Here is a 42,532-nt window from a genome sequence, read left to right on the forward strand (position 1 = left end):
ATCATGACGACGCACGCTCGTTCGGAGTCCGTCCCCCGTGTCGGCGACCGGGTCACCGTCGCGTTCCGAGAGCTGGGCGGGGTGCCGATCCCGTCCGCGACCCCTGCCGCTCCTCGCCACACCGTTCCACTCACTACGGAGGCCCGTTCATGACCACCACGGAAACCGAGCCCACGACCGCGGCTCCCGCCGCAGAGCCGTTCGACGTCTCGGCGATCGTGAAGAACCACCGGGTCCACGGCTCGGTGTACACCTCGCCGGAGATCTTTCAGCGGGAGCTAGACACGATCTTCCGCACGGGGTGGGTGTACGTCGCCCACGAGAGCGAGGTCGCCGAGGAGGGTGACTACCTGACCCGCCGGATCGGGCGTGATCCCGTGGTTGTCGCCCACGGCAGGGACGGCGTGATCCGGGTGCTTCTCAACCGCTGCTCGCACCGCGCGAACCGGTTGTGCAACGCGGAGTCGGGCAACGCCACATCGTTCCGGTGCCCGTACCACGGCTGGACGTTCAGCAACGACGGTTCGCTGACCGCGGTGCCGATGCGCGACGGGTACGGCGAGGAGTTCCAGAAGGTCCGCGCCACCCTCGGCATGTCCGAGGCGCCGCGGGTCGACAGCTATGGCGGCTTCATCTTCGCCTCGCTCGCCGCCGAGGGCATCTCGCTCAAGGAGCACCTGGGCGGCGCGACGAAGGCGATCGACCGCGTCCTCGACCTCTCACCGACGGGCAAGATCGACCTGAACCACGGCTGGATGAAGCACCTCCATCACGCGAACTGGAAGATGGTCGTCGAGAACAACGTCGACGGGTACCACGCCTTGTTCACCCACGCGTCTGTCTACGACGCGATCCGACCGGCCAAGGTGTCGCACGTGCCGTCGAAGGTCGAGGTCGTGGTGCGCGACATCGGTGGCGGCCACTCCGAGATCGACTACTCGGCGGAGTACCGCAAGCTCGACGAGGAGTTCGTCTGGTACGGCCGCATCCCCCGGACCAAGCTGCCGGAGTACGTCGAGGCGCTGGAGGCGACTCACGGCGTCGAGAAGGCGCACGACGCTCTGGTGATCGGGCCCTCGCACACGCTGATCTGGCCGAACCTGTTCCTCGCGGAGATGAACGTCATGTACGTCGAGCCGATCGCGCCGGACGAGACGATCGCTTACACGGCGGCCGTGATCGTGCCCGGCCAGGACAAGTTGAACGAACGCACCATGCGCCGCTCCGAAGGTGCGATGGGGCCGGCCGGGTTCCTGATCGCCGACGACGGTGAGATCGGGATGCGCAACCAGGCCGGCCTGGCCGCTCGTGACCCCGAGTGGCTCGAGCTCTCGCGAGGTCTCGAGACCGACATCGAGGACGAGACCGGAATCGTCAACAGCGACAAGAGCGCCGAGACCCCGCAGCGCGGCTTCTACCGCCAGTGGGCCAGCGTGGTCGGACAGGAGGTCTCGGCATGACCATGATCGCCGCCCAGGACCAGCCCGCTGTGCCGCTGAACAAGCTGGCCGCCCCCGGACCGCTGCCGCCACCTGCCGCGGACGTCGCCTCGTTCCTCTACTTCGAGGCACGGCTCGCCGACGAGGCCCGCTACTCGGAGTGGGAGGCGCTCTGGGACGACGACGCCCTCTACTGGGTGCCCATGCACCCGGAGGACGACCCGAGGAAGAAGCTCTCGTACATCTACGACAACCGCAACCGGATCAAGAGCCGGGTCGCCCAGCTCAACACCGGCAACCGGCACTCGCAGACGCCTCCGTCGGTGATGCGGCGGTTGCTCAGCAACCTGGAGGTCCTCGAGGCCGACGCGGCGGACGGGACGGAGACCGTCGCTGCCAACTTCGCTCTGTTCGAGTACCGCTACGACCAGCGCGTCTGGGCCGGACGGGTGATCTACAAGGTCCGCCGTACGCCCGCCGGCCTGCGCCTCGTCAGCAAGACGGTCCACCTGATCAGTGCGGGCGGCCCCGTCAACACCCTGGCCTTCCTGATCTAGTCGGCGCCCCACCGCCGCCCCCCTCCAAATACGAATGAGGTAACTCCCGTGCTGATCGGCGACATCGCGACGAACAATGCGCGTCGGTGCCCGGCGAAGGCTGCCATCGTCGCGGACGGTCGCTCACTGGCCTGGTCCGAGATCGACGAGCGCGCTCGACGCCTGGCCAACCACCTGACGGCCGCTGGCCTGGCGAAGGGCGACCGGGTCCTGGTCATCGCTCGCAACTGCGTGCAGTGGCCGGAGGTCACGTTCGCGCTGGCGAAGGCGGGCCTTGTCGCCGTGCCCGTCAACATCCGCCTCGCCGCTGACGAGCTCGCCTACGTGCGCGACGACTCGGGCGCGCGAGCAGCCGTCATCCACTCCGATCAGGTCGAGCGGTTCGGGGCGGAGCTCAAGCCTCTCGACGCCGTACTTCAGATCGACGGCAGCGACGTTGGCGTCGACTACGAGACGGCACTCGCAGCGGCCTTGCCGGCCGACCCGACCCCGGCCAACCTGACGCCCGACGACATCCAGTTCATCCTCTACACGAGCGGCACGACAGGTCGCGCGAAGGGCGTCATCAACACTCACCGCGGCATGCTCGCCCAGGTCGTCGACACCACGATCGTGACCGAGGCGAACCGGTCGGACGTCTACCTCGCAACGACGCCGTTCTTCACGGCGGGCGGGATGGTGCGCACCCTGGCGTGGACCTATCTCGGTCAGACGATGGTGATCCACCACCGCTTCGACCCCCAGGCGGTGATCGACGAGATCGAGCGCAGCGGCATCACCTTCACCACCTTCATCCCGACCATGCTCCAGCGGACCTTGAAGATCCTGGAGGAGGGCCCAGCACGCGACATGTCCAGCCTGCGCCGGATCAGCTACGGGTCAGCCCCGGTCCCGCCCGGGCTCGCCCAGAAGGCGATGGACCTCCTCGGCTGCGACCTGCAGCAGCGATACGGGCTGACCGAATGCGGCGGTCAGGCAACCATCCTCACACCCCAGGACCACCGCGACATGGTGGCCGGCAAGAGCTCGGTCCTCACCTCCTGCGGGCAGGAGACGCCGATGTGCACGATCCGCATCGTCGACGAGAAGGGCGACGAGCTGCCGACCGGAGAGATCGGCGAGATCGTCATCGAGAGCGATGCGGTCGCGGCCGGCTACTGGAACCGACCCGACGCGACGGCAACGACGTTCCGGCCGGATGGCCTGTGGTCCGGAGACCTCGGCTTCCTCGACGAGGAGCGCTACCTCCACGTGACCGGTCGGAAGACCGACATGATCATCTCGGGGGGCTTCAATGTCTACCCCGCCGAGATCGAGCGCGTCATCGGCTCGCACCCGGGGGTCGACCTGGTCGCGGTCGTCGGCATCCCCGACCCGGAATGGGGCGAGACGCCCGTGGCGGTGGTGATCCCGCGCGGTCAGGTCGACCGCGACACCCTGCTGACGGAGCTTCAGGCGCTGTGCCGGGCGGACCTGGCCGGCTACAAACAGCCGCGGAGGTTCGAGTTCGCTACCGAGTTCCCGCTCGGGCCGGCCGGCAAGATCCTCAAGCGCGAGATCGCCGACCAGCTCCGAGCGGCGGCACAGTAGGTGACGAGCCGATGACCGTCACGGAGGGCGCCGTCCAGATCGACGCGACGGGCCTGCGAAGCGCGGACGTCTGGCAGCTCGCGGTCGATCGCGCACGGCTCACCCCGGACCGTGAGTTCGCCGTCGACGAGCGCGGACGACACATCACGTTCGCGGCGTTCCACGAGCTGTCCGCCGGGATCGCGGCGTCACTCGCGGCCCAGGGGGTGCGCCCCGGGACCGTCGTGTCGTGGCAGCTGCCGACGACGATCGAGGCGATGGCGCTCGCGGTCGCACTGTCGCGGATCGGTGCGATCCAGAACCCCATCATCCCGATGCTGCGGGCTGCCGAGGTCGAGTTCATCACCAGGCAGGTCGGTGCCGCCCTGCTCATCGTCCCGTCCGAGCATCGCGGGTTCGACCACGCCGCCATGGCTCACGAGGTGCAGTCCAGGGTCGACGGGCTCGAGATCCTCGTGACCGACGGGGAGTGGCGCCCCGGCGATCCGAGTGGGCTTGCGCCGCGGCACGCCACCTCAGCCGCCGACGTCGGCTGGATCTTCTACACCTCCGGCACGACGGCGGCTCCCAAGGGTGTGAAGCACGCCGACGCCGGGCTGATCGCGGCGGCACGAACCTTCGTAGTCAACGTGGAGGCGACTCCCGACGACAGCTGTGCGGCGTTCGTACCTGTCGCCCACGTCGGTGGGATCGCACACCTTCTCCACGCGCTGCTGATCGGGCACTCCCTGATCGTGAGCTCCGTGTTCGACCCAGAGCTGAACGCCGACCTCCTGATCGAGCACGACGTCACCCTCGTCGGCTCCGGGCTGCCGTTCACCAACGAATATCTGCGGATCTCCCAGGAGCGCGGGATCGCACCCCTCTTCCCGCATGCACGCGCCACGCTCGGCGGCGGCTCGGGCAGGCCGCGCTCCCTGAGCGCCCAGGCAGCCAGCCGACTCGGCGGCGTGGGAATCATCTCCGGCTACGGCATGACGGAGTGCCCGTACATCACGTGGGGCACGCCGCACGACACGGACGAGCAGCACGCCGCGTTCGAGGGGATTCCCGCCGGTGGTGGCGAGGTCCGCATCGTGGGCCCGGACGAACGCGTCCTCGGCGTCGGGGAGATCGGCGAGATCCGTGTTCGCGGTCCCCAGCTCTTCCACGGGTACGTCGACCCGGCACTCGACGCGGGAGCGCTCGATGCCGAGGGCTTCTTCCACACCGGCGACCTCGGCTACCTCGACGCCGACGGTCGACTCGCCGTCACCGGCCGGCTCAAGGACGTCATCATCCGCAAGATGGAGAACATCTCGGCCCAGGAGGTCGAGGCCGCCCTGATCGGTGACCCGACGATCGCGGACGTGGCCGTCATCGGCTTGCCCGACGCCGCTTCGGGGGAGCGTGTCTGCGCTGTCGTCGTACCGACCGACCCACAGGCGCCGCCTACTCTCGCCTCGATCCAGGCGTATCTGCGTGGCACGTCGCTCAACGTGCGCAAGTTCCCCGAGCAGGTCGAGGTGGTGTCGTCGCTCGCGCGCAACTCCCTCGGCAAGCTCGTCAAGGCCGACCTGCGGCAGCGTCTCGTCGCCGCGGCCCCCGATGCCCAGGACCATGGAGGCCCGATGACCGAGTCCGGATTCACGACGATCGAGTTCGAGGTCAGCGACCACGTCGCGACGATCACGCTCGATCGCCCCGAGCGGCTGAACAGCTTCAACGAGACGATGGCAGCCGAGATCGCGGAGGTCTGGCAACGGGTTCGCGACGACGACGACATCCACGTCGCGATCCTGCGCGCCAACGGCGAACGCGCATTCTCGACCGGCATCGACGTCGAGGAGGGTGCCTGGTGGAGCCATCTCGGCCGGTGGAACCAGGAAGACCCCGGGGTCGCACTCGGGCCGCGCCACCATCGCGTCTGGAAGCCTGTCGTCTGTGCCGTCCACGGGATGGCCGCCGGCGGAGCGATGTACTTCCTCAACCAGTCCGACATCGTGATCTGCTCGGACGACGCGACCTTCTTCGACCCCCACGCGAACGCGGGGATCGTGTCAGCCCTGGAGCCGATGGGCATGCTCGCCCGCGGCATCCCACTCGGAGAGGTTCTTCGGTGGGCACTGCTCGGCAGCGACGAGCGGATGACCGCCGACACGGCACTACGCGTCGGGATCGTCACCGAGGTCGTGCCGCGGTCCGAGCTCTGGTCCCGGGCCGCGGAGCTCGCCGCAGAGATCGCCTGCCGCCGGCCAGAGGCGATCCAAGGCACGGTCCGTGCCATCTGGGAGTCGCTCGAGGTGCCGCCCGGGACGGCGCTCCGCACCGGTCTGTCCTACACCCAGATCGGGAACGCCGGCAGTGGCCGCACCGACTCCCGCTCCAACAAGCGCACGCCGCGCTTCCGCTGATCCGCAGAACGTCTGTCGAGGAGAGAGCTGTGACGATCGAGACCGACGAGTGCCTGACCTTCCCGTTACTGATCGGGGGAGCGGAGCTCGCTGCGGGATCCGGCCGCACCTACGAGAGCGTCGACCCCTACACGGGGAAGGCGTGGGCCGTGGTGCCTGACGGCGACGCGTCCGACGTCGACCGCGCGGTCCAGGCCGCGCGGGACGCACTGAAGGGATCCTGGGGCCGGTTGACCGCGACGGAGCGCGGCAGGCTGCTCTACCGCCTGGCGGACGTGATCGAGCGAGAGGCGGACAACCTCGCCGACCTCGAGGTCCGGGACGGCGGCAAGCTGCTGCGAGAGATGTCCGGCCAGATGAAGGGCCTGCCGGACTACTACCGCTACTTCGCCGGCATGGCCGACAAGCTCGAGGGAACGGTGATCCCGACGGGCAAGTCGAACTACCTCGTCTACACCACGCACGAGCCCGTTGGTGTCGTGGGCGCGATCACTCCCTGGAACTCGCCGCTGCTCCTGCTCACCTGGAAGCTCGCCGCCGGCCTCGCCGCAGGTTGCACCTTCGTCGTCAAGCCGAGCGACTACACGCCTGTCTCGACCCTGGCCTTCGCGCGACTCTTCGAGGAGGTCGGGTTCCCCCCGGGCGTCATCAATGTCGTGACGGGTTGGGGTCCTGAGACGGGAGCGGCGTTGGCCTCGCACCCGGGGGTCGACAAGGTCGCCTTCACCGGCTCGACCGGCACCGGCATCAAGGTCGGGCACGCCGCGATCGAGAACCTGACGCGGTTCACTCTCGAGCTGGGTGGCAAGTCCGCCCAGGTGGTCTTCCCCGACGCGGACCTGGACGCGGCTGCGAACGGCATCATCGCCGGCATCTTCGCCGCTACGGGTCAGACCTGCCTGGCAGGCTCGCGGCTGCTGGTGCATGAGAGCGTCGCCGACGACCTCGTCGCGAAGGTCGTCCAGCGAGCGTCGACGATCGTCCTCGGCGACCCCCGTGACCCTGCAACGGAGATGGGCCCGGTCTCCAACGCACCGCAGTACGAGAAGGTCCTGTCCCACTTCGCTACGGCCCGCGAGGAAGGCGCCACGATCGCGTACGGTGCCGAGCCTGCGACGGAGCTCGGCGGCTATTTCGTCAAGCCGACCGTGCTGACCGACGTCACCCCTCAGATGCGTGCCGTGGCCGAGGAGATCTTCGGTCCGGTCCTGGTCGTCTCGACCTTCCACGACGAGGACGAGGCGATCGCGCAGGCCAACGGCACCGACTTCGGCCTCGCAGGCTCGGTCTGGACCAAGGATGTGCACCGCGCGCACCGGGTGGCCGGCCGGCTGCGTGCGGGCACCGTCTGGGTCAACGCGTACCGCGCCGTCGCCCCGAGCGTGCCCTTCGGCGGGATGGGCGCGAGCGGCGTCGGCCGCGAGAACGGCCTCGAGGCCGTCAAGGACTTCACCGAGACCAAGGCCGTCTGGGTCGAGCTGAGCGGCGAGACCCGCGACCCGTTCACCCTCGGCTGACACACCACCACCAGGAGAGCGCGAAACATGTCTGACAAGATCGAAGCAGTCATCGTCGCCGGTGCGCGCACCGCGATCGGCACCGCCTTCAAGGGCACCCTGCGCGACACCACCGCGCTCGAGCTGGCCGAGGTCGTGGTGCGCGAGGTCCAGCAGCGCTCGGGCCTCGACGCCGCCCTGGTCGACGACGTCATCCTCGCTGAGTCGAACTACGGCGGCGGCGACATCGCCCGGCACGCTGCGGTCGTCAACGGGATGCTCCAGGTCCCCGGCCAGGCGATCAACCGGCACTGCGCCGGGGGCCTGACAGCCATTGCCAACGCGGCCGCGCAGATCGTCGCTGGGGCCGAGCGCGCCATCATCGCCGGAGGCACCCAGTCGACCTCCACCTCTCCGATCCAGCGCTTCCGTACGCCGGGGACCGTCGACGAGTTCACCGAGCGATGGATGTCGCCGACCCACCCGGACACGCCGGAGGCGCCGAACATGGACATGTCCATCTCGGTCGGCTGGAACACCGCGAAGGAGGTCGGGCTGACCCGCGAGGAGATGGACGCGTGGGCACTGCGCTCGCACGAGCGCGCTGTCGCCGCGATCGATGCCGGCGCGTTCCTGGACGAGATCGTCCCGGTCCAAGCCCGCCAGGCAGACGGCACGACCGTGGTCTTCGAGGTCGACGAGCATCCTCGCCGCGGCACCACCCTGGAGAAGCTAGCGTCGCTCAAGCCACTACACCCCGAGATCGACGGGTTCTCGATCACGGCCGGCAACGCCAGCGGCATGAACGACGCAGCGGCGGCCGTCATGGTCGTCTCCAGCGAGCTCGCGTCCGAGCACGGTCTCCAACCCCTCGCGGTGGTCAAGGCGTGGGCATCCACGGCGACCGACCCCGCTCGGATGGGGCTGGCACCGCTCGACGTCATCCCGAAGGTCCTCGACCGGGCCGGCCTCGGCATCGGCGACATCGACCTCTGGGAGATCAACGAGGCGTTCGCATCGGTCCCGGTCGCCGCCTGCAAGAAGCTCGGCATCGACGAGGCCCTGGTCAACACTGCCGGCAGTGGCTGCAGCCTCGGCCACCCCGTCGCCGCCTCGGGTACACGGATGGTCATCACGCTGATCAACGAGCTCCGTCGCCGCGGCGGCGGCCGTGCGGTCGCGGCGATGTGTGCCGGCGGTGGCCAGGCAGGTGCCCTCGTCATCGAGGTTCCTGCCCCGTGACGGCGGCCGTGAATCCCGAGACCGTCGACCTGCCCGGCGCCGGCCTCCGCCTGGCGGCGGACCGCTGGGCGCCAGTCGCCGGAGAGGCCAAGGGGGTCGTCCTGCTCCTCCACGGTGGCGGCCAGACGCGTCACTCCTGGCGGCGTACCGGTGAGCGCCTCGCACGGGACGGCTGGGTCTCCTACGCCATGGACCTGCGCGGACACGGCGACAGTGACTGGGCGGCCGACGGCGCCTACGGGATGACGCCGATGATCGACGACCTGCGCAGCGTCGTCGCCGACCTGAGGAGGGTCGAGCGCGGTCCGCTCGTGCTGGTCGGTGCCTCCCTCGGCGGTAAGGTCGCGCTGATCGCGGTCGGTGAGGACGAGCGGTTCGCGGACTGCCTCGTGCTCGTCGACATCGCTGTCAGCGTCGAGCGGAACGGAGCTCGCCGGGTTCGGGACTTCATGCGGAGCGCTCCGAACGGCTTCGGCTCGCTCGAGGAGGCGGCGGAGGCGATCTCGGCGTACAACCCGCACCGGCGCCACTCCGGCAACGTCGACGGTCTGCGCAAGAACCTCCGGATGCGGGAAGGTCGCTGGCACTGGCACTGGGACCCCGCGACCCTGCGCATGGACGAGCGGGATCCCGACGGTGCCGAATCGCCGGTCAGCGAGGTCATCTACGCCCGCTCGCAGGTGGCTGCTCGCCAGATCACGTGCCCCGTCCTGCTCGTGCGCGGCGCGGAGTCGGACGTCGTGTCGGACGCCGGGGTGGAAGAGATGCGAGAGCTGATCCCGCACGCGGCCGTCGTCGACGTGCGCGACGCCGGCCACATGGTCGCCGGCGATGACAACGACATCTTCACCGCCAACCTCCTCGGCTACTTGGACGAGGAGCTCACCGCAACAAGGAGCCAATCATGACCGTCGACTTCGACGCTGCTGCCAAGGTCCTCGGTGGGCTTCGGCCCTACCCGGTCGCCGTGACGACAATCGACGGCGGTTTCGCCAACGGACTCATGTCTCTCTCGGCCGGTGCCGCCAGCATCATTCCGGAGGCACCGCGCGCGACGATCAGCCTGACCAAGTACAACTTGACTCACGACATGGTCGTGCGCTCCGGCGTCTTCGTCATGCACATGCTGAGCGCCGAGGACGAGCAGCTGGAGCAGTCGCTCGAGATCCTGATGACCCTCGGCGGAAGCTCAGGGCGTGACGGCGACAAGATCGGCAAGCTGCGGACGAAGACCGGCGTCACCGGAGCGCCGATCCTGCTCGACGCCCACAGCTACGTCGAAGCGCGAGTGACAGGCACTCTCGACGTCCAGGAGAGCTCGATCTTCGTCGGCGACGTCGTCGCCGCCGAGATCCTCAACCCCGGTCGTCGCCTGCAGATCAACGAGGCGTGGCCGAAGCTGCCCGCGGAGTGGGTCGAGCGCTACGAGGCCAACCACGTCCCGCAGCTCGAGAACGCGCGGTCCCGCAGGTTCGCCGAGCACGCCTGATGTCCACCCTGACCGAACCGGCGCTCACCGGTGCCTGGGAGCTGCCGGACGAGCTCGTCGCCCTTCGTGACACCGTGCGTCGCTTCATGCAGGCCGAGGTCCACCCGCTGGAGGCGACCCTGCCGCACGATGCGGCCGGGCTCCCGCGGGACCTGCTACTCCCGTTGCAGGCAAAGGCTCGCAACCTCGGGCTCTGGGCGCTCCAGACCCCCGAGGAGTACGGCGGCGCCGGGCTGAGCGTGCTCGGTCAGGCGGTCGTCCTCGAGGAGGCGTCGCGCTGTCGGATGGGAGCGTTCTTCCCGGCCCTCGGAGCGTTCGGCGGCAATCCGCCGGTCGTCCTCTACGGAGCGTCGAAGGAGCAGTGGGCCCGCTTCGGCCAGCCCGTCCTGGACGGCACAACGACCAAGCCCTACACCGCGATCAGCGAGCCGACCGGCGGCTCCGACCCGGCTCGGGCCATCCAGCTCAAGGCGGTCCGGGACGGTGACCACTTCGTGCTCAACGGCGCCAAGATGTGGACCAGCCATGCCGCCGACGCCGACTTCGGGATCGTCTACGCCCGCACCGGTGAGGGCCGCGACGGCATCTCGGCATTCATCGTGGAGAAGGACACCCCGGGTCTGACGATCAACCGCATCGACGTGATGGCGTCGTTCTCGCCCTACGAGCTGCACTTCGACGAGGCGCGGGTCCCCGTCGCGAACCTGATCGGCGAGGAGGGGCAGGGCTTCGGCCAGGCAAGCTCAACGTTGGTCACCGGCCGGATCCTCTACGCGGCCGGTCCGATCGGGATCGCTCAGAGGGCGCTGGAGATGGCGTGCAGCTGGGCGAAGGACAGGGAGGTCTTCGGTGGCAGGCTCGCCGACAAGCAGGGCATCCAGTGGATGCTCGTCGACAGCGAGGTCGAGCTGCGGGCCGCGCGCCTGCTGATGTATCAGGCAGCCTGGAACGCCGACCTCGGCAAGGACGTCCGTGTCGACGCCTCGGTCGCCAAGATGTACGGGACCGAGGCCGCCTTCCGCGTGGTCGACCGCTGCATCCAGATCCACGGAGCCCTCGGCCTCGCGGACGAGCTGCCTCTCGAGCGGTGGTTCCGCGACCTGCGCGTCAAGCGACTCGGCGAGGGTGCCACCGAGGTCCAGCGTGTCGTCATCGCCCGTGACCTGCTGAAGTGACTGACACGGAGCTGAGCATGAAGACGAACCTGATGTTTCCGATGCGCGCGGTGAAGCACTATCCGCAGTGGATCGCTGAGGGCAGCCTCGGTGAGCTGGCCCGCTTCGTCGAGGACGCCGGCTTCGACGGGTTCGCGATGAGCGAGCATCCCTATCCCGACAAGGCGTGGCTCGCCAACGGCGGACATCACGCGTTCGACCCGTACGTCGCCCTGAGCGTGGCCGCCGAGGCGACGCGCCGCCTGCGGCTCATCACCTACGTGATGGTCGCCGGATACCGAAGCCCCTACCTTGCCGCCAAGTCCGCTGCGAGCCTCGACCTGCTCTCCGGAGGCCGGTTCACGCTCGGGATGGCCGCCGGCTACCTCGAGACCGAGTTCCATGCCCTGCGCGCAGACTTCGATCGACGCGGCAAGCTCCTCGACGAGGGGATCGCGGCGATGCGGGCGGTGTGGACGGGCGTCGATCACGACGGCCCCGAGTTCGGTGTCAGCGGGCACGAGTCGCTCCCGTTGCCACAGCAGGCGGGCGGGCCCCCGATCTGGATCGGAGGCAACAGCAAGGCCGCGCGCCGGCGGGTCGTCGAGCTTGCCGACGGATGGATGCCGATCGCCCAGTCCGCCGAGATGGCGGCTATCACTCGCACTCCACCGTTGGAAGACCTCGCCTCCCTCCGGACCCTGATCGCCGAGCAGAACGATCGGCGGGCGGCGCTGGGCCGGGCGCCCATGGACGTCAGCTTCGTCCCGTTCGAGAAGGACCTGCTGCGCACGGATGCCGATGCGTTCTGCGCCGCCCTCGCCCCGCGCCTCGACGAGTACGCCGACGCCGGCGTTACCTGGCTCACGATCGAGCCGGCCAGCCGGTCCTACGACGACTTCAAGCGCGACGTGACGTTGATGAGTGAGCGTCTGATCCGTCGCTGATCTGATCTCAACTGACAGCGGTGACTATCTGTATGGCGTCGGGCTGAACCGCGGCACCGACCTTTCCATTGCGAGAAATGACGCGACACTGTCGCCTGAACAGCCCTCAACGGGTGACTGCCGCCACATTTGTCGGCGCTACCCCTAGCGGCTCCCGATCACGTCATCTAACGTTTGTGTCACCGATCACCTCGATCCGAAGGGACTGCCGTCGATGACGCAGCATCTGGTCTTCCTCCTGCTCGGACTCGGCAACGGGGCTGTGTTCGGCGCACTGGCTCTGGCCATCGTGCTGACCTACCGCAGCTCCGGGGTGTTGAACTTCGCCAGCGGGGCGATCGCCCTGCTCGTCGCCTACTTCTACGCGTTCCTGCGCAACGGAGAGCTCCTGGTGGCGATCCCGGGGCTGCCCAACTCCATCCACCTCGGCCAACCACTCGCGCTGTGGCCGGCGCTGATCCTCTCGCTGCTGTTCGGGGCCTTGGTCGGATTGGTGCTCTACCTCGTCGTCTTCCGACCTCTGCGAACCGCGCCGCCGGTCGCGCGGGCGGTGGCCGCGCTCGGCATCTCGCTCCTCGTGACCGGCCTGCTCGCCGAGGAGCTCGGCACCGACGCCGTCGCCGTCGCGCCGATCTTCCCGGTGAAGACGTGGCGCCACGGTGACCTGTTCGTCTCCTCCGACCGCATCTACTTCGCGATCACGATCCTGGTGCTCGCCCTCGTGCTGATGCTGGCGTTCCGATTCACCCGGTTCGGCATCAGGACCCGGGCGTCGGCCGAGACCGAGCGAGGTGCGTATCTGAGCGGGATCTCGCCGGATCGGATCGCGGCGTACAACTGGATGCTCAGCTCGGCCGTCGCAGGCCTGGCCGGCATCCTGATCGCGCCGATCGTGCCGCTGGTGCCGGTGGCGTACACCCTGTTCATCGTTCCCGCGCTCGCGGCGGCGATCGTCGCACGCTTCGAGTACGTCGTCTGGGCCGTCGTGGCCGGGCTCGGCATCGGTGCGCTGCAGGCCGAGGCCCAGTACCTCGCCTCCGTGCACCCGTCACTGCCGTCCTCGGGTCTACCGGAGCTGGTGCCCCTGGTGATCATCCTGCTGGTGCTCGTGGTCCGCGCCCGCTCGCTGCCGTCACGCGGCGCCATCATCCTGCAGACCCTCGGCCGCGCACCTCGCCCGACCCGCGTCCTGCCGACGACCGTCGTGATGACCGTGGTCGCCGTCCTGGCCCTGGTCCTTCTCGACGACCGGTGGCGCAACGGCCTGATCACCTCGCTCATCATGGGGATCATCGCGTTGTCGACGGTGATCGTCACCGGCTACGCCGGACAGGTCTCCCTGGCCCAGCTGACCATCGCGGGCGCCGGTGGGTTCCTGCTCGCGCCGATCAGCGACAACCTGCACATCCCGTTCCCTCTCGCCCCGATCGTGGCGGCTCTTGCCGCGATGGTCCTCGGCGTGGTGATCGGGCTCCCGGCCTTGCGTGTTCGAGGACTCACGGTGGCGGTGGTGACCCTGGCTCTCGCCTTCGCCGTCGAGGCCATCTGGTTCCGCAACGTCGACCTCGTCGGAACCTCGGGCGTGACCGTCGGCAGCCCGAAGATCTTCGGCATCGACCTCGGCATCGGAGCTGGTGCCGACTACCCCAGGGTCCGCTTCGGTCTGATGTGCCTGGCGATCCTGGTCGGCGTCGCCGTCGGCGTCGCGCAGCTGCGTCGCAGTCAGCTGGGAGCGCAGATGCTCGCCGTGCGCGCCAACGAGCGTTCCGCGGCCGCGGCGGGCGTGAGCGTAGTGCGGGTCAAGATCCTGGCCTTCGCGATCGCGGCCTTCGTGGCCGGTCTGGGTGGCACGCTGCTGGCCTACCAGCAGCAGACGATCAGCGACAGCTCCTTCTCCGCGATGTCGGGACTCTTCCTCTTCGGGACCGTCTACCTGGCGGGTGTCACCTCGGTCTCGGGCGGCCTCCTCGCCGGCATCACGGCGGCCAACGGCCTCTTCTTCATCTTCGTCGACGAGACGTTCTCGGCCGGCGGCTGGTATCCAGTGGTGGCCAGCGTCCTGCTGGTGATGACGGTGATCCTCAACCCCGAGGGCATCGTCGGGCCCGCGCACAGTCTGATCGCCAAGCGCCAGCAAGCAGCTGCCGGACGCGCAGTCGTCGGCTCCGTCGCCTCGTTCGACGACACCGAGAAGACGGAGCACGTCATCCTCGACGCTGAGGCGGAGACCGAGCTCGAACTGCGCGACATCTCCGTGCATTACGGCGGTGTCGTCGCCGTCGACGGCGTCTCGCTGAGCGTCCCGCGCGGGTCGATCTTCGGCCTGATCGGTCCGAACGGGGCGGGCAAGACGACCCTCATCGACGCGGTGAGCGGCTTCGCGCCGCACACCGGCGGGGTCGTCCTCGCAGGAACCCCGATCGGGGACCTGGCGCCGCACCAACGGATCCGGGCGGGCCTGGGCCGGACGTTCCAGGCGATCGAGCTGTACGAGGACCTCAGCGTGCTCGAGAACGTCAAGGTCGGCCTCACCGCCTCCGGTCATCGTTCGGAGGTCAGCGGAGCCGTCGAGCGGAGCGCTGGGGAGCGGATGGAGGCGGTCTTCCGCCTGCTGGGACTCGACTCCGTGCGCGAGCGGCCCGCCGGCGAACTCTCCCAGGGCCAGCGCCAGCTGGTCTCGATCGCCCGCGCACTGGCCGGGCATCCGCGTGTCCTCCTCCTCGACGAGCCGGCCGGCGGACTGGACACCGTCGAGAGCGCCTGGCTCGGCGAGCGCTTGCGCCGGATCAGGGACAGCGGCGTGACCATCATCGTGGTCGACCACGACATGGGTCTGATGCTCAACCTCTGCGACCGGATCTCGGTCCTCAACTTCGGCCAGGTGATCGCGTCCGGAACGCCGGCCGAGATCCGGGTCGACCCCCGCGTCGCGGAGGCCTACCTCGGCTCGCACACGGAGAAGGCGGCGACGGCATGAGTGAGCAGGACACGTTCAGCGAGGCGGAGAAAGCGCCGGAGAGCGACGCTGTGCTCGAGGTCCGCGGACTCTCGGCCGGGTACGGCGCAGTCACGGTGGTCCGTGACCTCGACATCAGCCTGCGTGGCGGGGAGGTGCTCGCGATCCTCGGGCCGAATGGCGCCGGCAAGACGACCGTGATGGCCACGCTCGCCGGCCTGCTGCCCCGGCTCGACGGGGAGGTGCTCGTCGGGGGCAAGGTGCTCCCGAGCGCGCGACCCGGAGCGGCCAACAAGGCCGGTCTGGTGCTCGTCGCCGACGACCGGGCCCTGTTCACCGGGCTGAGCGTCAAGGAGAACATCCAGATCGCGCACAAGGCGGGCGGCCCCGACCTCGACGCGACCATGGAGCTCTTCCCGGCCCTGAAGAAGCGCCTGAAGGTCTCTGCCGGCGCGATCTCGGGCGGCGAGCAGCAGATGCTGGCCGTGGCCCGGGCGCTGGTCCAGCGTCCACGCGTGCTCCTCATCGACGAGATGAGCATGGGTCTTGCCCCGGTCATCGTCGAGGAGCTGTTGCCGATCGTGCGAAGGATCGCCGACGACACCGGCGCCGTGGTGGTCCTCGTCGAACAGCACGTCCACCTGGCCCTCGAGGTCGCCGACGAGGCGATGGTGATCGTGCACGGCGACGTACGGCTCACCGGGAGCGCCACGAATCTCGCGGCGCACCCGGAGCGGCTCGAGGCCGCCTACCTCGGCGAGACCGCACCGGTCTGACCTTCCAACGACGAGAGGAACGACGAAGATGACGGGACAGGGTGTCGCGGGGGAGACCCGGATGCTGATCGACGGCCGACTGGTCGCCGCGGCGTCGGGCGCGACGTTCGACAACATCAATCCAGCCACCGAGGAGGTGCTGGGCCACGTCGCGGACGCGGGTGCGGTCGACATGGACCGAGCGATCGCGGCGGCCCGTCGGGCCTTCGACCATACGGACTGGTCCACCAACCGGGCGTTTCGTCGGCACTGCCTCGAGCAGCTCCAGGAGGCGTTGGAGTCCGAGCGCGAGCTGCTGCGTGCGGAGCTGGTGGCCGAGGTTGGCACGCCGGTCGCGGTGACGTACATGGCTCAGCTGGAATGGCCCCTCGAGGAGGGCCTGCTCTGGCCGGCGAAGGAGATCGAGCAGTTCGCCTGGGAGCGGGAGCTGCCATCCAGCACCCTCGCGGGGATGAACAGCCGGAGGCTGGTCTGGAAGGAGGCCGTCGGTGTCGTCGGCGCCATCCTGCCGTGGAACTACCCGTTCGAGGTGATGATCAGCAAGCTCGGGCCGATCGTGGCCACCGGGAACACGGTGGTGATCAAGCCCGCCCCGGACACGCCGTGGAACGCGACGCGGATCGGGCGGCTCATCGCGGAGAGGACCGACATTCCGGCGGGAGTGGTCAACATCGTGACCTCGACGGACCACCTCCTCGGAGAGCAGCTGACCGTCGACCCGCGCGTCGACCTGATCTCCTTCACCGGCTCCACCGCGACCGGCCAGCGCATCATGGAGAAGGGCGCGGCGACGCTCAAGCGCGTCTTCCTCGAGCTGGGTGGCAAGTCGGCGGCGATCATCCTCGACGATGCCGACTTCGCGACGGTCGTGCCCGCGGGGATGAGCGTGTGCATGCACGCCGGGCAGGGCTGTGCGATGCAGACCCGGATGCTGTTGCCGCGCTCACGGTATGACGAGGGCGTCGAGCTGATCACTGCGGCGATGCAGAACGTCCCGTGGGGCGACCCGACCGATCCGGCAAACCTCATGGGGCCGCTGATCAGTGCGCGTCAGCGAGACCGGGTCACCGGGCTCATCCGCACCGGAATCGACGAAGGAGCCGAGCTCGTCGTCGGAGGTGCGGAGCGGCCCGCGGGTCGCGAGCGGGGCTTCTTCGTCGAGCCCACGCTGTTCATCGGCGTCGACAACTCGATGACGATCGCCCAGGAGGAGATCTTCGGGCCGGTGCTCACCGTGATCCCCTACGAGGACGATGAGGATGCGGTGCGCATCGCCAACGACAGCAAGTACGGCCTGGCGGGCGCCATCCACTCCGCCTCCACCGAGCGCGGTATGGCGATGGCCCGCCGGATCCGTACGGGTTCGCTCGCGGTGAACGCCAGCCTCTGGTACGGCGCCGACTCGCCCTACGGCGGCTACAAGAACAGCGGCATCGGCCGCCAGAACGGGATCGAGGGCTTCGAGCAGTACCTCGAGACCAAGGCCATCTCCGTGCCGCTGGTCTGATCCACGCGGCACCCCACTTGTCACCGACAGTCGACCAGAACGGAACAACACATGACTGACCGCCTTGCTGGCAAGGTCGCTTTCATCACGGGAGCAGCGAAGGGCCAGGGGCGCAGTCATGCGATCCGTCTGGCAGAGGAGGGCGCGGACATCATCGCCATCGACCTGTGCGAGCAGATCGAGTCGAACAACTACCCGCTCGGGACGCCGGAGGACCTCAAGGAGACCGTCCGGCTCGTGGAGGCGATCGGTCGGCGCATCGTCGCCAGCAAGGCTGATGTGCGAGACCGCAGTCAGCTCCGAGAGGCGCTGACGGCAGGCGTCGCTGAGCTCGGCCGGGTCGACATCGTCGTGGCCAACGCCGGGATCCTGCCGATGGCTCTGGGCGACCCGGATCCGATGGACTTCGTCGATGCCACCGACGTCGACCTGATCGGGGTCATGAACGCCGTCGCGGTCGCCATCCCGCATCTGACGGAGTATGCCTCTGTCGTGGTCACCGGCTCCACCGCGGCGATGCTGCCCAACACGACCGACAACCCGGCGATGGGACCCGGCAGCGCCGGCTACGGCTGGTCCAAGAAGACCCTGATGGGCTACACCGAGCAGCTGGCCCTGCACCTCGCACCGCGCCTCATCCGGGTCAACTGCATCCACCCGACCAACGTCAACACGAATCTGCTGCACAACGACGGCATCTACCAGCAGTTCCGGCCTGATCTGGAGCACCCGACACGCGAGGACGCCGAGCCGGCCTTCTACGTGTTCCAGGCCATGCCGATCCCGTACGTCGAGCCGGTCGACATCTCCAACCTCGTGCTGTTCCTCGCCTCCGACGAGGCGCGTTACATCACCGGCCAGCAGATCCGGGTGGACGCCGGGTCGCTGCTCAGGTGGCCCAACGGGCCGGGTAAGTGAGCCTGACCGCCTGACGGCGTGAAGCAGCGGCGGGGACCTGCTCCTGGAGCGAGGGTCCCCGCCGCTGCTGTCGTCTGTCTCAGCTGACGACGATCCGGGCAGATGCCACGTTGCTGATCAGCCGGTTGACTTCGGTGGCGTCACCGTCGCGCTGGGAACGGACCCGCGCCGTCACGAAGTAGGTGCCCGGGCTGCCGTAGGCGTGGCTGGTCCTGAGCGAGACGGCGGTGTCTTCTCCGCTGACCTCGTGCTGGAACGGGAACGTCGCCCAACCGTCCCAGTCCCACTCGACGGAGACGATGGTCCCTGCGCCCGGCGGAACCTCGGCGTCGACGGCCAGCTCGACCTGCTCACCCACGCCGACCTCAGCTCGGACGCCGCCGTTCGCGGAGACCCTGATGACGGGCTGGATGCCGCCCCGCTCGGACGCGGATTGCGGCAGCACGATCTGACCGTCGACGTACTCGAAGGTCGTGTTCGGCGGGGCCGTTCCCTCCTCTACCCACTGGATCAGGTCGGCGAGGCCCTGCTCGATCACCGGGAAGTAGTCGATCAGCCAGGTCGAGGTCGCGCGGGTGGTCGAGTTCGGGAGGTAGGACGGCGGGATGTGCTCCGCGTTCTGCGTCCACTGGAGCCTGAACTTCTCCGCAGCGGCCTCAGGTCCCTGTGCGGCGACGACCGCACCACGGTAGATCAGGCCCTGGGACGGCCACAGCGACGAGTCGTGCGTGTGGTGCATCCACAGCAGCTTGCCGGCGTACTGCCCGGTGTAGGAGACACCCATCAGGGGTGACATGAGGGGCACGGGGTGCTGGGCGTAGATCGGCTGACCGGCCTGGCGCAACGAGTCGAACTGGGCGTCGTCCATGATGTGGTGGCGATGGAAGTAGCAGAACGCCAGGAACTTGCGGTTGCTGACGTGGATCTCATCCCCGGCCTGGACGCCCTCGAAGCGCTTGAGGTTCGCCTCGCCGTGCCCGTCGCAGGCGAACAGGTCGGCGACGTTGCCGATGGCATAGAGCTGGCGACCGGCTGCGGCGCCACTCATGAGCTGCATCCCGATGCCGAGGCGGTAGCCGGCGGGCAGGCCCTCGACCTCGATCGCGTAGGGCATGTCCATGCCGGCCTCGCCGGCCATCAGCCCTGCCATGGTCTTCATCAGTCCGTACTCGGGGGCTTCGAAAGCCGGATCGGTCAGCAAGTCGCGGACGGTCACGACCCGACTCACCGTCGTCACGACGTCGATGAGGTCGTCCTGGACCGCCGTCGGCAGGTCGTGGCCGACATAGCCCGGCTTGGTCCAGAAGTTCTCGAAGTACGACGGGTCCTGCTCGACCAGCAGGTCGGCGATCGACGACCAGAGCCAGATCTGGCCCATCGGGGTGAAGAGCATGAACTCGTCGCCGAGAGGGAATCCCTGGCGGTAGAGGCTGGCGAGCTCCTCAGCGGAGTGGGAGTCGAGCCCCTCGAACGGGTTGCCGCTCCCGCCGGGCTGCATCGCGTCGATGAGCCTCCCCGACGTCGCGGGGTCGCGGAGCAGGCGCTGCACGTTGAACATGCAGGCGAAGCTCATCACCTGGGCACCCTTGATCCGCTCCGTCGCAGGGAACGGGGCGACGTCGCCCCCGCCCATGAAGGGCAGCGCGCCGTCGAAGACGTCGGCACCGTTCTCGAGCACCAACGGCGAGCGGCGGCCGCCGCCGCTGCCACCCCACACGTAAGCGTGGTGCGGCGCCTCACCGTAGACCTGCTCGGCGACGAACTTGGAGAAGCGCGCCGACTCGACGGCTGCGCGCCAGCCGTAGATCGTCGGGTCCTCCCCGCCCTTGGGATCGATGTCGTCCCCGATGTGACCCATGTTCGTCTCGACCATGTAGCCGCCGGCGCGGATCGTCAACGGAAGTCCGCCCATGGCGGCGCCGAGCGGGCCCGCGAAGAAGTCCTCGTGTCCCGCGTGAGCGCCCTCCATCGGCTGGATCAGGCGCCCCTTCCACTGGTCGCTAGGCGGGTAGGAGAAGGCGAACCGGGTGTCGCAGCCCGTGAACCCACCGTGGATGTACCGGTGCGGGCTGGGCTCGTCACGGAGTTCGTCGACGTCGATGTACGGCGCTCCGAAGTAGGAGTCGGTCACCTCGTAGGCCGAGCAGTCGACGGTGTCTTCGGTGGTGATGGTCATGAACGTCCCTTCGTTCCAGACGGCGAGGTAGCGGGCTGGCAGGACGTCACGCGAGTCGGCCAGCACGACCTGATGTGACCGGTGTCACGGGCCGCAGTCTGACGCTGATGTCATCTGATGTCAACGCTGTTCACAGGCGGCGACACACGGAAGTGAACGTTGTTGACTGCCCGGGTAAATGTGCTTAGTGTCACAGCCCGATCCCGGTCGCCGTTCGGCGTACCGGTCCCAGGACCTCCGCGCACCGCCGGCGGCGAGCCTGGGTCGTGACACGGGAGAACGCCGTTCGCCCCGCCCCTGACACCCCGTCACCAGGAGAACCCATGTACCGCAAGAAGGCACTGTCGGCTGTCGCCGCGATCGGCGCGACCGCACTCCTCACCCTCACCGCGTGCGGCTCGTCCGACGACGGGTCCGGCACCGCCGGCGACGCCGCGGGTGCGGGCAACTCGGGCGGCTCGGCGTCGGCGAAAGTGCTGGTCGTAGGCGACTTCACCAGCACGATCCCATTCACCCTCCCCGAGATCGCGCCCATGGTGAAGGGTGCGCTCAAGGACCTGCCGGACGTCAAGGTCGAGACCTGCGACGCGAAGGGCACTGCGCCCGGCTTCCTCGCCTGCGAGCAGCAGGCCGTCGTCGACAAGGTGGCCGCCGTCGTCCTCGGATTCTCGGGCGGCGGTCAGGACATGAGCATCCTGACGAAGGCCGGGATCCCGGCTATCGGCAACGGCGTGGCCAACGTCAAGAACAGCTACCCGATCTCCGAGTCGTTCTCCCTGTACGTCGCCCTCGGGGCCGGTCTCCAGCAGTCTGGATGCAGCAAGCTCGGCATCATCTACATGGACGGTTCTGACGCACTTGTCGACAACATCAAGAACGGCTTCGAGGGGAAGGGCGGCAAGGAGGTCGCCCGCGCCGCAGTCGCCGCGAACGCCGCCGACCTGTCGCCGGCCGTGGCGAAGGTGACCGAGGCGGGTGCTGAGTGCGTGGCGGTGAGCCTGCCGCCCGCCGGCGGTGCTCAGGCCCTCACCGCGCTGCGGCAGAGCGGCAAGACCGTGACCGTCGGTGGCATCGCCGCGGTCTTCAGCCAGCAGGTCCTCGACGCGCTCGGGCCGTTGGCCGACGGGCTGCTCGTCATCGACAGCAAGCTCAGCCCCGCGGACGACGCGCCCGGCATCCAGGAGGCGAAGGCGACGCTTCAGGCCACGGACCCGAAGGCCCCGTTCACCGAGCAGGCCGTCACGGCGTTCGTCGCCGCGAAGATCGTGCACGCGGCGCTCGCCTCCGCGACCGGCGACGTCGACGCCAAGACGTTCGCGACCGCGCTCGACGGTCTGCGAGGCGTGGACATGGCCGGTGTCATCCCTGCCTGGTCGTCGGAGCCGTTGGCGAGCAAGTCCTTCCCGCAGATCTTCAACCACTACGGCATCACCTACGAGATCGCCGGCGGCAAGCCGGTCAAGAAGGGTGACTTCTACGACACCTCCGACATCCTCATCGGCAAGTAGTCCGCGGCCGGAGGGGAGCGGGAGTCACGATGACCGAGATCTGGAGATTCGCTGCGCTCGGACTGGGAGCAGGCGGGCTGTACGCCCTGGCCGCGCTGGGCCTGGTCCTGGTCTACCGCGGGTCGGGCGTCGTCAACTTCGCCCAAGGCGCGGTGGGGATGATCGGTGCCTATGCCTACTTCGAGGCACGTCTGGAGCACCACCTCCCCCAAGCGATCTCGGTCCTCCTCGGGATCGTGACCTCCGCCCTCCTCGGCGCTCTGTTCCACCTGCTGATCCTGCGCCGCATGCAGGGAGCCTCGGCGCTCGCGAGGATCGTCGCGACGCTCGCGCTCCTCGTCGTCCTGCAGTCAGCGGTCCTGATCGCCTACGGGCCGCTGCCGAAGGTCGTTCCGTCGATGCTCCCCATCGAACCGGTCTCCATCTTCGGTGCACAGATCGGGCAGGACAGGATCTACATCTTCGCGATCGTCATGGCGGCGACCCTCGCCCTCTGGGTGCTCTACCGGTTCACGACCTTCGGCATCGCCACGTCGGCGGTCGCCGAGAACCCGCGGGCGGCCGCGGCGCTGGGTGTCTCGCCCCACCTGATCGCTGCTGCCAACTGGGCGATCGGGTCGGCGCTGGGCGGCCTGGCCGCTGTCCTGCTGATCCCGATCACCGGGCTCGGCACGGCGAACCTGACGTATCTGGTGATCCCGGTGCTCGCCGCGGCTGTCGTCGGCAGGTTCTCGTCATTCCCGCTCACCGTGCTCGCCGGCCTCGGGATCGGCGTCGCCCAGTCCGAGGTGACCCGCTACGTCACGGCGCCGGGCTGGGGAACGGCGGTCCCATTCGTCCTGGTCACCGTCGTCCTGCTCGCCCGCGGCAAGAGCGTCGCAGGGAAGGACGAGAGCTTCGGCCGGATGCCCCGACTGGGGAGCGGCAGGATCCAACCCGTCTGGCTGCTCGTCGGCGTCGCCGTCACGCTGTTCTGCATCTGGGTGGTGCTGCCGATGCCCTGGGTCAACGCCCTCCAGGCTCAGATCCTCGGCACCATCATCCTGATGTCGTTCGTGGTCGTCACGGGGTACGCCGGTCAGCTGTCGCTGATGCAGCTCGGCTTCGCGGGCGTCGGTGCGCTGGCCTCCGGCTGGTTGGTCGCAAGCCACGGCTGGCCGTTCGAGATCGCGCTCGTCGTCGGCGTGCTCACCGCGATCCCGATCGGGGTCGTCGTCGGCCTGGCCGGTGTCCGTACCCGCGGGGTGTACCTCGCGATCCTCACGCTCGGACTGGCGATCTCCCTGGAGGCGGTGGTGTTCGGCAACTCGGACCTCGCCGGCGGCCCGACTGGATACAACGTCGGCGACACCACGGTCCTCGGCATCGACGTGAACGGTCTCTTCTACCCGAAGCGCTATGCGACCTTCACGCTGATCGTGCTCGCTCTCGTCGGCTGCGTCGTCGCGAACCTGCGCCGCTCGCGGGCCGGAAGGCGACTCATCGCGGTTCGGACCAATGAGCGCGCCGCGGCGGCGCTCGGCATCTCGGTCACCGAGGCCAAGCTGTACGCCTTCATCCTGGGCGGGATGATCGCCGCCCTCGGGGGCATCCTGCTCGCGTTCCGAAGTCCGCTGCTGCAGCTGACCGGCTTCGCCGGTCTCCAGTCAGTGACGGCGATGCAGAATGCGGTTCTGGGCGGGGCGGGCACCCCCATAGGTCCGTTGTCGGGCAGTGGATTCCAGCCCGACTCGCTCGGTCAGCAGATCTTCAGCTTCCTCGGCCCGAACGTGGCGCTGTGGCTGGGTCTGGTCAGCGGCGCCGGCCTGCTGTACATGCTGACGATCGCACCGGACGGACTCGCGTTCACGATGATGCCGCGCGAGGTCCGGGCTCAGCGTGAACGGGCACGCGCCCGTCGGCTGGCGGCACGTGGCCTGGCGACCGCGACCGAGGACGCTCCTGCGCCGGTCGCCGACCCACCGCGCGCGTCCGGCCCCGTCGACCGTCACCGCGTGGAGCCGCTGACCTTGGAGATGGACGCGGTCACCGTCCGCTTCGGCGGTGTCGTTGCCCTCAACGGGCTCACTCTTCGCGTCGAGCCGGGCGAGATCGTTGGTCTGATCGGCCCGAACGGCGCTGGCAAGAGCACCTGCATCGACGCCATCACGGGTTTCAACACTCCAGCCTCCGGCGAGATCCGGCTCGGCGGAGAGCGGATCGACCGTTGGGCCCGCGAGCGCCGCGCCAGGGCTGGGCTGGGCCGCTCCTTCCAGTCGCTCGAGCTCTTCGAGGACCTGACGGTCCGCGAGAACCTCCTCGCCGCCTGCGACGAGCGCGACCTCCTGGCCTATGCGACGAACCTCGTCGTGCCGGGTCGTGACACCTTCACGCCCGCTGCGCTGGCGGCCATCGAGAGCTTCGGTCTCGGCGCCTACCTCGACGTGCGCGTCGAGGATCTCGACTACGCCCTGCGACGCATGCTCGCCGTGGCACGGGCCGCCGCAGGCGGTCACTCGGTCCTGCTGCTCGACGAGCCCGCCGCCGGTCTCGGCGACGTCCAGACGAGGCGGCTCGGCGAGGTGCTCAGGACCTTGGCGGACGACCACGGCATGGCCATCTTCCTGGTCGAGCACAACATCGACATGGTCCTGCGCAACTGCGATCGGGTGTACGCACTCGACTTCGGGACCCTCATCGGAGCGGGCACGGCCGACGAGATCCGGAGCAACCCTGCGGTGGTGGAGGCCTATCTCGGGACCAGTCGATTCACCGCGGACCACGCCCCCGCAGAGCCGACCGGAGGAGTCCGATGACCGCGGCCACCACCACCGCGACCGCACCCGCCCTCGAGGCCCGAGGGCTCAGCGTCGGGTACGGCGCCATGCCCGTCGTCCATGAGGTCGATCTGCACGTCGCGCCGGGCGAGGTCGTCGCGCTGCTCGGTGTCAACGGCGCCGGCAAGACGACCTGCGTGCGCGCCCTGGCGGGCGATCTCAAGCCACTGCGTGGTGAGGTGAGGATGAACGGCGAGCGGGTGCAGTCGCCGCTCCATCGCCGAGCCGAGCACGGTCTGCGCTACATCTCCGAGGAGCGCTCGGTGTTCATGGGCCTGTCTGCGGCCGACAACCTGCGACTGGGGGGCACGGACCAAGGGCGCTGCCTCGAGCTGTTCCCCGAGCTCGAGCCGTTGCTGGGCCGCAAGACGGCCTTGCTCTCGGGCGGCGAACAGCAGATGCTGACGCTGGCACGGGCACTCTCCGTCGATCCGCAGGTCCTCATCGCCGACGAGCTCTCGCTCGGTCTGGCCCCGCTGGTCCTCGAGCGTCTCCTCCTCGCTGTGCGGGCCGCGGCGGACCGCGGGGGCGCGGTCCTGCTCGTCGAGCAGCACGTCCGGGACGCTCTCGAGGTCGCCGACCGCGCCTACGTGCTCAGTCACGGCCGGGTCGTGCTCGAGGGTGACGCCCGGGATCTGCGGAGTCGTGTCGGCGAGATCGAGCGGACCTACCTCGCCGGGGCGAGCCTTGGCGACGGCTCATGACACGCCGGACGGTGCTGCCCTGCGCGGTGGGAGTTCGGTGCCGTGCGCGATCATGGTGCGATGGGAGAGTCAGTGTCGAACCCGCCCACCCGCGCGAGTCTCAGCCTTGATCTGATCGTCGACACCGCCCTGAAGCTGATCTCGGAGCATGGTGCCGACCGGCTCTCGATGCGCCACCTCTCAGCCGCTCTGGGCGTGTCGCTCGGGGCGACCTACCGCCACGTCGCCAGCAAGGACGAGCTCCTGGTTCTGTGCGGCCGACGGCTCTACGAACGCAGCTACACCAAGCGGGCTGCCGACGAGGACCCGCTCCACTGGGTGCGCGACCAGGTCATGCACCTGTATGACCTCCTGGTCGCCCACCCAGGGATGGCCCGGCGAGTGGTGTTCGCGGGCAACGTCGACCCGGAGCTGGCCGAGGACATCCGCCAGGCACTCCTCCAGACCGGTCACAGCGAGGACAGCGTGGACACGATCGGTCTCGTGCTTACCCTCTACACCGCGGGTGCCCTGATGGCGTCCGCCCAGGCCGAGGTGCACCGGGAGAGCGGGTCGAGCACGCGGACGCTCATCATCGCCGGGCTCGACTTCATCCTGCACAGCTATCTGGACGACAATCGGGCGGGACGCGCCCCGTCTGTCAGCTGACGAGAGGACGCTCGTCCCGGGGGAACGCCTGCTGAAAGGCCTGGGCGACTCGTAGCACCAGGTCCTCGCGGCCGTGCCACGCCGCGATCTGCAGCGCGACGGGCATGCCGTCGATGAAGCCGCACGGCACCGAGACGGCCGGGAAGCCCAGCCAGTTGAAGATCATCGTGTGGCTGCAGTAGACGGGCGCGAAGCTGCCGCCCGGGAACGACGGACCGTCGACCGTCCAGCCGCGGTCCCACTCCGTCGTGCGCGCCGCGATCCGCTGCGCCGTGACGGAGAGCAGCACGTCGTACTCCGCGAAGAACCTCCGGAAGTGCTCCCAGTTGCGTGCGCGCGACTCCGCCTGCTCACGGTAGAGGGTCGAGTCGACCGGCTGCAGCGGAGTGAGGTTGGTGCCGACCATGACCTCGTACGCCGCGGGCTCGACGGTCCAGCGCACGGTTCCGTGGGCCGCGCGGTCCTCCCAGACGTCCTCCGTGGTCTCGACTTCCGCGCCGAGCGTCGTCAAGCTCTGTGCCGCCGCGCGGGCGACGTCGATGATGCGAGCGCTGTCCTCGGTCGCGTAGACCGATGCGAAGCCGAAGTCCTCCGTCCAGGCCATCCGCAGTCCGTCGACGCCTCGGTCCAGCCCGACCACACAGTCGGCCGGATCTTCCTGGACCACGACGTAGTCGCGGCCGTCCGGACCGGACATCGCGCGCGCGAACAGGGCGGCATCGCGGACGTCGCGTGCCAGCGGGCCGAGGCTCGCGGTCAGCATCATTGTCGGCTTGCGGTAGTCCACGTGGGGGATGAGACCGCGTGAGGTGTGCAGGCCCACGACCCCGGAGTACGCGGCAGGAAGCCGCGTCGATCCGCCGCCGTCGGTTCCGATCGTGACGGGCAGCAGTCGTGCCGCAGCGGCCGCGGCCCCACCCGAGCTCGACCATCCCGGGACCCGGTCCAGGTCCCACGGGCTGCGTGCCTCGGCGTCCCAGTTGAAGGGACTGAAGACGCCCGGTTCCTTGGACTTGAGGTTGGCGCCGGCGCCCATCATGGTGTTCGTGCCGACGACGATGGCGCCTGCCTTACGCAGACGCTCGACGGCGATGTCGTCGACATCGGACACCTCGTCGGCCGCGCCCTGCCGGAAGTGCAACCCGGCGACGCGGATGTGCGATTTCACGGCGGTCGGAATGCCGTGCAGGTCGCCGAGGTCCTCGCCCGAGGACACCGCCCGATCCGCGGCTCTCGCCTGCTCCCGCGCACCCTGGTAGTCGACCTCCTCCAAGGCGTGCAGCGTGGGGTTCAGCTCCTCGATCCGGCCGAGGAAGTGCTCGGTCACCTCGAGGCAGGAGACCTCTCGCTTCGCGATCAGCTCGGTCAATCGCCAGCCGGGCAGCCAGGTGAGTTCGTCCGACACGGTGGGCCTCCTTCGTCAGCTCCTCGCTCCGACGCGTGGCCAGCAGTCACGGCGGATGCCAACCTGAAAGTAGCCTCTGGACGTGAGTCAGTCAACAGTGTTCACTGCCCCATGACGCTTCTGACAGAATCCAATTCACAGCGCAATGACACGACAGGAAGACGGTGGGCAATGACACGGTCGCTCGACGGCAAGGTGGCCCTGATCAGTGGTAGCGGGGGCGGCATCGGTCGGGCCGGCGCGCTCCGGTTCGCCGAAGCGGGCGCGATCGTCGTGGGCTGTGATGTCAACGTCGAGAGCGCCGCAGAGACCCACGCGCTCGTCACGGCCGCCGGCGGCACCATGCTCGACGTCTCGCCGGTCGATCTCGGCGACTTCGACGAGTGCCGGCGATGGGTCGATCGCGCGGTGGAGGAGTACGGCCGGATCGACGTCCTGTGGAACAACGCCTCGGCAGGCGTCTTCGCGACGATCGAGTCGATGTCTCCCACCGACTGGGACCGCTCGATCCGCAACGAGCTGACGCTGGTGTTCCTGGCCACCAAGGCGGCTTGGTCGCAGCTCGGGATCAACGGCGGCCTCATCATCAACACGGCATCGGTCGCCGGGCACGGCGGTGGAGTCGCCGGCATCGCCCACTCGGCGACCAAGTGGGGCGTGCGCGGCATGACGCACGTGATGGCCGCCGAGGGTGCCCCGCTCGGCATCCGGGCGATCAGTGTGAGCCCCGGCGTGATCGAGACGCCTGGCTCGTCGCACCAGCTGTCGCAGCCGGGAGTGACGGAGGCGCTGATGGAGCGCTCGCTCATCCCACGGCTCGGCCAGCCCGACGACATCGCGAAGTTCGTGGCGTTCCTCGCCTCCGACGACGCGGCGTTCGCGACCGGTGCCGACTTCCGGATCGACGGAGGGTTGGTGAACCACGGCTAGCGGCGGCTAGCCGCCAGCGAGGACCGCCCGCTGCTCGGCGACGTCGACGAGCTTGATCCTGGGTCGTCCGGCCGCCCGTCCGAGCGTCTTCTCATGACGGTCGAGCAGAGCCCAGGCGTCGAGGCCGACGCCGGTCGTCGCAAGCACGCCGGTGGGTTCGGCCAGGAGGCCGGCGTCGAAGTCGGCGAGCAGCGCGCCGACAGTCTCCTTCGCGCACCACTTGTTCGCGCCGATGCCACCGGAGGGGCCGCGCTTGATCCAGCCGGAGACGTACAGTCCGGGGGCGACCCGACCGTCGACGTTCGGCACCCGCCCCTGCTCGTCATCGAACGGCACGCCCGGAAGCGGACGGGCCCGATATCCGATGGCGCTGAGCACCAGACCGGCTTCGAGCTCTTCACCGTCGTCGAATCGAACCGCCCGCACGCCCGTGTCACCGAGCAGCGCGTCTGGACGCAGGCCGAACCGGAACTCGAGCCGTCGCTCGGCGCCGCTGTTGCTGCCGAGGCCCCGGAGCAGCTCGAGCTTGTGGGTGACGACCGAGTCGCCGCTCGTGACATCGAGGTCCTCGGGACGTGCGGCCAGGCCGAGGTCCGGCACCTGCAGGAGGCCGATCAGCTCGCCGGCCGTGAATGCCGCGTGCTCGGGGCCGCGCCGCCCGACGAGCACGACCTCGCGGATCTTGCTCTCGCCCAGGGCGTCGAGAGCGTCGGGGGCGATGTCGCTCTTCCGGAGGGCATCCGGCGTCGCGAGCAGGATCCGTGCGACATCGAGGGACACGTTGCCGTTGCCGATGACGACGGCGCGCTCAGAGGTGAGGTCGAACCGCAGCGACGCCTGATCGGGATGGCCGTTGTACCAGCCGACGAAGTCGACCGCCGAGTGGGACCCGGGTAGGTCCTCCCCGGGGATGCCGAGCCTCCTGCCCTCGGAGGCGCCCGTGGCGACGACGACGGCGTGGTGGCTCGAGGCCAGGTCCTGGAGGCTCACATCGGTGCCGAGCTCGACACCGAGTCGCACATCAACGCCCGGGCGCTTGAGCGTCTTGATGAGGTGGTCTCCGGCGCCCTTGGTGTCATGGTGGTCGGGCGCGACTCCGTAGCGGATCAGGCCGCCCGGTGTGAGCAGCTTGTCCACCACGGTGACCTCCACGCCGAGGCCCTTGACGCCGAGCAGCGACTCGACGACGTAACCACCGGTCGGGCCCGCCCCGACGACGGCGACCTTGAGCGGTCCCGGCCGGGAAGAGGTGAGCGCGGGCTCGCGCGGCGGGGCGGCGTACGACGCGTGGTCGGCCTGCGCGAACCAGGCGCTGTTGAGCGCGAGGAACGGCTCGTCGACTGGATCCATGTCGTAGTCGGCGGTGATCGCGTTGACGGGGCACACGTCGACGCACGATCCGCAGTCGATGCAGCTCGCGTCGTCGATGTAGAGCATCTCTGCGGTTCCGAAGCCCGGCTCGCCGGGTGCGGGGTGGATGCAGTTGACCGGGCACACGGGCACGCAGGCAGCGTCGTTGCAGCAACTTCCGGTGATCACGTGGGTCATGTCAGAGCCTGTTCGATGAAGTCAGGAGGTGTGAGGAGGAGAGGGAGCCGACGATCGCGGTCAGGGCGTTCACCGGGCGCCGGCTCAGGCCAGGCCGAGGTGCTCGACGGAGGTCGTGACGACGCCCATCCCGGTGATCCAGTCGGGGACGGGCTCGTAGGTGACGGTCTCCATCGGCGTCGCGCCGGCGGCGACCGCCGCGATCCAGGTACGGACCTCGTGAGCCCCGACGCCGGCGGGGGCGATGTCGCCGTTGGTGAACGACGCGAGGCTCTCGGGGTCGTGGCAGATCCGCTTGAGGAACTGCTGGTCCCACTCCGGGTTGACCTTGTCCTTCGCCGCGACGCGTCCCGCCTCGTTCAAAGTGAGCCGCTCCTCGTCGGAGAGCCCGGCCGCCGTGGCCTCGAGGCTCGGCGGCGAGTGCGAGAGGCCACCCGAGCCGACGTACAGGATGCGCTTGCCCAGTCCGGCGAGCTCCGCGCCGACGCTTGCTCCCAGCGCGTAGGCCCGGCCGGGCCCCGCCAGTGGGGGAGTGGCGCAGTTGATGTAGACGGGAATGACCGGAACGGTCGGCAGATCGCCGATCAGGTGCGAGTAGGTCTGGCCGAAGCCATGGTCCAGCGCCACCTTGCGAACGACGGTGACGTCGAAGTCCTGTTCCAGCAGGGCGGCGGCCAGGGGCTCCGCGAGCTCGGACGCGACGTCGTAGCTGCCCACCGGCGAGCCGAGGTCGCCGAGTCCGTCCGCCGAGAGCATGACGGCGATCGCGGGGACGCTGTCGACGAAGGCACGTCGGTGATCGCTGCCGAAGAAGACGACGAGCTCGGGAGCGAACGAGGTGACGCGACGTCGGGCCTCGTCGATGCCGGCACGGAACACTGCGCCGTGCTCGGCGCCCGTGTCCCGCAGCATGCCCGGACTGTGCGACGCGCACACGACCATCGCCGTTCCGGTGGACTGGTGAGGCATCGCGCTGCTCCTTCTGACATTGCTGCAACTTCTGACAGCGCGTGTTCGTGCGCTATCTGGCCTCAATCTAATCGCTGATTCTCGGAATCGCTAGAGGATCTGACATTCGAGTCACTTTTGACGAGCGACGAACGCGGACCTGGAGAAGCACGTTCGGCCGCCGCCCGTGACGGGCGGCGGCCGAACGCCTCTGTGCTGCGGTACGGATCAGCTGGCGGGCAGGCTGTAAAGCTGTGGGTCAGCGGGGAGCAGCTCGTAGTCCTTGAGCTGTCCGTCGGTGGTCGCCGAGGCGAGGATGCCGTTGGAGCTGCAGACGTTCGGGGAGATCGCCATCTGCTTGCCGTCGCACTGGAACTTGGCGCCGGCGCTCAGCGGGTACGTGGTCGGCGGTGCCGTCTTCAGGGTCGAGATCACGCCGGCGGCGCTGACGTCACTGATCTTGGCCGCGTTGAGTGCGTTGATCACACCGAGCATCGGGGAGTACCCCGACGCGCTGATGACCGACTCCTTCGCGCCGTTCCCGTACTTCTTGAGAACGGCGGCGAAGAGCTTCGTCTCGCTGTTCGCCGGGTCGAGATCCGAGGTGGTCACCACACGAACACCGTCGTAGCCACCGGGGATCGACTTCGCGCCCGCGGCCGAGAGGCACTGCGAGATCACCGTGATCTTCGCGCCCGGGTCGACCGTCTTGATGGCCTGGATCGCCGGGGTGCAGAAGCTCTCGTTGCCGAACACGTGGTAGAGGCCCGGGCTGTCCTTGCTGGCCGCGGTGATCTGCGGGGTCATGTCAGCAGTGCCCGGCGGAACCGCGGTGACCTTGAGGTCGACGCCGGCGTTCTTGTAGAGCGCCGTGCCGACCGTCCGGGCCGGCGCCTCGGCGCCCGGGACGGCGATCACGATCATGGCGGCCTTCTTGACGCCCTGGTTGCCGGCGTCGGCGGCCGGGACACCGAAGTAGGAGAGGCCGTTGAACAGCGAGAAGTAGTTGGGCGACGACAGCGCGGCCTGGGTGCTGCCGCTCGCAGCCGTGATCGGGATGCCGGCCGGGGACAGGACCGCGACCGTCTGGTCGGCCTCGGCGAGGGTGCCTTCGACGACGGCCGAGGCCTTCGCCTTGACCATCTGGTTCGCGCAGTCCGTGGCCATCGCCGGGTCCTGGCGGACCTCGCAGACCTTGACCTCGATCTTGTGGCCGTTGATGCCACCGAGGTAGTCGTTGGCATAGGCGGCGGCGGCCTGTGCGCCCTTGTACTCGTCGCTCTGGTCAACGGCCTGGCTCTTGCCGTCGCTGATCACACCGATCGTGATGGGGGTGCCGGTGGCCTTGTTGGCGGTGCCGAGCTGTGCGGAGCCCGACGTGCCCGAAGTCTCGTCGCCGCTCCCCCCGTTGTCGCTCGACCCGCAGGCGGTCACGGTCAGGGCCAGGACGGCGGGGATGGCGGCGGCCAGCGCCCGGCGGCGGCCGCGGGTGGAAACGTGCATTGCTTCTCCTTGGCAGGGTTCGTACAGGAACAAGAGTGAACAGACCTGTCAGATTCCGAACAGGTCGATCGTGACATGACCCTGGTCACATCGCGAGGCCGGGAACGGATCGTTATCAAAACGAGACCTTATGCCCGTGCGCTAGGCGTGTCTGCGCGCAATTGCGCGCAACAATGACCGTTCGATTGACGGGTAACCCGGTGACTAGAAGCGACACGCCTGTCAGTAAACGTGCCATGTGTCGGTGAGAACGGGTTCAGGCGAGAAGAACGGTGTAACGCCAGTCCAGGACGGGACGGGGCCCCTCGGCACTGCCGTGCACGCTGACCACCGAGCGCAGGCGGACCGCGTGTCCCTGGGTCAGGGGGGTGCTACCGATGACCTCGATCTCGCTGGTCAGCGTGTCGCCCTCGTGAACCGGAGCGATGTGGTCGCACGACTCCCAGCCGAGCACGGTGACCACGTCAGGGAGGGCTCGGGTCAGCTGGGCGAGCGCGAGCCCGATGGTGTGGCCGCCGTACACGAGCCGTGAGCCGCTGACGCGTTCGTCGTGGTGGACGGCGGCGATGTTGAGGGTGAGCCGGGCGAGCTCCGGGGCGGATGAGACCACGTCGCCGGAGGTGGTGAAGGAGTCCCCGACGAGATCAGGGGCGCCGCCGAAGCCCCGGACGCCGGTCCGAAAGGCGGTGAGGTCCCAGCCGTCGGGGCTGCGCCACGCCGGCGTCTCGTCGGCGCCGATCAGGGAGAGGTCCTCGTGGGGGACCAGGCGATCGGGGTCGGCCGCCGGGCCGACCGGGAGCATCGCGCAGCGGTGGAAGTCGAGCACCGTGTCGCCGCGCTGATCGGTGGTCGTCATCCGCAGCGCAGCGAGGCCGGTGGCGGCGCGGCCAGGCTTCGCGGAGTTCTCGCGGAGGCCGACGACCTCGGTGCGGGTGCGGATCGTGTCACCGATGTGCGCGAAGCGATGGAAGCGCAGTCCTCGGTAGAAGAGGTTGGCCTTGACGTGGTGGGTGGCCAGCGTCGACTGTCCGATCGCGACGTCCCAGACCAGGCTCGGGCTCGCCGTCGGCGTGGCCGAGCCGGTCACCGCCCGCGACAGCTCCTCGTCGAGGGCCAGCCGGATCCGGTCGCCGAGGATCGCGCGGTGACTCGCGGCCAGGCCGGCGGTGAGCGTCATCGCCGGCGCGCTCTCGAAGGTCATGCCGACCTCGAGCTCGTCGAAGTAGGGTCCGCCCACGGCTCTCGGCATCTCGATGACCTCTCTCAGCGTGACAGGAATGTCACATTAGCGCAGTCGGGCGGGTCATCTGCGCTCGCATCGCTTGACCATGGATGTCAGATCCATGACGATCGGACCATGAGCACCCTCAACGCGGAAGAGGCCTTCCTCGTCCAGACGATCCGCGCCTTCGTCGACCGCGACGTGAAGCCGACGGTCCGCGATGTCGAGCACGCGAACGAGTATCCCGAGAAGTGGATCGAGCAGATGAAGCAGATCGGCATCTACGGGCTCGCCATCCCGGAGGAGTACGGCGGCAGTCCGGTGTCGATGCCCTGCTACGTGCAGGTCACGGAGGAACTAGCCCGCGGATGGATGAGCCTGGCCGGCGCGATGGGCGGGCATACGGTGGTCGCCAAGCTCGTCGGTCTGTTCGGGACCGAGGAGCAGAAGCAGCGCTACCTCCCCTCGATGGCGACCGGTGAGCTGCGTGCCACCATGGCTCTGACCGAGCCGGGCGGTGGATCCGACCTGCAGGCGATGGCGACCACGGCCCGCCGTGACGGCGACGACCTGGTGATCAGCGGGTCCAAGACGTGGATCAGCAATGCCCGCCGCTCCGGGCTGATCGCCCTTCTGTGCAAGACCGATCCCTCCGCGTCACCCCGGCACGCAGGCATCTCGATCGTCCTGGTCGAGCACGGTCCGGGTCTGACCGTCTCGCGTGACCTCCCCAAGCTGGGCTACAAGGGCGTCGAGTCATGCGAGATCTCGTTCGACGACTACCGGATCCCGGCCACCGCAGTCCTGGGCGGCGTGGAGGGGCAGGGCTTCCCTCAGATGATGAAGGGCCTGGAGACCGGTCGGATCCAGGTCGCCTCCCGCGCCCTCGGCGTGGCGGCCGCCGCGCTCGAGGACGCCCTTGCCTACGCCCAGGTCCGCCAGTCCTTCGGCAAGCCCATCTACCAGCACCAGTCGATCGGCAACTACCTCGCCGACATGGCGACCAAGCTGACGGCCGCCCGCCAGCTGACGCGCTACGCCGCCGAGCGCGCCGACGCCGGCGACCGGTGCGACATGGAAGCGGGGATGGCCAAGCTCTTCGCGTCCGAGGTCGCCATGGAGATCGCTCTCAGCGCGGTCCGGATTCACGGTGGCTATGGCTACTCGACCGAGTACGACGTCGAGCGCTACTTCCGCGACGCCCCGCTGATGATCGTCGGCGAGGGCACGAACGAGATCCAGCGCAACGTGATCGCCAGCCAGCTGGTCGCCCGCGGAGGGCTCTGAGCTACGCCGTCGCGTCCGGGTGCACGTAGCCCTTCGGCAGGATGAAGATCGCCTCGGCCTCGACGGTGATCCCCTCGTCGTCGGCGATGCTGCCGACGACGTACGCCTTGCGTCCTTCGACCCGATCGATCCTGGCCTCGGTCCGCAGCCGTCCCAACGGGGTCCCTCGTCGATAGCGGAGGGTCAGCGTGCCCGTCAGGCCCCAGTGACCGGATGCGCTGACGGCCTCACCCAGGACGTGGTCGAGGATCAGCGCGGCCATGCCCCCGTGCAGGCGACCCGGAGGGCCCTCGTAGGCGGTTCCGACGCGGAACTCGGACCACACGAGACCGTCCGGTGCGTGCTGCAGGGTGAGCGGGGGAGCGATCGGGTTACGAACTCCGATGACGGGGCTGCCCCAGGTGCGCCGCCGGCCGGGTGCTTCCGAGTGGACGCCGTACGAGCCGGGTAGTTGGTGAGCCCTGAGATGCCCGGCGATGCGTTCGAGGTCGGCGGTGGCCTGGCGGATCACGTGGTCGTCCACCTCGGTGCGGATCGACGCGTCGACCAAGGCCCGGACCGCCTCGGCGAGGGGGCCGTAGAGGCCTTCGCGCTCATCCGCCTCGAGCCGCTCGGTAGCCGTGTCCTCCAGGTACCTCGTCATGCTTCCGAGCATATCTGACACACTGTCTATGTTCACCCCAGGAAGGGCTTCAGATGACCGACTACGACGCCCTCGACGGACTCCTCGCCCGTCGCCGAAGTTGCCGCGCCTACCTCGACCGGGAGGTGCCCCGGGCAGACATCGAGCGCATGCTCGCGCTGGCCCAGCGGACGGCGAGCTGGTGCAACACCCAGCCCTGGGGGCTCGTCGTCACGAGCGGAGCGACGACCAAGGAGCTCGGCGAGGTCCTCGTCGATGCCGCGACTCGAGGCGCACGGGGATCGGACCTCCCCGGGCCCGCGGCCTACGAGGGCGTGTACCAGGACCGGCGGCGCGAGTCCGGTCACGGGCTCTACGGCAGCCTTGGTATCGAGCGCAACGACGGTCCTGCGCGCAGTCGGCAGGCACTGGAGAACTTCCGCTTCTTCGGCGCCCCGCACACGGCGATCGTCACGTCCGATCGACAGCTGGGCACCTACGGCGCCGTCGACTGCGGCGCTTACGTCGGGAACCTCCTCCTCGCCGCCGAGAGCCTCGGTCTCGCGGCGGTCGCGCAGGCGGCCATTGCCATGGTGTCGGGGGCGGTGCGTGAGTTCCTGCGACTTCCCGACGATCGTGTGGTCGTCTGCGCAGTCTCGTTCGGGTACGCCGACGAGGGCCACCCTGCGAACGCCTTTCGGACGTCGCGGGCGGCCCTCGATGACGTGGTGACCTGGGCCTAACGGCCCTGCCAGACCGGCTGACGCTTCTCCGCGAAGGCGCGGGGCCCCTCCTTGGCGTCCTCGGAGCGGGCGATCGCCGGCAGCAGCCGGTACGTCTGGTCCCAGCCCTCGTGCTCGACCGGACGATCGCCGTCGGGCTGCTGGGCGAGTGCGATCTGCTTGTGCGCCTGGACCGCCAGCGGAGCGTTCGCCGCGATCGTCGCCGCCAGCTCGAGGGCGGCGTCGAGCACGCGGTCGGCCGGCACCACCCGGTTGACCAGGTGGAGGTTGAGCGCCTCGCTCGCACTGATCGCCTCGCCGGTGAGCAGGAGCTCCATCGCCACGGTCGGCGGGAGCTTGGCGATGAGGCGGAAAGCACCGCCTGCACCCGCGACCAGGCCGCGCTTCACCTCGGGAAGTCCGAACGTGGCAGTGTCGGCGGCCACGGCCAGGTCACTGGCGAGCACGAGCTCGGTGCCGCCGCCCAGGGCGGGCCCGTTGACGGCAGCGATCGTCGGCTTGCTGATCCCGTGGCCGACGTACCCGGCCAGACCCCACTTCTCACGGCCCTCCGGGATGATCCGCTCGCCGCGGCTGAGCGCCTTGAGGTCGGCGCCGGCGCAGAACGCCTTGTCACCGGATCCGGTCAGCACCACGACGCGCACGGCGGGATCCTGCTCGGCCTGCGTGAGCGCGTCGCCCACGAGGACGCACATCTCCTCGTTGACGGCGTTGCGTGCCTCGGGGCGGTTGAGAGTGATGACCATGATGCCGTCGCGCACCTCGGTCAGGGCAGCGGGCGGGGCGACGGTCTCGGTCTCTACGGTCATCGGGGAACCTTCACCTGACATCGTCGGGTCAGTCGCTCGAGGGGAGCGGCTTGGCGCTCTTCACAGCGAGCGGAACACCATCCAGGGCGAGGGATCCGGCGCCGCCCTTGGTGGCGAGGACCTCGATGGTGTCGGCCTCGTCGACGTAGCGCTTGCCGATTGCGGTGCCGCCTGCCGCCTCCGGAGCGAGGGAAAGCCCGTCGCCCGGCGCGCCGCCGAGATCGATCATCGGGGCACCGCCGCAACTCAAGGTGCCCTCCGCCGAGCCTGCCCGGACGATGATCACCTGCGTGTCGCAGACCTGGCTCTTCAGGCGCGCGCCGCTCTTCAACATCGGTCGTTCCTCCATCAGCGTCATGACTGTGCGCTCGCGACGATGCTCGCCACGATCTCCTTCCTCAGAATCTTGCCCGTGGCCGTGCTGGGCAGGTCATCGACGAAGACAACGCGGTCCGGAGTGCGGGAGCCGCGAAGGCTCGCCCGCACGAACTGCCGCAGGTCCTCGGCGTCGGTGTCGTGGCCCGGCTCCAGCACCACGGTCGCCACGATCGCCTCGCCCCAGTGTTCGTCGGGCACCCCGACCACGGCGACCGCCTGGACGGCCGGGTGCTCTACGAGGACGTCCTCGATCTCAGCTGGGGCGATGTTCTCGCCGCCGCGGATGATCGTGTCGTCGTTGCGCCCCACGATGAAGAGATAGCCGTCCGCGTCCTGGTACGCCAGGTCTCGGGTCGGGAACCAGCCGTCGGCGTCGAGCACGGAGCCGGAGCCCATGTATTCGCCGGAGACCTGCGGGCCTCGCACCCACAGCTCGCCCTGGTCGCCCACCGCGACCGGGTCGCCGAGGGCCGAGCGGATCTCCGCCTCGACTCCGGGCACCGGTCGACCGATCGAGCCGAGCCGCAGGCGCACGGCCGGGTCGTCGCTGGTGAGCGCTTCGCGGTGGTCGTCAGGACCGAGCAGCGCGATCGTCGAGCTGGTCTCGGTCAGCCCGTACGCGTTCACGAAGCCGACCTGGGGGAACGACTCGAGCGCCGCTTCGAGTGTCGGGCGAGGCATCCGGGCGCCGCCGTACGACAGCGACCGCAGGCTCGGCACGCCCGCCGGGGCGCCCCGGAGGCTCTGCACGATCCGCTCCAGCATCGTGGGGACGACCATGGCCGACGTCGCCCGCTCCTGGCGGGCCAGCGCGAGCCACGCATCTGAGTCGAAGTGCGGGAGGTAGACCATCCGGCGTCCGGCGTAGAGGTTGGTGAGGATCGTTCCCATCCCGGCGACGTGGTACGGCGGCACGCTGATCAGTGCAGCGTCAGTCTCTTCCGCCGACCCGAAGTCGACCGTTCCCATCACGTAGCTGAGCAGATGGCTGTGCCGGAGGACGACCCCCTTCGGGGCCGATGTGGTGCCACTGGTGAAGAGGACGATCGCCGGGGCGTCGGGATCGACGTCGACGGGCGGCAGTACGTCGGTGCGCGCACGGGCGGCGGCGAAGAGGTCGGTGGTCGTGACGATCGGGGCCGTGACCTCGGTCAGTGACGAGGTGAGGGCGGGATCGACGACGACGACGGCACCGTCGGCGCGGTTGATCAGCTCGGTCAGCTGGCGCGCCCCCAGTCGGTAGTTGACCGGGGTGAAGGGGAGGCCGGCGTGGGCCGCAGCGAAGACCAGCGTGGGCAGCTCGATGCCCGAGTGGCCGAGGAACACCACGTGCTTCGCGCCCGACTCCTGCAGCTCCGTCCCGGTGGCGCCGACCAGCTCACAGAGCTCACCGAACGTGACGGTCGAGCCGTCGACGGTGAGGGCGCGCCGTTCCGGATAGGTCGATCCGGCCATGTCGAGGATCAATGAGATGGTCATGCTGTCGGCTGCTCCCGGTTCTGCACGTCGAAACCTTCCGCCGGCTCCCGCCGTCGAGGCGAGAGGCCTGCTTCGACGATGACTGTAGTCACACTTCTGACGCTATGTCTATCATTGGCTTGCCGCACTCAAGCGTGAATCGGGCGAGGCGGCACCTTGCCATCTGACAACAGGGGGCAGATAGGGTGTTATCGGCATCACAACCTTATTCACTTCCCGAGGAGACAGTTGTGTCATCGCTGACCGAGGGGGCGTCGTGACCGCGATCAGCTACCTCTACGTCCCCGGCAACGCGCCCGCCAGATTCTCCAAGGCGGACGCCAGCGGCGCCTCTGCGGTGATCTTCGATCTTGAGGACGCCGTGGGGCGCGATGACAAGGTGGTTGCCCGCGCCAACGTCGCCCGGCACCTCGCCCAGCCGCGACCGGCAGGCGTCGAGACCTGGGTGAGGCTCAACGGCGGCGAACGGGTCGCCCGTGACGTCGCGGCCGTGGTCGGACCGGGCTTGACCGGCGTCATTCCGGCGAAGGTGGCGTGTGCGGAGCAGCTGCTGGAGCTCGACGAGCTGCTGACCGCCGCCGAGTCCGAGCGCGGTCTCGTCCGCGGCCGGATCGCCGTCGCGCCGTTGATCGAGTCGGGACTCGGGCTGGCCAACGTCGTCGAGATCGCCGGTGGCCCCCGGGTGACGACACTCCACCTCGGCGAGGTCGACCTTGTCGCCGACCTCGGGATCGAGCCCGGTCCGGACGGCACCGAGCTGTTGTTCGCCCGCAGCCAGGTGGTCGTGGCCTGCAGCGCGGCCGGGATCAGCAGCCCCGTTGCCCCCGTCTCGCCCGACTTCCGCGACCTGGCCGCGTACGCCGACTCGACGCGCGCGCTGCGCCGTCTCGGTTTCGTCGGACGTGCCTGCATCCACCCCACCCAAGTGCCGGTCGTCCGCGACATCTTCACCCGCTCGGCAGCCGAGACGGCGGAGGCCCAGGACATCCTGCGCCGCCTCGAGGAGGCCGCGGGCAGCGTGGCGGTCGATGCGGGAGGTCGCATGATCGACGAAGCGGTGGCTCGCCAGGCCCGCCGGGTCCTGGCCACCTGAACTGCAGTCCCCCCACTTCGGAACTCCACCCGTGGCGGCCGGCCGACGGCCGCACTGACGAAAGGCGAGCGCCATGGCGTTGGCTATCACTGAGGACCACGAGGCGCTCGCGCAGGTCGCGAGCTCCTACCTCCAGAAGTCCTGCGCTCGGGACGCCGCGCGGGCGACGCTGGACCAGGCGACAGACGGACTACCAGCCATGTGGTCCGACCTCGCTGACCTCGGATGGCTCGGCGTGCACCTGCCCGAGGAGTACGGCGGGTCCGGATACGGGCTGGCTGAGCTCGCGGTCGTGCTCGAGGCGCTGGGGCACGAGCTCGCACCCGGTCCGTTCCTGCCGACGACACTCTGCTCGGCGATCATCGCGGCCGAGGCCGACGAGGCGTTGAGCAACGAGCTGATCCCCGGTCTCGCTGACGGCCGCCGCGTTGGCGCGGTGGGATTGTCGACCGGCCTGTCCCTCGACTCGGAGGGGCGACTCAGCGGCGAGAGCCGCGCCGTGCTCGGTGCGCCTGACGCCGACGTGCTTGCGCTCGTGGTCGGAGATGGCGTCGTCGTCCTCGAGGTGACCGAACCCGGGATCGTGGTGCGACCCGACGAGGGCCTCGACACCACGCGGCGCATCGGCTCCGTCGCCGCAGACGCGGTGGTCGTGCGGCCGGGACGACTCCTCGCCGGAGCGGCCAAGCGTGCCGTAGCCCTGTTCCGGATCCTGGCGGCCGCGGAGGCGGTCGGAAGCATCTATGCGTGCGTCGAGGCGTCGACCGACTACGCGAAGGTGCGCGAGCAGTTCGGCCGACCGATCGGCACGTTCCAGGCGGTCAAGCACCACCTCGCGAACATGCTGGTCGATGCCGAGCAGACCGTGGCCGCTGCCTGGGACGCAGCGCGCTCTCCGGACCTCGACGGCGCTTGGTTCGCCGCAGCGGTCGCGGCCTCCCACGCTGCCCGGGCCCAGGTTCAGGTCGCCCGCCTCAACATCCAGCTGCATGGCGGCATCGGGTTCACGTGGGAGCACGACGCCCACCTGTACCTGCGTCGCGCCGAGACGGTGGCAGCGCTGCTGCTCGATGGCCGCGACCCTCACGTCGATGTCGTCGAGTGCTTCCGGTCCGGCACCGCGCAGGGTGCGTCGTTCGAGCTGCCCGAGGAGGCGGAGGACCACCGGGCCGAGGCACGCGCCGCAGCGGCCCACGTGCTCGGTCTCCCCGAGAACGAACGGCGCGGCTTCCTGGTCGACAGCGGATATCTCGTGCCGCACTGGCGCAAGCCGTGGGGCCGGGCGGCAGGCGTGGTCGAGCAGCTCGTCATCGAGGAGGAGTTCGCCGGCGTCGATGTGCCCGACACGGGCATCTCCGGCTGGATCAGTCTGACCATCTCCCAGGAGGGCACGGAGGAGCAGCAGCGTCGCTGGATCGACGACGTGCTCCGCGGGCGCACGAACTGGTGCCAGTTGTTCAGCGAGCCGGAGGCCGGGTCCGACGCCGCCGCGGTGCGGACCACCGGCAAGCGCGTCGAGGGCGGTTGGCGGGTCAGTGGGCAGAAGGTGTGGACGAGCACGGCCCAGGACTGTCAGTGGGGACTAGCGACGGTCCGCACGGATCCGAGTGCGTCGAAGCACGCCGGTGTGACGATGATGGCCGTCGACATGAGCGCAGCCGGTGTGGAGGTCCGGCCGCTACGCGAGATCACGGGTGATGCGCTCTTCAACGAGGTGTTCTTCGACGATGTCTTCGTGCCTGACGCCGACGTCGTCGGTGGCGAGGGCGAGGGCTGGAAGGTCGCACGCGCGACGCTCGGCAACGAGCGCGTGTCGATCGGCGGCGGCAGCGGCTCGATCTCCTTCGGCACGGCGGAGCTGCTGGACGTGCTCGACAAGTCGCCCGGGGCCCCCGGGCAGGCAGCCCACGAGGTCGGCGCCATGCTGGTCGAGGCGCACACGCTGCGGCTCCTCAACCTGCGGCAGGCGAGCCGCGCGCTCGCCGGCGGACGGCCGGGTCCGGAGGCCAACATCACCAAGCTGGTCAAGGCCGAGCACTCCCAGCGGATCACCGAGCTCGGGATGCTCCTCGCGGGCCCGTCGGCAGTTACCGGGCATCGGCCGGAGGTCAGCTATCCCTACCTCTTCGCCCGGTGCCTCACGATCGCAGGCGGGACCTCGGAGATCATGCGCAACACCATCGCCGAGCGGCTGCTGGGCTTGCCCCGCGACCCGTTGGTGAAGTGATAGCGATGGCCGGTCTTCCTCT

General features: G+C 69.1%; 34 protein-coding genes (1 of these 34 only partly in view). 24 read left to right on the forward strand and 10 right to left on the reverse strand.

Features of this window, described 5'->3' with window-relative positions; translation table 11 throughout:
- The 15 genes from ABD205_RS17080 to ABD205_RS17150 form a co-directional block, all read left to right on the forward strand.
- Positions 1-153, forward strand: the final stretch of a protein-coding gene (locus tag ABD205_RS17080) for a Zn-ribbon domain-containing OB-fold protein (RefSeq protein ID WP_344046843.1). 321 nt of this gene lie to the left of the window's left edge; the window shows 153 of its 474 coding nt (coding positions 322-474); its start codon lies beyond the left edge, outside the window; the stop codon is at positions 151-153.
- Complete coding sequence (locus ABD205_RS17085; RefSeq protein ID WP_344046845.1) at positions 150-1,460, forward strand: aromatic ring-hydroxylating oxygenase subunit alpha; 1,311 nt, start codon at positions 150-152, stop codon at positions 1,458-1,460. Before ABD205_RS17080 ends, ABD205_RS17085 begins: the two co-directional genes overlap by 4 nt.
- The gene (locus ABD205_RS17090) at positions 1,457-1,996 is read left to right on the forward strand and encodes an aromatic-ring-hydroxylating dioxygenase subunit beta (protein WP_344046847.1); all 540 of its coding nucleotides are present in this window, start codon (positions 1,457-1,459) and stop codon (positions 1,994-1,996) included. Before ABD205_RS17085 ends, ABD205_RS17090 begins: the two co-directional genes overlap by 4 nt.
- A gap of 48 nt (positions 1,997-2,044) precedes the next feature.
- On the forward strand, positions 2,045-3,586 hold the full coding sequence (locus ABD205_RS17095) for a class I adenylate-forming enzyme family protein (RefSeq protein WP_344046849.1): 1,542 nt from the start codon (positions 2,045-2,047) through the stop codon (positions 3,584-3,586).
- Positions 3,587-3,597: 11 nt separating this feature from the next.
- The gene (locus ABD205_RS17100; protein WP_344046851.1) at positions 3,598-5,979 is read left to right on the forward strand and encodes an AMP-binding protein; all 2,382 of its coding nucleotides are present in this window, start codon (positions 3,598-3,600) and stop codon (positions 5,977-5,979) included.
- 29 nt (positions 5,980-6,008) lie between these two features.
- Positions 6,009-7,496: an aldehyde dehydrogenase gene (locus ABD205_RS17105; RefSeq protein ID WP_344046853.1), complete on the forward strand. Its 1,488-nt coding sequence runs from the start codon at positions 6,009-6,011 to the stop codon at positions 7,494-7,496.
- A gap of 27 nt (positions 7,497-7,523) precedes the next feature.
- Positions 7,524-8,717 carry a thiolase family protein gene (locus ABD205_RS17110; protein ID WP_344046856.1) on the forward strand — a complete coding sequence of 398 codons (1,194 nt, stop codon included), beginning with the start codon at positions 7,524-7,526 and terminating at the stop codon, positions 8,715-8,717.
- Entirely contained in the window at positions 8,714-9,625 is a 912-nt protein-coding gene (locus ABD205_RS17115; RefSeq protein ID WP_344046858.1) for an alpha/beta fold hydrolase, read from the forward strand. The genes ABD205_RS17110 and ABD205_RS17115 overlap by 4 nt, the downstream gene beginning before the upstream one ends.
- Complete coding sequence (locus tag ABD205_RS17120) at positions 9,622-10,206, forward strand: flavin reductase family protein (protein WP_344046860.1); 585 nt, start codon at positions 9,622-9,624, stop codon at positions 10,204-10,206. The genes ABD205_RS17115 and ABD205_RS17120 overlap by 4 nt, the downstream gene beginning before the upstream one ends.
- Positions 10,206-11,381: an acyl-CoA dehydrogenase family protein gene (locus ABD205_RS17125; protein ID WP_344046862.1), complete on the forward strand. Its 1,176-nt coding sequence runs from the start codon at positions 10,206-10,208 to the stop codon at positions 11,379-11,381. Before ABD205_RS17120 ends, ABD205_RS17125 begins: the two co-directional genes overlap by 1 nt.
- Positions 11,382-11,398: 17 nt before the next feature.
- Positions 11,399-12,307, forward strand: coding sequence for an LLM class F420-dependent oxidoreductase (locus ABD205_RS17130; RefSeq protein WP_344046864.1), 909 nt, complete (start codon positions 11,399-11,401; stop codon positions 12,305-12,307).
- 214 nt (positions 12,308-12,521) lie between these two features.
- Entirely contained in the window at positions 12,522-15,284 is a 2,763-nt protein-coding gene (locus ABD205_RS17135) for an ABC transporter permease subunit (RefSeq protein WP_344046866.1), read from the forward strand.
- Positions 15,281-16,039: an ABC transporter ATP-binding protein gene (locus ABD205_RS17140; protein ID WP_344046868.1), complete on the forward strand. Its 759-nt coding sequence runs from the start codon at positions 15,281-15,283 to the stop codon at positions 16,037-16,039. The genes ABD205_RS17135 and ABD205_RS17140 overlap by 4 nt, the downstream gene beginning before the upstream one ends.
- A gap of 28 nt (positions 16,040-16,067) precedes the next feature.
- Positions 16,068-17,546 carry an aldehyde dehydrogenase family protein gene (locus ABD205_RS17145; protein ID WP_344046870.1) on the forward strand — a complete coding sequence of 493 codons (1,479 nt, stop codon included), beginning with the start codon at positions 16,068-16,070 and terminating at the stop codon, positions 17,544-17,546.
- Between the two features lie 51 nt (positions 17,547-17,597).
- A complete protein-coding gene (locus tag ABD205_RS17150; RefSeq protein ID WP_344046872.1) occupies positions 17,598-18,464 on the forward strand; it encodes a mycofactocin-coupled SDR family oxidoreductase in 867 nt (288 codons plus the stop codon).
- Positions 18,465-18,543: 79 nt separating this feature from the next.
- Here ABD205_RS17150 and ABD205_RS17155 read toward each other — a convergent pair whose 3' ends face one another.
- On the reverse strand, positions 18,544-20,640 hold the full coding sequence (locus tag ABD205_RS17155) for a tannase/feruloyl esterase family alpha/beta hydrolase (protein WP_344046874.1): 2,097 nt from the start codon (positions 20,638-20,640) through the stop codon (positions 18,544-18,546).
- 323 nt (positions 20,641-20,963) lie between these two features.
- Between ABD205_RS17155 and ABD205_RS17160 the strand changes: the two genes are divergently transcribed.
- From ABD205_RS17160 to ABD205_RS17175, 4 genes are read left to right on the forward strand one after another with little or no spacing between them, the layout of a single operon-like run.
- Positions 20,964-22,148, forward strand: a complete 1,185-nt coding sequence (locus ABD205_RS17160; protein WP_344046876.1) for an ABC transporter substrate-binding protein — start codon at positions 20,964-20,966, stop codon at positions 22,146-22,148.
- Between the two features lie 29 nt (positions 22,149-22,177).
- Complete coding sequence (locus tag ABD205_RS17165) at positions 22,178-24,943, forward strand: ABC transporter permease subunit (protein WP_344046878.1); 2,766 nt, start codon at positions 22,178-22,180, stop codon at positions 24,941-24,943.
- Positions 24,940-25,668 (forward strand): ABC transporter ATP-binding protein, encoded by a 729-nt coding sequence (locus ABD205_RS17170; RefSeq protein ID WP_344046880.1) that lies wholly within the window; start codon positions 24,940-24,942, stop codon positions 25,666-25,668. Before ABD205_RS17165 ends, ABD205_RS17170 begins: the two co-directional genes overlap by 4 nt.
- 60 nt (positions 25,669-25,728) lie before the next feature.
- Positions 25,729-26,316 carry a TetR/AcrR family transcriptional regulator gene (locus tag ABD205_RS17175; RefSeq protein WP_344046882.1) on the forward strand — a complete coding sequence of 196 codons (588 nt, stop codon included), beginning with the start codon at positions 25,729-25,731 and terminating at the stop codon, positions 26,314-26,316.
- Here ABD205_RS17175 and ABD205_RS17180 read toward each other — a convergent pair.
- On the reverse strand, positions 26,309-27,721 hold the full coding sequence (locus ABD205_RS17180) for an amidase (RefSeq protein ID WP_344046884.1): 1,413 nt from the start codon (positions 27,719-27,721) through the stop codon (positions 26,309-26,311). The genes ABD205_RS17175 and ABD205_RS17180 overlap by 8 nt on opposite strands.
- 171 nt (positions 27,722-27,892) lie before the next feature.
- On the opposite strand from ABD205_RS17180, the gene ABD205_RS17185 reads away from it, so the two are divergent.
- Positions 27,893-28,651, forward strand: a complete 759-nt coding sequence (locus tag ABD205_RS17185) for an SDR family NAD(P)-dependent oxidoreductase (protein ID WP_344046886.1) — start codon at positions 27,893-27,895, stop codon at positions 28,649-28,651.
- Positions 28,652-28,657: 6 nt separating this feature from the next.
- Here ABD205_RS17185 and ABD205_RS17190 read toward each other — a convergent pair whose 3' ends face one another.
- The 4 genes from ABD205_RS17190 to ABD205_RS17205 all read right to left on the reverse strand — a co-directional run bounded on the left by ABD205_RS17190 (position 28,658) and on the right by ABD205_RS17205 (position 33,899).
- Positions 28,658-30,199: an FAD-dependent oxidoreductase gene (locus ABD205_RS17190; protein WP_344046888.1), complete on the reverse strand. Its 1,542-nt coding sequence runs from the start codon at positions 30,197-30,199 to the stop codon at positions 28,658-28,660.
- Between the two features lie 84 nt (positions 30,200-30,283).
- Positions 30,284-31,168: a 3-carboxyethylcatechol 2,3-dioxygenase gene (locus tag ABD205_RS17195; RefSeq protein WP_344046890.1), complete on the reverse strand. Its 885-nt coding sequence runs from the start codon at positions 31,166-31,168 to the stop codon at positions 30,284-30,286.
- Positions 31,169-31,375: 207 nt separating this feature from the next.
- Positions 31,376-32,650, reverse strand: a complete 1,275-nt coding sequence (locus tag ABD205_RS17200; RefSeq protein ID WP_344046892.1) for an ABC transporter substrate-binding protein — start codon at positions 32,648-32,650, stop codon at positions 31,376-31,378.
- 256 nt (positions 32,651-32,906) lie between these two features.
- A complete protein-coding gene (locus tag ABD205_RS17205; protein WP_344046894.1) occupies positions 32,907-33,899 on the reverse strand; it encodes a MaoC family dehydratase in 993 nt (330 codons plus the stop codon).
- A 108-nt stretch (positions 33,900-34,007) separates the two neighbouring features.
- Here ABD205_RS17205 and ABD205_RS17210 point away from each other — a divergent pair, with 108 nt between their 5' ends.
- Positions 34,008-35,159: an acyl-CoA dehydrogenase family protein gene (locus ABD205_RS17210; RefSeq protein WP_344046896.1), complete on the forward strand. Its 1,152-nt coding sequence runs from the start codon at positions 34,008-34,010 to the stop codon at positions 35,157-35,159.
- 1 nt (position 35,160) lies between these two features.
- On the opposite strand, the gene ABD205_RS17215 is transcribed toward ABD205_RS17210, so the two are convergent.
- A complete protein-coding gene (locus tag ABD205_RS17215) occupies positions 35,161-35,802 on the reverse strand; it encodes a PaaI family thioesterase (RefSeq protein ID WP_344046898.1) in 642 nt (213 codons plus the stop codon).
- A gap of 53 nt (positions 35,803-35,855) precedes the next feature.
- On the opposite strand from ABD205_RS17215, the gene ABD205_RS17220 reads away from it, so the two are divergent.
- A complete protein-coding gene (locus tag ABD205_RS17220; RefSeq protein ID WP_344046900.1) occupies positions 35,856-36,524 on the forward strand; it encodes a nitroreductase in 669 nt (222 codons plus the stop codon).
- Here ABD205_RS17220 and ABD205_RS17225 read toward each other — a convergent pair.
- From ABD205_RS17225 to ABD205_RS17235, 3 genes are read right to left on the reverse strand one after another with little or no spacing between them, the layout of a single operon-like run.
- On the reverse strand, positions 36,521-37,333 hold the full coding sequence (locus ABD205_RS17225) for a crotonase/enoyl-CoA hydratase family protein (RefSeq protein WP_344046902.1): 813 nt from the start codon (positions 37,331-37,333) through the stop codon (positions 36,521-36,523). The genes ABD205_RS17220 and ABD205_RS17225 overlap by 4 nt on opposite strands.
- A gap of 28 nt (positions 37,334-37,361) precedes the next feature.
- Positions 37,362-37,691 (reverse strand): hypothetical protein, encoded by a 330-nt coding sequence (locus ABD205_RS17230; protein ID WP_344046904.1) that lies wholly within the window; start codon positions 37,689-37,691, stop codon positions 37,362-37,364.
- A complete protein-coding gene (locus tag ABD205_RS17235) occupies positions 37,688-39,190 on the reverse strand; it encodes a class I adenylate-forming enzyme family protein (RefSeq protein WP_344046906.1) in 1,503 nt (500 codons plus the stop codon). The genes ABD205_RS17230 and ABD205_RS17235 overlap by 4 nt, the downstream gene beginning before the upstream one ends.
- Positions 39,191-39,446: 256 nt before the next feature.
- On the opposite strand from ABD205_RS17235, the gene ABD205_RS17240 reads away from it, so the two are divergent.
- Together ABD205_RS17240 and ABD205_RS17245 are read left to right on the forward strand one after the other, a co-directional pair.
- Positions 39,447-40,283 (forward strand): HpcH/HpaI aldolase/citrate lyase family protein, encoded by an 837-nt coding sequence (locus tag ABD205_RS17240; RefSeq protein WP_344046908.1) that lies wholly within the window; start codon positions 39,447-39,449, stop codon positions 40,281-40,283.
- A 73-nt stretch (positions 40,284-40,356) separates the two neighbouring features.
- Positions 40,357-42,510, forward strand: coding sequence for an acyl-CoA dehydrogenase family protein (locus ABD205_RS17245; RefSeq protein ID WP_344046910.1), 2,154 nt, complete (start codon positions 40,357-40,359; stop codon positions 42,508-42,510).
- Positions 42,511-42,532 lie beyond the last annotated feature (22 nt).

Origin of the sequence: Nocardioides panacihumi (assembly GCF_039530925.1) — a bacterium.
Classification (GTDB): domain Bacteria; phylum Actinomycetota; class Actinomycetes; order Propionibacteriales; family Nocardioidaceae; genus Nocardioides; species Nocardioides panacihumi.

Bases quoted from the DNA above. Each gene is read 5' to 3' on its own strand.
- ABD205_RS17195 (WP_344046890.1), bottom strand. From the start codon at position 31,168: ATGCCTCACCAGTCCACCGGAACGGCGATGGTCGTGTGCGCGTCGCAC.
- ABD205_RS17220 (WP_344046900.1), top strand. From the start codon at position 35,856: ATGACCGACTACGACGCCCTCGACGGACTCCTCGCCCGTCGCCGAAGT.
- ABD205_RS17170 (WP_344046880.1), top strand. From the start codon at position 24,940: ATGACCGCGGCCACCACCACCGCGACCGCACCCGCCCTCGAGGCCCGA.
- ABD205_RS17120 (WP_344046860.1), top strand. From the start codon at position 9,622: ATGACCGTCGACTTCGACGCTGCTGCCAAGGTCCTCGGTGGGCTTCGG.
- ABD205_RS17100 (WP_344046851.1), top strand. From the start codon at position 3,598: ATGACCGTCACGGAGGGCGCCGTCCAGATCGACGCGACGGGCCTGCGA.
- ABD205_RS17235 (WP_344046906.1), bottom strand. From the start codon at position 39,190: ATGACCATCTCATTGATCCTCGACATGGCCGGATCGACCTATCCGGAA.
- ABD205_RS17190 (WP_344046888.1), bottom strand. From the start codon at position 30,199: ATGACCCACGTGATCACCGGAAGTTGCTGCAACGACGCTGCCTGCGTG.
- ABD205_RS17155 (WP_344046874.1), bottom strand. From the start codon at position 20,640: ATGACCATCACCACCGAAGACACCGTCGACTGCTCGGCCTACGAGGTG.
- ABD205_RS17150 (WP_344046872.1), top strand. From the start codon at position 17,598: ATGACTGACCGCCTTGCTGGCAAGGTCGCTTTCATCACGGGAGCAGCG.
- ABD205_RS17090 (WP_344046847.1), top strand. From the start codon at position 1,457: ATGACCATGATCGCCGCCCAGGACCAGCCCGCTGTGCCGCTGAACAAG.
- ABD205_RS17205 (WP_344046894.1), bottom strand. From the start codon at position 33,899: ATGCCGAGAGCCGTGGGCGGACCCTACTTCGACGAGCTCGAGGTCGGC.
- ABD205_RS17130 (WP_344046864.1), top strand. From the start codon at position 11,399: ATGAAGACGAACCTGATGTTTCCGATGCGCGCGGTGAAGCACTATCCG.
- ABD205_RS17135 (WP_344046866.1), top strand. From the start codon at position 12,522: ATGACGCAGCATCTGGTCTTCCTCCTGCTCGGACTCGGCAACGGGGCT.
- ABD205_RS17110 (WP_344046856.1), top strand. From the start codon at position 7,524: ATGTCTGACAAGATCGAAGCAGTCATCGTCGCCGGTGCGCGCACCGCG.
- ABD205_RS17125 (WP_344046862.1), top strand. From the start codon at position 10,206: ATGTCCACCCTGACCGAACCGGCGCTCACCGGTGCCTGGGAGCTGCCG.
- ABD205_RS17245 (WP_344046910.1), top strand. From the start codon at position 40,357: ATGGCGTTGGCTATCACTGAGGACCACGAGGCGCTCGCGCAGGTCGCG.
- ABD205_RS17225 (WP_344046902.1), bottom strand. From the start codon at position 37,333: ATGACCGTAGAGACCGAGACCGTCGCCCCGCCCGCTGCCCTGACCGAG.
- ABD205_RS17140 (WP_344046868.1), top strand. From the start codon at position 15,281: ATGAGTGAGCAGGACACGTTCAGCGAGGCGGAGAAAGCGCCGGAGAGC.
- ABD205_RS17185 (WP_344046886.1), top strand. From the start codon at position 27,893: ATGACACGGTCGCTCGACGGCAAGGTGGCCCTGATCAGTGGTAGCGGG.
- ABD205_RS17200 (WP_344046892.1), bottom strand. From the start codon at position 32,650: ATGCACGTTTCCACCCGCGGCCGCCGCCGGGCGCTGGCCGCCGCCATC.
- ABD205_RS17085 (WP_344046845.1), top strand. From the start codon at position 150: ATGACCACCACGGAAACCGAGCCCACGACCGCGGCTCCCGCCGCAGAG.
- ABD205_RS17145 (WP_344046870.1), top strand. From the start codon at position 16,068: ATGACGGGACAGGGTGTCGCGGGGGAGACCCGGATGCTGATCGACGGC.
- ABD205_RS17210 (WP_344046896.1), top strand. From the start codon at position 34,008: ATGAGCACCCTCAACGCGGAAGAGGCCTTCCTCGTCCAGACGATCCGC.
- ABD205_RS17160 (WP_344046876.1), top strand. From the start codon at position 20,964: ATGTACCGCAAGAAGGCACTGTCGGCTGTCGCCGCGATCGGCGCGACC.
- ABD205_RS17175 (WP_344046882.1), top strand. From the start codon at position 25,729: ATGGGAGAGTCAGTGTCGAACCCGCCCACCCGCGCGAGTCTCAGCCTT.
- ABD205_RS17165 (WP_344046878.1), top strand. From the start codon at position 22,178: ATGACCGAGATCTGGAGATTCGCTGCGCTCGGACTGGGAGCAGGCGGG.
- ABD205_RS17230 (WP_344046904.1), bottom strand. From the start codon at position 37,691: ATGACGCTGATGGAGGAACGACCGATGTTGAAGAGCGGCGCGCGCCTG.
- ABD205_RS17215 (WP_344046898.1), bottom strand. From the start codon at position 35,802: ATGACGAGGTACCTGGAGGACACGGCTACCGAGCGGCTCGAGGCGGAT.